General features: G+C 64.1%; 56 protein-coding genes (2 of these 56 only partly in view). 26 read left to right on the top strand and 30 right to left on the bottom strand.

Annotated elements, in window-relative coordinates:
• Positions 1-47 carry the 3' portion of an AzlD domain-containing protein gene (locus tag EO094_RS18750; protein ID WP_246008528.1) on the top strand. Its footprint begins 229 nt before the window's first position, so 47 of the gene's 276 nt are visible here — the last part of the coding sequence; its start codon lies off the left edge, out of view; the stop codon is at positions 45-47.
• A 128-nt stretch (positions 48-175) separates the two neighbouring features.
• On the opposite strand, the gene EO094_RS12355 is transcribed toward EO094_RS18750, so the two are convergent.
• A complete protein-coding gene (locus EO094_RS12355) occupies positions 176-559 on the bottom strand; it encodes a hypothetical protein (RefSeq protein WP_128292575.1) in 384 nt (127 codons plus the stop codon).
• 279 nt (positions 560-838) lie between these two features.
• On the opposite strand from EO094_RS12355, the gene EO094_RS12350 reads away from it, so the two are divergent.
• Entirely contained in the window at positions 839-1258 is a 420-nt protein-coding gene (locus EO094_RS12350) for a SufE family protein (RefSeq protein ID WP_128292574.1), read from the top strand.
• A gap of 41 nt (positions 1259-1299) precedes the next feature.
• Here EO094_RS12350 and EO094_RS12345 read toward each other — a convergent pair whose 3' ends face one another.
• On the bottom strand, positions 1300-2118 hold the full coding sequence (locus tag EO094_RS12345) for a DUF6456 domain-containing protein (RefSeq protein WP_128292573.1): 819 nt from the start codon (positions 2116-2118) through the stop codon (positions 1300-1302).
• The gene (locus EO094_RS12340; protein WP_128292572.1) at positions 2115-2582 is read right to left on the bottom strand and encodes a helix-turn-helix domain-containing protein; all 468 of its coding nucleotides are present in this window, start codon (positions 2580-2582) and stop codon (positions 2115-2117) included. Before EO094_RS12340 ends, EO094_RS12345 begins: the two co-directional genes overlap by 4 nt.
• Positions 2583-2747: 165 nt before the next feature.
• On the opposite strand from EO094_RS12340, the gene EO094_RS18745 reads away from it, so the two are divergent.
• Positions 2748-3125, top strand: coding sequence for a DUF6477 family protein (locus EO094_RS18745; RefSeq protein WP_246008491.1), 378 nt, complete (start codon positions 2748-2750; stop codon positions 3123-3125).
• A gap of 144 nt (positions 3126-3269) precedes the next feature.
• On the opposite strand, the gene EO094_RS12330 is transcribed toward EO094_RS18745, so the two are convergent.
• The 8 genes from EO094_RS12330 to EO094_RS12295 form a co-directional block, all read right to left on the bottom strand.
• On the bottom strand, positions 3270-3683 hold the full coding sequence (locus tag EO094_RS12330) for a Ros/MucR family transcriptional regulator (protein WP_092809372.1): 414 nt from the start codon (positions 3681-3683) through the stop codon (positions 3270-3272).
• Positions 3684-3925: 242 nt separating this feature from the next.
• Positions 3926-4291 (bottom strand): monovalent cation/H(+) antiporter subunit G, encoded by a 366-nt coding sequence (gene mnhG / locus EO094_RS12325; protein WP_128292570.1) that lies wholly within the window; start codon positions 4289-4291, stop codon positions 3926-3928.
• Entirely contained in the window at positions 4288-4620 is a 333-nt protein-coding gene (locus EO094_RS12320; protein ID WP_128292569.1) for a cation:proton antiporter, read from the bottom strand. The genes mnhG and EO094_RS12320 overlap by 4 nt, the downstream gene beginning before the upstream one ends.
• A complete protein-coding gene (locus EO094_RS12315) occupies positions 4617-5090 on the bottom strand; it encodes a Na+/H+ antiporter subunit E (RefSeq protein WP_092809369.1) in 474 nt (157 codons plus the stop codon). The genes EO094_RS12320 and EO094_RS12315 overlap by 4 nt, the downstream gene beginning before the upstream one ends.
• A complete protein-coding gene (locus tag EO094_RS12310; RefSeq protein ID WP_205649902.1) occupies positions 5090-6676 on the bottom strand; it encodes a Na+/H+ antiporter subunit D in 1587 nt (528 codons plus the stop codon). The genes EO094_RS12315 and EO094_RS12310 overlap by 1 nt, the downstream gene beginning before the upstream one ends.
• Positions 6676-7053 (bottom strand): Na+/H+ antiporter subunit C, encoded by a 378-nt coding sequence (locus EO094_RS12305; RefSeq protein ID WP_128292568.1) that lies wholly within the window; start codon positions 7051-7053, stop codon positions 6676-6678. Before EO094_RS12305 ends, EO094_RS12310 begins: the two co-directional genes overlap by 1 nt.
• The gene (locus EO094_RS12300; RefSeq protein WP_128292567.1) at positions 7053-7469 is read right to left on the bottom strand and encodes a Na+/H+ antiporter subunit B; all 417 of its coding nucleotides are present in this window, start codon (positions 7467-7469) and stop codon (positions 7053-7055) included. The genes EO094_RS12305 and EO094_RS12300 overlap by 1 nt, the downstream gene beginning before the upstream one ends.
• Positions 7466-9814: a putative monovalent cation/H+ antiporter subunit A gene (locus EO094_RS12295; protein WP_128292566.1), complete on the bottom strand. Its 2349-nt coding sequence runs from the start codon at positions 9812-9814 to the stop codon at positions 7466-7468. Before EO094_RS12295 ends, EO094_RS12300 begins: the two co-directional genes overlap by 4 nt.
• 544 nt (positions 9815-10358) lie before the next feature.
• Between EO094_RS12295 and EO094_RS12290 the strand changes: the two genes are divergently transcribed.
• The gene (locus tag EO094_RS12290; protein WP_128292565.1) at positions 10359-12470 is read left to right on the top strand and encodes a S9 family peptidase; all 2112 of its coding nucleotides are present in this window, start codon (positions 10359-10361) and stop codon (positions 12468-12470) included.
• 60 nt (positions 12471-12530) lie between these two features.
• Here the strand turns inward: EO094_RS12290 and EO094_RS12285 are convergent, their stop codons facing one another.
• Both EO094_RS12285 and EO094_RS12280 read right to left on the bottom strand, forming a co-directional pair.
• Positions 12531-13145, bottom strand: coding sequence for an NIPSNAP family protein (locus EO094_RS12285; RefSeq protein WP_128292564.1), 615 nt, complete (start codon positions 13143-13145; stop codon positions 12531-12533).
• Between the two features lie 28 nt (positions 13146-13173).
• Positions 13174-13518, bottom strand: a complete 345-nt coding sequence (locus EO094_RS12280; protein WP_128292563.1) for a YciI family protein — start codon at positions 13516-13518, stop codon at positions 13174-13176.
• A gap of 111 nt (positions 13519-13629) precedes the next feature.
• Between EO094_RS12280 and EO094_RS12275 the strand changes: the two genes are divergently transcribed.
• Positions 13630-14532, top strand: coding sequence for a LysR family transcriptional regulator (locus tag EO094_RS12275; protein ID WP_128292562.1), 903 nt, complete (start codon positions 13630-13632; stop codon positions 14530-14532).
• A gap of 28 nt (positions 14533-14560) precedes the next feature.
• On the opposite strand, the gene EO094_RS12270 is transcribed toward EO094_RS12275, so the two are convergent.
• Complete coding sequence (locus EO094_RS12270; RefSeq protein ID WP_128292561.1) at positions 14561-15103, bottom strand: GreA/GreB family elongation factor; 543 nt, start codon at positions 15101-15103, stop codon at positions 14561-14563.
• A gap of 132 nt (positions 15104-15235) precedes the next feature.
• The gene (gene rnk / locus EO094_RS12265) at positions 15236-15691 is read right to left on the bottom strand and encodes a nucleoside diphosphate kinase regulator (RefSeq protein ID WP_128292560.1); all 456 of its coding nucleotides are present in this window, start codon (positions 15689-15691) and stop codon (positions 15236-15238) included.
• 1155 nt (positions 15692-16846) lie between these two features.
• Between rnk and EO094_RS12260 the strand changes: the two genes are divergently transcribed.
• The gene (locus EO094_RS12260; protein WP_128292559.1) at positions 16847-17191 is read left to right on the top strand and encodes an addiction module antidote protein; all 345 of its coding nucleotides are present in this window, start codon (positions 16847-16849) and stop codon (positions 17189-17191) included.
• 259 nt (positions 17192-17450) lie between these two features.
• A complete protein-coding gene (locus EO094_RS12255; protein WP_128292558.1) occupies positions 17451-18698 on the top strand; it encodes an MFS transporter in 1248 nt (415 codons plus the stop codon).
• 107 nt (positions 18699-18805) lie between these two features.
• Here the strand turns inward: EO094_RS12255 and EO094_RS12250 are convergent, their stop codons facing one another.
• The gene (locus tag EO094_RS12250) at positions 18806-20956 is read right to left on the bottom strand and encodes a peptidoglycan-binding protein (protein ID WP_128292557.1); all 2151 of its coding nucleotides are present in this window, start codon (positions 20954-20956) and stop codon (positions 18806-18808) included.
• A 224-nt stretch (positions 20957-21180) separates the two neighbouring features.
• Between EO094_RS12250 and EO094_RS12245 the strand changes: the two genes are divergently transcribed.
• Positions 21181-21780 (top strand): superoxide dismutase, encoded by a 600-nt coding sequence (locus EO094_RS12245; RefSeq protein ID WP_128292556.1) that lies wholly within the window; start codon positions 21181-21183, stop codon positions 21778-21780.
• A 162-nt stretch (positions 21781-21942) separates the two neighbouring features.
• Here EO094_RS12245 and EO094_RS12240 read toward each other — a convergent pair whose 3' ends face one another.
• From EO094_RS12240 to EO094_RS12220, 5 genes are all read right to left on the bottom strand, one after another.
• Positions 21943-23049, bottom strand: a complete 1107-nt coding sequence (locus EO094_RS12240; RefSeq protein WP_128292555.1) for an endonuclease/exonuclease/phosphatase family protein — start codon at positions 23047-23049, stop codon at positions 21943-21945.
• 20 nt (positions 23050-23069) lie between these two features.
• A complete protein-coding gene (locus EO094_RS12235) occupies positions 23070-23984 on the bottom strand; it encodes a cation diffusion facilitator family transporter (RefSeq protein ID WP_128292554.1) in 915 nt (304 codons plus the stop codon).
• A gap of 15 nt (positions 23985-23999) precedes the next feature.
• A complete protein-coding gene (locus tag EO094_RS12230) occupies positions 24000-24449 on the bottom strand; it encodes a transporter substrate-binding domain-containing protein (protein ID WP_128292553.1) in 450 nt (149 codons plus the stop codon).
• Between the two features lie 223 nt (positions 24450-24672).
• Positions 24673-25707 carry a cation diffusion facilitator family transporter gene (locus EO094_RS12225; protein WP_128292552.1) on the bottom strand — a complete coding sequence of 345 codons (1035 nt, stop codon included), beginning with the start codon at positions 25705-25707 and terminating at the stop codon, positions 24673-24675.
• Between the two features lie 382 nt (positions 25708-26089).
• Entirely contained in the window at positions 26090-26950 is an 861-nt protein-coding gene (locus EO094_RS12220; RefSeq protein WP_128292551.1) for a DMT family transporter, read from the bottom strand.
• A 115-nt stretch (positions 26951-27065) separates the two neighbouring features.
• On the opposite strand from EO094_RS12220, the gene EO094_RS12215 reads away from it, so the two are divergent.
• Together EO094_RS12215 and EO094_RS12210 are read left to right on the top strand one after the other, a co-directional pair.
• The gene (locus tag EO094_RS12215) at positions 27066-27899 is read left to right on the top strand and encodes a helix-turn-helix transcriptional regulator (RefSeq protein ID WP_128292550.1); all 834 of its coding nucleotides are present in this window, start codon (positions 27066-27068) and stop codon (positions 27897-27899) included.
• Between the two features lie 125 nt (positions 27900-28024).
• The gene (locus EO094_RS12210; RefSeq protein WP_128292549.1) at positions 28025-29065 is read left to right on the top strand and encodes a tetratricopeptide repeat protein; all 1041 of its coding nucleotides are present in this window, start codon (positions 28025-28027) and stop codon (positions 29063-29065) included.
• Between the two features lie 327 nt (positions 29066-29392).
• Here EO094_RS12210 and EO094_RS12205 read toward each other — a convergent pair whose 3' ends face one another.
• Positions 29393-30286 carry a LysR family transcriptional regulator gene (locus EO094_RS12205; RefSeq protein WP_128292548.1) on the bottom strand — a complete coding sequence of 298 codons (894 nt, stop codon included), beginning with the start codon at positions 30284-30286 and terminating at the stop codon, positions 29393-29395.
• Positions 30287-30396: 110 nt separating this feature from the next.
• Here EO094_RS12205 and EO094_RS12200 point away from each other — a divergent pair, with 110 nt between their 5' ends.
• Both EO094_RS12200 and EO094_RS12195 read left to right on the top strand, forming a co-directional pair.
• Positions 30397-31260, top strand: coding sequence for an NmrA/HSCARG family protein (locus EO094_RS12200; protein ID WP_128292547.1), 864 nt, complete (start codon positions 30397-30399; stop codon positions 31258-31260).
• Positions 31261-31398: 138 nt separating this feature from the next.
• The gene (locus tag EO094_RS12195; RefSeq protein WP_128292546.1) at positions 31399-31881 is read left to right on the top strand and encodes a tetratricopeptide repeat protein; all 483 of its coding nucleotides are present in this window, start codon (positions 31399-31401) and stop codon (positions 31879-31881) included.
• A 358-nt stretch (positions 31882-32239) separates the two neighbouring features.
• On the opposite strand, the gene EO094_RS12190 is transcribed toward EO094_RS12195, so the two are convergent.
• Positions 32240-33181, bottom strand: a complete 942-nt coding sequence (locus tag EO094_RS12190; RefSeq protein WP_128292545.1) for a LysR family transcriptional regulator — start codon at positions 33179-33181, stop codon at positions 32240-32242.
• Between the two features lie 142 nt (positions 33182-33323).
• On the opposite strand from EO094_RS12190, the gene EO094_RS12185 reads away from it, so the two are divergent.
• Positions 33324-34343 carry a zinc-dependent alcohol dehydrogenase family protein gene (locus EO094_RS12185; protein ID WP_128292544.1) on the top strand — a complete coding sequence of 340 codons (1020 nt, stop codon included), beginning with the start codon at positions 33324-33326 and terminating at the stop codon, positions 34341-34343.
• A gap of 468 nt (positions 34344-34811) precedes the next feature.
• Here EO094_RS12185 and EO094_RS12180 read toward each other — a convergent pair whose 3' ends face one another.
• Positions 34812-37874, bottom strand: a complete 3063-nt coding sequence (locus tag EO094_RS12180) for a transporter substrate-binding domain-containing protein (protein ID WP_246008490.1) — start codon at positions 37872-37874, stop codon at positions 34812-34814.
• A 536-nt stretch (positions 37875-38410) separates the two neighbouring features.
• On the opposite strand from EO094_RS12180, the gene EO094_RS12175 reads away from it, so the two are divergent.
• Positions 38411-39859 carry a DUF2252 domain-containing protein gene (locus EO094_RS12175; RefSeq protein WP_128292543.1) on the top strand — a complete coding sequence of 483 codons (1449 nt, stop codon included), beginning with the start codon at positions 38411-38413 and terminating at the stop codon, positions 39857-39859.
• 35 nt (positions 39860-39894) lie between these two features.
• Here EO094_RS12175 and EO094_RS12170 read toward each other — a convergent pair whose 3' ends face one another.
• Complete coding sequence (locus EO094_RS12170; protein WP_128292542.1) at positions 39895-40623, bottom strand: site-2 protease family protein; 729 nt, start codon at positions 40621-40623, stop codon at positions 39895-39897.
• Positions 40624-40865: 242 nt separating this feature from the next.
• On the opposite strand from EO094_RS12170, the gene EO094_RS12165 reads away from it, so the two are divergent.
• A complete protein-coding gene (locus EO094_RS12165) occupies positions 40866-41600 on the top strand; it encodes a metallophosphoesterase (RefSeq protein WP_128292541.1) in 735 nt (244 codons plus the stop codon).
• Between the two features lie 129 nt (positions 41601-41729).
• The gene (locus EO094_RS12160; protein ID WP_246008489.1) at positions 41730-42395 is read left to right on the top strand and encodes a DUF2268 domain-containing putative Zn-dependent protease; all 666 of its coding nucleotides are present in this window, start codon (positions 41730-41732) and stop codon (positions 42393-42395) included.
• Positions 42396-42910: 515 nt separating this feature from the next.
• On the opposite strand, the gene EO094_RS12155 is transcribed toward EO094_RS12160, so the two are convergent.
• Entirely contained in the window at positions 42911-43537 is a 627-nt protein-coding gene (locus tag EO094_RS12155; RefSeq protein WP_246008488.1) for a hypothetical protein, read from the bottom strand.
• A 3-nt stretch (positions 43538-43540) separates the two neighbouring features.
• Here EO094_RS12155 and EO094_RS18740 point away from each other — a divergent pair, with 3 nt between their 5' ends.
• Positions 43541-44053 carry a hypothetical protein gene (locus EO094_RS18740; RefSeq protein ID WP_246008487.1) on the top strand — a complete coding sequence of 171 codons (513 nt, stop codon included), beginning with the start codon at positions 43541-43543 and terminating at the stop codon, positions 44051-44053.
• 136 nt (positions 44054-44189) lie between these two features.
• Here EO094_RS18740 and EO094_RS12145 read toward each other — a convergent pair whose 3' ends face one another.
• Positions 44190-44534, bottom strand: coding sequence for a hypothetical protein (locus EO094_RS12145; RefSeq protein WP_128292539.1), 345 nt, complete (start codon positions 44532-44534; stop codon positions 44190-44192).
• 130 nt (positions 44535-44664) lie between these two features.
• Between EO094_RS12145 and EO094_RS12140 the strand changes: the two genes are divergently transcribed.
• The gene (locus tag EO094_RS12140) at positions 44665-45138 is read left to right on the top strand and encodes a c-type cytochrome (protein ID WP_128292538.1); all 474 of its coding nucleotides are present in this window, start codon (positions 44665-44667) and stop codon (positions 45136-45138) included.
• Between the two features lie 7 nt (positions 45139-45145).
• The gene (locus tag EO094_RS12135) at positions 45146-46111 is read left to right on the top strand and encodes a cytochrome c (protein WP_246008486.1); all 966 of its coding nucleotides are present in this window, start codon (positions 45146-45148) and stop codon (positions 46109-46111) included.
• Positions 46112-46692: 581 nt separating this feature from the next.
• On the opposite strand, the gene EO094_RS12130 is transcribed toward EO094_RS12135, so the two are convergent.
• Positions 46693-47046 (bottom strand): hypothetical protein, encoded by a 354-nt coding sequence (locus tag EO094_RS12130; protein WP_128292537.1) that lies wholly within the window; start codon positions 47044-47046, stop codon positions 46693-46695.
• Positions 47047-47145: 99 nt separating this feature from the next.
• The gene (locus tag EO094_RS12125; RefSeq protein ID WP_128292536.1) at positions 47146-48000 is read right to left on the bottom strand and encodes a branched-chain amino acid aminotransferase; all 855 of its coding nucleotides are present in this window, start codon (positions 47998-48000) and stop codon (positions 47146-47148) included.
• Positions 48001-48311: 311 nt separating this feature from the next.
• On the opposite strand from EO094_RS12125, the gene EO094_RS12120 reads away from it, so the two are divergent.
• Both EO094_RS12120 and EO094_RS12115 read left to right on the top strand, forming a co-directional pair.
• Positions 48312-48971 carry a haloacid dehalogenase type II gene (locus EO094_RS12120; RefSeq protein ID WP_128292535.1) on the top strand — a complete coding sequence of 220 codons (660 nt, stop codon included), beginning with the start codon at positions 48312-48314 and terminating at the stop codon, positions 48969-48971.
• A 297-nt stretch (positions 48972-49268) separates the two neighbouring features.
• Entirely contained in the window at positions 49269-50906 is a 1638-nt protein-coding gene (locus EO094_RS12115) for a DUF6892 domain-containing protein (protein WP_128292534.1), read from the top strand.
• A 665-nt stretch (positions 50907-51571) separates the two neighbouring features.
• Here the strand turns inward: EO094_RS12115 and EO094_RS12105 are convergent.
• Positions 51572-52006: a hypothetical protein gene (locus EO094_RS12105; protein WP_128292532.1), complete on the bottom strand. Its 435-nt coding sequence runs from the start codon at positions 52004-52006 to the stop codon at positions 51572-51574.
• A gap of 248 nt (positions 52007-52254) precedes the next feature.
• Between EO094_RS12105 and EO094_RS18465 the strand changes: the two genes are divergently transcribed.
• From EO094_RS18465 to EO094_RS12085, 5 genes are all read left to right on the top strand, one after another.
• The gene (locus EO094_RS18465; RefSeq protein WP_164879649.1) at positions 52255-52500 is read left to right on the top strand and encodes a hypothetical protein; all 246 of its coding nucleotides are present in this window, start codon (positions 52255-52257) and stop codon (positions 52498-52500) included.
• Positions 52457-52714: an HAD family hydrolase gene (locus EO094_RS18970; protein ID WP_205649900.1), complete on the top strand. Its 258-nt coding sequence runs from the start codon at positions 52457-52459 to the stop codon at positions 52712-52714. Before EO094_RS18465 ends, EO094_RS18970 begins: the two co-directional genes overlap by 44 nt.
• 330 nt (positions 52715-53044) lie before the next feature.
• Positions 53045-53575 (top strand): YcxB family protein, encoded by a 531-nt coding sequence (locus EO094_RS12095; protein ID WP_128292531.1) that lies wholly within the window; start codon positions 53045-53047, stop codon positions 53573-53575.
• Between the two features lie 108 nt (positions 53576-53683).
• On the top strand, positions 53684-54829 hold the full coding sequence (locus tag EO094_RS12090) for a hypothetical protein (RefSeq protein WP_128292530.1): 1146 nt from the start codon (positions 53684-53686) through the stop codon (positions 54827-54829).
• 52 nt (positions 54830-54881) lie between these two features.
• Positions 54882-55013 carry the beginning of a hypothetical protein gene (locus EO094_RS12085; protein ID WP_128292529.1) on the top strand. Its footprint extends 648 nt past the window's final position, so the window shows 132 of its 780 coding nt (coding positions 1-132); the start codon lies at positions 54882-54884; its stop codon lies beyond the right edge, outside the window.

Here is a 55013-nt window from a genome sequence, read left to right as displayed (position 1 = left end):
GCGGCGGTCTCGCGGCCTATGTCGCGCTCGCGCTACTCATCGGCTGAAGCACAACGCGGCTCACACTGCGGCCGAAGCATGCGGTTTCTCGCCGCCAGTCCTGTTCAAACGGCCGGATCCGTTCAGCGGCGCGCAGCCACACGCCGCCGCGCGAGAACAGCCCGTTCGGCGAAGCTCAGTCGGCCGAGCAATCGATGAGGCGCAGATGCGCGCGTGCAGCCGGCTTGCCGATGGTCGAGGCGAGATCCCTTGCCACCTGCCGCTCCTGGCGGATGGGGGCGCGCACATCGATATACTGGGTCAGAACTTCGCCGTTCAAAGGCTCGTTGAACATGACGCCGGCGAGCTTGCCGCGCTGCCAGACCAGCTTCGCCGAGGCGGTGCCGCAATTGGGCATCGGCAGGCGCACGCTCGCGGGCAGGACGGCCCGGCTGTCCAACTCGATGCAGGCGCCGGTCGGGCTGATGTTGCGCACCTGGCAATTGGCATAGAGCCGATGCGACATGACGGTCGACCGTTTGTCCAAATGGTGGCGTCTGAGGGCGCGCTGCTCTTGCATGGGTTCCGCTCCAGCAAAACGTAAAACTTAGCTTCAACAATAAGCCAAAACTTCACAAAGTGGTAATCATGTTTTGGATTGCCGTTAACGCGGCCCATTCGCGCAAACAGAGCCGCTTGTCAGGGCCAGCTTGTCAGGGCCGCGCATCAAGGCCGCATCCGGCCCTCGGCGCTTGTGCCCCGGGCTCATATGCCTATTTTGCCTTGCACCACCTTTTTTGAGACGCCCGGCGACGGCTGGGCACCTCCCGGCGGACACGCAAGCACGCGACAGGCCTTCATGAGCATTGAATCCATCATCGACGATTTCGCCCTCCTCGACGAATGGGAGGATCGCTACCGGTACGTGATCGAGCTCGGACGGGCCTTGCCGGAGATGCCGGACGAGGAACGCACGGAGGCCACGAAAGTCCGCGGCTGCGCAAGCCAGGTCTGGCTCGTCAGCGAAGACGCGGTGAAGGACGGCGAGGCGGTCCTCGTCTTCCGCGGCGACAGCGACGCCCATATCGTGCGCGGTCTCATCGCCATCGTACTTGCGCTCTATTCCCGCACGACGCCCGAAGAGATCCTGAAGACCGATGCCGAAGCCGTCTTCGCCCGAATGGGCCTGCGCGAACATCTGACGGCGCAGCGCTCAAACGGCCTCTCCGCCATGCTGCAGCGTATTCGCCGCGACGCGGAGAGCCGGCTCGCGAAATAGCCGTCTCCCCGCTCGCGGCGCATTCCCCCCTCCTCACCCTCTCACTCGCTGATCGTGGGCCGATAGCCCTCGGCGCCCCAATGGCGCATCGCCACATGCGCTTTGCCTTCGGCCTCCTCATCGAGGCCGTAATGGCGGGCGAGCGCCTGCAGCGCGAGTTTCAGGACGAGCTTCGCCGATCGTGCCGGATAGCCGCGTTCGCGCTCCACGCTCGACAGACCTTTGAGGAAACAGGCGACATCGACGAGGACGCCCGCGAGTTCTGGGCCGACCGCGTCCATGGCGGCATGAAAGCGGGCGCGGGCGGCGATCGCCGTCTCCGTCAGATCCGCCTGGCCGCCCCGCTGACGGGAGCCTTTCGGCGCCTTGAGGTCGGCCTGCCAGTTGGCGGTGATGCGCGGCTGCAGGCTCGCGCGCTCGAAATCGCGGCGAAGCCGCTCCGCCGCTGCCACCAGCGGGGCTCCGAGATAGGGCGCGCCATCCTCGCCGCCTCTGCGGGCGAGGAGGCCGATCGGGCTCTCGTCGAGATCGGTGAGCGGAGCGGGCGCCGAGGGTGAGCCGCCCTTCTGGCGTTCCAGGCATTTGTGCTGCGCCAGAAAGGCGGGCTCGCCGGCTTTCATGCGCCGAAGCCATGCCGCGGCCTCCGCGCTCGCGACAAGCCCCCTCTCTCCGGCCTCGCAGAGGAGGCCCCCCGCCAGAAGCTTCTTGACGAGGGCGGCCGGGATCTCGCGCCGCCGCCCCGCCACACCCTCGCAAGAGAAGGTCGCCGCATCCGCCTCCACGAGCCGCGCATCGGCATGGACCAGCAGCATCTCGATCAGGCTTTCGAGCGCCCCGCCGCGCCTCTTCCCGCGGCTCATCTCGCATCCTCGCCGAAAACCTCCATCCAGCGCCTCAGCGCGAATTCGAGGTTTTCCAACACCTGGTCGAAGACGGGCTCGTCGCGCCGTTCCTCGATCATCCGGCAGCCATGGGCTACGGTGGTGCGGTCGCGGCCGAAATGCGCGCCGACCTTGGTCAGCGTCAGGCCGGAGCCGACATGGACGAGATACATCGCCGCCTGCCGCGTCTGCGCCACCCGCGCAACGCCCCGTCCGGCCTTGCGCAGGTCATGGTGCCCGACCCGAAAGACCGCGCCGAGCGCCGCTTCGGCAAAGCGGCAGACGGAACTCTCCGCATCCGTCTCCCGATCCCTGACGATGGCACATCCGGCGGCGGCATGTCCGGCGGCGGGGCTCCCAGCGGGGGCGCGCCCGGCTTCGCGCCGATATGGCCCGAACGCCCCCTGCGACCCCCGCAAATCGTCGTAAAAATGGTTCTGCATGGCCCCTCCTCCCACGATAGGATTTATTTCCTATACCGCGAAGAGAAGCAACCGGGGATATGTTTTTAAGCTTACCGCACACCTTGTCGCGCCGGGAGGCGCCGAACTTATCCCCGCCGCTCCGGGCCCTGCGATCGTGCCGCGAAAGCTTCAGGAGCTCCCGGCATGGTCAATGCGCAGTGCTTTTACGATTCCCAAATCTCAGGCGGGGCCGGCAGGCCCACTCGCCGCCAACGGCGCCAAAACTCGGCGCCTCCCCGCCCGGCCAAAAGCGGCGCCGGCACGTACAGCCGCGACAACGACCTGCCGCGGTTGATCCATCGTCTGCCGGGAGAGCTCGGGACAAATGACACGGAGCGCGCGCGCAGCATCGTTGCGCGTCTCAAATGCGCCCTGCGGGCGGAGCGCAGGAAAGGCCGGGCCGGCCATCGGAGCTACGATCTCAATCGCCATATCGCGCTCAAGACAGCGCTCGACGCCGAAAGCGGTGAGCTTGCGCGGCTCTGCGAAGCCCGGACCTTCAAAAGCAAAACGCCGGCATGAAAGCCGGCGTCGGGGAAACGCAAAACGCCGGCGGGGGAGCCGGCGTTCGGGGAAGGCAAAGCGCCGGCGTGGGAGCCGCCGACCGGAAAAAGTAAAACGCCGGCATAAGGGCCGGCGTCTGACACGTTCGGAAGAAAACGTCGTTCAGCGGCGGCCGCGCTTCTGACCAAGACCCATCTGCTTGGCAAGCTGCGAACGGGCTTTCGCATAGTTCGGAGCGACCATCGGATAGTCGGCCGGCAGGCCCCACTTCTCGCGATACTCTTCCGGGGACAGGTCGTAATGCGTGCGCAAGTGACGCTTCAGCGACTTGAACTTCTTTCCGTCTTCCAGACAAATAATGTAGTCCGGATTGATCGAGCGACGGACCGGCACAGCCGGCTTCTGCGGCTCCGGCTCAGGCTCAGCGCCGCCATCGGCGGTCGTCTGCAGCGCCTGATAGATATTGCCGATCAGACCGGAAATATCGCCAGCCGCAATTGTGTTGTTGCTCACATAAGCAGACACGATGTCTGCCGTGAGCTCGATCAGGTTGTCGTTCTGGATAGCCTCTGCCATTGAATCCTCGCTATGTGACCTTTGCAGCAACACACTGCAAGTCATCAAGTGCGCCTTGCTACTGCTGGTGGCGCGGTCTGACAAGAAGAAAAAACCCTACATCACAGCAATCTTAGCGGCGTTTCACCGCGCGCAACAAGAAGGTGTGAAATTCTGTCAGCACTCGCTCGCTCATTCCTGGAAAGATAGGAATTCACCAACAAAGCGCCACCCTGCTTTTACGGAAGATGGCAGTCTTTGTTTCAACGCTCGCCTTCCGGATCGGAGCGCGTCACCCCTATAGCCCGCGAATAGTCGTCGGGCTCCGTCTCAGGGACCGGCTTTACACCAGTGAGGTAAGCCGCCCGGGCCAGAAGGTGCGCGGAAACCGGTGCGGTGAGAAGGAAGAACACCACACCTGCCACAGCGCGAGTGAAGATGTCCAAATGGGGCGCTTCTAAGGCAAGGGCCAACAACATCAGTCCAGAGCCCAAGGTTCCGGCTTTGCTGGCGGCATGCATGCGCGTGTAAAGGTCAGGAAAACGCAAGAGGCCGACGCTCGCAACGACTGCGAAAAGCGAGCCGATCACAATCATCACGCCGACCAAGACGTCGAGAAAGCCGCTCATCGCTGCTTCTCCGAATCGGAGCCGTAGCACATTGCTGATTCGCCACCGAGCACGTCTCCGCAATGCATCACGAAGCGGGCAAACGCTACGGTTGCAAGAAAACCGACGAGCCCAAGAGCGATTGCAATGTCGATATAAAGATAAAAACCAGTTTTCACGCCGATCACGGCAATGAAACCAATGCCGGTGGACACCAGCATATCGAGCGCCAGAACCCGGTCCGCAAAAGTCGGCCCGCGCACGATGCGAATGGTAATCAGCGCGAACGAAAGGACGAGAAGCGCCAGCGAAATCAGGACGCAGATTTCGAGAAACTCGCTAGCACTCATCGGAACGCCTCCAGTATCTTTCGCTCAAAGCCTTGCGCGATATCGCGTTTCAATTGGTCGGGATCGGGCACGTCGATGGCGTGAATGTAAAGCGTGCGCCGGTCTTCCGACACGTCGACCGACAAGGTGCCGGGCGTCAGCGTGATGAGATTGGCAAGTAACGTGATCTCGAAATCGCGGTTCACCCTGAGCGGATAGGCGATCAGCCCGGGCGAAATCGGCATCTTCGGTTGCAGCACGATCCAGGTCACCTTGAGCGCCGACATGACCAGTTCGTAGATGAACAGGAAGAACAGATTGATCACCCGGAGCGAGCGGCCGATATAGCCGCGCGTGCCGATCTGCTCGCGAATGAGCCACAGCGCGATGGCGCCGAGCACGAAGCCGAAAAGCAGGTTCGGCAGCGTGAAGCTGCCGGTGATCGACGCCCAGGCGAGTGCCAGAAGCACGTTGACGGGAAACAGCACCATCAGGAAGCGCCTCCAAACACCGCGCGAATATAAAGGGTCGGATCCAGAAGCCCGGCCGCACCGGCTTCCGCAAGCCGCATCAGCGGCGACGGCCACAGGCCGATGACCAGGCTCAGCAAAGTCAAAGCGCCAAGCGAGCCGAACAGCACCGCCCGGTCCTCCCTGGCGATCTCGCCGGGCACGCTCTTTTCCGCACCGTCCGGCGTCCCCACCGGTCCGCCACGCCAGAAAATCTGCGTGAAGGCGCGCCCCGAAGCAAGCGCGTTGAGGAGGCCCGTGCCGAGCACGATGCCGGCGAGCCACCAGCGCCCGTCCACCATCGCGGCCTCGGTCACCAGGATCTTCGCCCAGAAGCCGGAAAACGGCGGCAGCGCGGAGACGGAAAAGACGAGGGTCAGCGTCAGCCCGGCCAGAAGCGGGCTCGCACCATAAAGCCCGCCGAGCTTGCGCAGGTCCTGGCTGCCGCCGAGCTGGCCGACGAGCCCGGAGGCGAGATAGAGCGCCGACATGACGATCATCGAATGGAAGGCATAGAAGATGCCGCCCGACAGCCCCTCCGCCGTGCCGATCGCGAGACCTGCCAGGATCACGCCGATGCCGGAGATGACGAGATAGCCGAGGATGCGCCGGAAATCGGAATGCGCCATCGCGCCGAGCGAGCCGAGAAGCATCGTGCCGATGGCGAGCGCCGTCAGAAACGTGTCGTAGAGCGCCTCTTCCGAGGGCATCAGCATGATCAGCGTGCGCAACAGCGCATAGGCGCCGACCTTGGTCAAAAGCCCGGCAAAGACGGCACCCGCCGAAGGAGACGGCGTGTGATAGGAGGCCGGCAGCCAGAAGGCGACCGGAAACGCTGCCGCCTTCATGCCGAAGCCCAGAATATAAAGCGCCGTGATCGTGTTGATCGGCATTCCGGGCACGCCTTCGCGCAGCTTGATCGCGATCTCGGCCATGTTGAGCGTGCCGAGCGCCCCATAGAGATAGCCGGTCGCCGTCAGGAAGAAGGCCGCAGCCAGAAGATTGAGGACGGCATAGCGCACCGCGCCGTCGAGCTGCTCCTTGGAATTGCCGAGGACGATGAGGCCGAAGGAGGCGATCAGCATCACTTCGAACCAGACATAGAGATTGAAGATGTCCCCGGTGAGGAAGGCGTTGCACACGCCCGTCATCATCAACAGCAGAAAGGGATAAAACCCGTAGCGGCTCTCCACGCGCCGCAGGCCGCGGCTTGCGAAAACACCGACGACGAGCGCCACCACCGACGACACGAAGGCGAAGGAGGCACCGAGCGCATCGACGGCGAAGGTGATGCCGAAAGGCGGCAGCCAGCTTCCCATGGTCATGGTGAGCGGCCCGCCGGTCACGACGCGCGCCAGAATGCCGGCCGTCGCCGCCGTCAGAAACAAGAGCCCGGCGATGCCGAGCGGTGCCTGCGTCTCCGGGCGCTTGCGCGCCATCAACAGGACGGAGCCGAAAAGAAGGGTGATCAAAGTCGGCGCGACGATGATCGCGTCCAGGGGCGCGATCGGCGCCGTCACCATGGCGGACGCGACGTCCACCGCTGCATGGCCTGCACTCTCTGCCATCAATAGCCCCTGGGCGGAACCGGATCACCCGGCTCTTCGGCCATATGCATCTTCCCGGTCTTGTCCGTGCCGAGCCCCTGATAGGCGCGGAACACCAGAACCAGCAGGAAGGCGAAGAACGAGAACGAGATGACGATCGCCGTCAAAATCAGCGCCTGCGGCAGCGGATTGGCGGTCGCAAACGGCGGCACCATCGCTTCTTCGGGAATGATCGGCGGCACTTCCTTGACGATCCGCCCGGCCGTGAAAATCAGAAGATTGACGGCGTTCGAGAGGATGGTCACGCCAAGCAGGATGCGGATCAAAGAATCCGACAGCATCAGATAAACGGCGGATGCGAAGAAGCAGCCGACGAGAAGCGCAAGCGGGCCTTCCATCAGCGCTCCCTTTCCTCCAACGACAGCGCCACGGAGGTGATCGTCCCGAGAACCACCAGATAGACGCCGATGTCGAAGAACGTCGCGGTGGAGACGGCGACCTCCATGCCGAAGATCTTCGGATAGGCCCACAGCGCCGTCAAAAACGGCTTGCCGCCGAGAAGCGACGGCACCCCGGCAAGGGCCGCCAAGACGAGCCCGAAAGCGGCGATCCCCATCGGATGAAAGCGCAGGGCCCGGCGCACCGGCGGCACGCCATAGGCGATGCCGTAGATCGCAAAGGCGGAGGCCGCGATCAGCCCGCCGATGAAGCCGCCGCCCGGATTGTTGTGGCCGCGCAAGAGTACGAAGACCGAAAACAGCACCATCAAGGCCGTGAGATAAGGCGCGATCGCGCGAAAGATGACGGTGCTCACTTCTCTTCCTCCACGGCTCTCGTCTGACGCCACGGCGCCGGGAAGCGCAGCAGAGCGAGAATAGCGAGGCCGGTGATCATGACGACCGCGATCTCACCCAAAGTATCGAGACCACGGAAGTCGACGATGATGACGTTCACGATGTTGCGGCCATGGGCGATGGTTCGCGAATGCTCCGCAAAGAAATCCGACAGGCGCGAATCGAAGGGCTGGTTCGTGACGGCAATCAGCAAGGCCGCCGTGCCGATGCCGCAGGCGAGCGCGATCGTTCCGTCCTTGGCGCGCTGAAACATGTTGCGCCGGTCGGCCGTCATCAGGGACAGGCGCGTCATCACGAGCGCCAGGATGACGACCGAAAGCGTCTCCACCATGAATTGCGTGAAGGAGAGGTCCGGCGCGCCGAAGAGCATGTAGATGAGCGCCACGGCAAAGCCCTGGATGCCGAGAGAGACGATCGCCGTCAGCCGGTTCTCCGCCACGATGACGGCGACGAGACCGACGGCCGCAAGCCCCATCACCGCCCATTCATGCGGCGCGAGCGCGAAGGTCTCAGGCGCATGCGGCCATTCGCCGAAGACCACGAGCGGCACGACCAGGGCGAGCGCCAGGACCGTGAAGGTAATGGAAAGATAGCGTTCCAGATCGCCGTTCTGGATGAAGCGGGTCACCGCGGCCGAGCCGGTCGTGAGCCCGTTCACGAGCTGGTCGAAGCCCCGGTCGGGACTCCAGCCGATCGCATCGAGAATTGCCGCGAGCCCGCGCCGCACCGGCCGCAGGGCGAGAAGCGCCAGGATGCCGATCGCCCAGGTGACGCCGGAGGCGGCAAAAGCCTCGTTCACGTGGATGGCGTAGGAGAGATCCGGATGCGGCTCAGCCCCGGCGACGGCAGCAAGCGTCGGGCCGATCAGCGCCTCTTGCGTGAAGGCCGCAAAGACGATGCCGACGACGCTGAGACAGGCGAGGACGAGCGGGCCGATCCACAACCCGATCGGGCCTTCATGTGCACCGGACAGGTTCTCGGGTCGCTTGCCGATGAAAGGCAGCAATCCGACGGCGAAGGCGGCCGCGAACATGAGACCGTTGCCCAGGACGGCGACGCCAAGCGTCACGGGCGTCGTGCCCTCCCCGTGCAGAAGCCCCTCATACATCGCCTCTTTGGCAAAGAAGCCGAGCGTCACGAAAAGCCCGCCCATCGCCCAGGCGAGAACGAGGCCTGAAAGGAAAGTGACCGGCATTTTGAGCCCGAGACCGCCGAGCTCGCGCAGATCGCGCGTGCCCGCCTCGTGGTCGACCGAGCCCGCCATCATGAAGAGGCCGCCCTTGAAGAGCGAATGGGCGAGAAGATAGACGAGCGCGCCCAAAATCGCCGTCTCGTTGCTCGTCCCCGTCAGCATGACGAGAAGGCCGAGCGAGGCGACCGTCGTATAGGCGAGGATGAGCTTGAGGTCCGTCTGGCGCAGCGCCAGAAGCGTGCCGGCGAGAAGCGTCGCGCCCCCGAAGAGCGGCAGGATCGTCGTCCACAGCACCGTCTCGCCCATGAAGGGATGGACGCGCAAAAGCAGATAGACGCCCGCCTTCACCATCGTCGCCGAATGCAGATAGGCCGAGACCGGCGTCGGCGCCTCCATGGCGTTGGCGAGCCAGGAATGGAACGGAAACTGCGCCGATTTCGTAAAGGCGCCGCCGAGAAGCAGGATCAGCACCGGCAGGTAATACGGGTTCTCCGCAAAGCTCGAGCCGAGCGCGATCGCCTCCGACATCGAATGCACGCCGACGAGCCCAGTCATGATCAAAAGCCCGGCCAGCAGGCAGAGCCCGCCCCCCGCCGTGATCACCAGCGCCTGCAGTGCCGCGCGCCTTGCCGCCTCACGTGTGTGATCGAAGCCGATCAGCAGGAAGGAGGTGATCGAGGTCAGCTCCCAGAAGACGAAGAGCGTCATGAAATCGTCGGCCAGCACCAGCCCCTGCATCGCCCCCATGAAGAGCAGGATGAAGGAGAAGAAGCGCCCCTGATGCGCATGGCCTTTGAGATAGGCGCCCGCATAAATCAGGATGAACGTGCCGATGCCCGAGACGAGAAGCGCAAACAGCAGCGACAGCCCGTCGAGGCGATAGGAAAAGTTGATCTGAAGCGACGGCGCCCAGGCAAAGCCGTTGGCGATGACGCTGCCGGATGCGATCGGCGCGATCAGGCCAAGGAAATAGACAAACATCGCCGCGGGTGCCGCCGCCAGTATCCAGGACGCGCCAGAACCCAACAGCCGCTTCAACAGCGGCGCCACGAACGCCGCCAGAAACGGGGCGGCCATGACGAGGAAAGTCCAGTCGATTTGGGATTCTTGCATCAGCGGGGTGACGTTCGCGGGACCAGGAACGGATAGCGGGCGATCCAGAGCGGGGCAAGCTGCCAGCTTTGCCGCCTCAGCCGGACAAGCTAAGCATTTGGGCGCTTCTGGCAATCCTTAGAGCGCGGCGATTTTCAAGCATGACCCATGCTTTCCGGCAAATCGCGACAGGAGAAAGACCGGGTGACGCCTTCCTTGTCCAGCCGTCGCCGCATTTCCTCGCAGAAGTGTGATCCTGAGGACAGTCGAAATCGCGCAATTGCAAGTATGTCCGACACCACAACCGGCACAAAACGCCGCGCTTCTGGTCAGGCTCCGGCCATTCCTGGGGGCAGATGCGCCGAAGCTGCGAATCTCTTATCGGCGCTCCGGTTTCTCCACACGCAACGCTCGGCTTTGTCTTGCGGCCATCGCCCCGTGCGCGGATGCCGCAGGGGCAATGCAGGTTTCCGCAGGTTCGCGCCACCGTCCCCAAGAGGCCCCAGGTTAACGCCGCACCACCCATTCCCTTGCCCCGGAAAACAATCCGGCCTACCTCGCGCCCATGAACGACATTCCTTCCTTCCCGCCGCGCGCCGCAAAGCGGCCGCACGAGATCACCCGCCACGGCCACACCCGCAACGATTCCTATCACTGGCTGCGTGCCGACAATTGGCAGGAGGTGATGCGCGATCCCTCCGTCCTCGATCCTGAGATCCGCGCCTATCTGGAGGCCGAAAACGCCTGGTTTTCCGCCCAGATGGCCGACACGGAAGCGCTTCAGGAAAAGCTCTTCACGGAGATGAAGGGGCGCATCAAGGAGGACGATTCCTCCGTGCCGGTGCCTGACGGACCTTATTCCTATGCGATCCGCTACATCGAGGGCGGCCAGCACCCCATCTTCGTGCGCCAGCCGCGCGCCGGCGGGGAAGAAACCATCCTTCTCGACGGCAATGCGCTTGCCGAAGGCCATGCCTATTTCAAGATCGCCGGCGCGGCGCATTCGCCCGACCATTCCCGTCTCGCCTGGGCCTTCGACGATGCCGGCTCGGAATTCTACACGCTCCACATCCGCAATCTGGAAACGGGCGAAGACATCGCCGACGTCATCCCCGATACGAGCGGCGGCGCCGTCTGGGCGGCCGACAACACGCATCTCTTCTATGTGCGTCTCGACGCCAATCACCGCCCGTCGAAAGTCTTCCGCCACAAGCTCGGCACCGCGGTCACGGACGACGTCCTCATCTATGAGGAGGCGGATCCCGGTTTCTTCGTCGGCCTCGGCGCGACGCGGTCGCGCAATTTCATCCTCATCGACTGCCACACGCACGAAACCTCGGAGACGCGGCTCATCCCGGCCGACCGGCCGGAGGCAGAGCCCATCCTGATCGCGCCGCGCCGCGACGGCATCGAATATTACGTCGACGAGGCGGACGGCACGCTCTTCATCCGCACCAATTCCGGCGACGCCAAAGATTTTCAGATTCTGACGGCGCCCGTCGCCTCGCCTTCGCTGGAGAACTGGCAGCCGCTCGTCGCCCATGTGCCGGGGCGCCTTCTCCTGTCGCACGCCCTCTTCGCCGGACATCTCGTTCGTCTGGAGCGCGAGGCCGGGCTGCCGCGCATCGTCGTGCGTCGGCTTGAAGACGGCGAGGAGCACGAGATCGCCTTCGCCGAAGAGGCCTACTCGCTCGGCCTCGATCCCGGCTACGAGTTCGACACGACGACGATCCGCTTCTCCTATTCCTCGCCGACGACGCCGTCGCGCATCTTCGATTACGACATGGAGAGCCGCGCCCGCACGCTTCTCAAGGAGCAGGAGGTGCCGTCGGGCCACGACCCGGCGAAATACGTCTCGCGCCGCATCATCGCCCAAGCGCCGGATGGCGAGGAGGTGCCGGTCTCGCTTCTCTACCGCGCCGACACGCCGCTCGACGGTTCCGCCCCGTGCCTTCTCTACGGCTACGGCTCCTACGGCATCGCCATTCCGGCCGGCTTTTCCGTCACCCGCCTGTCGCTCGTCGATCGCGGCTTCATCTATGCGATCGCCCATATCCGCGGCGGCAAGGACAAGGGCTTTGCCTGGTACGAAGAGGGCAAGCGCGCCAAGAAGGCCAATACGTTCACGGATTTCATCGCCGCCGGCGAGCATCTCGTGGCCGAAGGTCTGACCAAGCGCGGCCGGATCGTCGCCCATGGCGGATCGGCGGGCGGCATGCTGATGGGCGCCGTCGCCAATATGGCCCCGGACCTCTTCGGCGGCGTCATCGCCGACGTGCCCTTCGTCGACGTCCTCAACACCATGCTCGACGACACGCTGCCGCTCACCCCACCGGAATGGCCCGAATGGGGCAACCCGGTCGAAAGCGCGGCCGATTATCAGACGATCCTCGCCTATTCGCCCTATGACAACGTCACCGCGCAGGCCTATCCGCCGCTTCTCGCCATGGCCGGGCTCACCGATCCGCGTGTCACCTATTGGGAACCGGCGAAGTGGGTCGCAAAACTCCGCGACACCAAGACCGACGACAACATCCTTCTCCTGCGCACCAATATGGATGCCGGCCACGGCGGCGCCTCCGGCCGCTTCGACGCCTTGAAGGAAGTCGCCATCGAATACGCCTTCGCCCTCAAGGTGATGGGCCTCACCGACAAAGCCCCGCTCCCGGCTGTGTGAGGTCGCTTTTCCCATCTCGGGAACGACAGAACGGCAGAACCGGGAGGCCTCCCGGTTCTGCTACCCGTTCGGCCACCCCTCTTCCGCCTTGGCGATCGTCGAGGTCGCCTCGACAATCTCCTCCGGCCCGCCCTTGGGCGGCCAGAGACCGGCGGCGTAGTGCTCTGAGCGCAGGCGCGCACGCTCTTCGAGGCTCGAAAAGCCCCAGATATGGGTGATGCGCGGCGGCCCGTCCAAGGCGTAAAGGTTCGTCACGAGGTGACCGGTATAGGCGGAAGCCGGGCCGATCGCCGCCTCCCAGCCCGCGAGTGTGCGCGGCAGCCCGCCCGGCCGCAGATGATAGGTGCGAAACTCGAAGAGGCCGCCATATTGCCGGGGCGCAATCTCAGGCAGGAAGGGAAAGGGCGCAAAACTCTCCATCCGGAGGCCCTTCGCCGTCTCACGACTGAAGAACGGGTCCTCGCTCATCAAAGCGCGCTCACGCTCGGCGCAGAGCTCCTCCTCGGCTTCGAAGGAGCGGAGCACGAAAAGCTCGCCGATCGTGCCGATATCGGAGCGCCACATGCCGAGCGGCGTGCCGAGCGCATCCTCATCGCCGATCCACCGCCGCGCGCCCTCGGCCGCCTTGGTGACGCCCAGCACCGGGCAGGAGAGCGTCGCAATTTCATAGAGCATGTCGCGCCCTCACCTCATTGATAGCCAATCATTGATAGCCGAGCCGGGCTGCCAGCGGCTTCATGTCCGGCGGCAGCACCTTGCTTGAATCTGCCCCAAACGCGCCGAAGAGCGGATCCCATTCCTCGATCGTCAACTCCACGATCAGATCCTCGCGCGCAAACGGATCGCCCGCCACGACCTTCTCGATCTCTTCGCGGCTGTCGGCGACCATGATCAGGAAGCCAGCGCGTAGCGGCGTGCCCTTCAGCGGCCCCGAAGCCTTCAAAGTGCCCTGGTCGATCAGGTCGAGCAGATATTCCACATGCTCCAGCACATGTTCGTTCCAGCCGGGACCGTCCGGATGCGTCATCGTCACGATGTAAAAGGCCATGCCTCACTCCTCGAAAACCAGGTTCCTGAAAATCAGGGCGCCGAGTTTCGGTGACCAACCAGGAGTGATAAATGCCTCTCCGGTTGTTCCTGTCCCAAGCAAGAGTGGTGAATGCCCGATCGGCTGGAAAGCATGTCCGTCTTCGTGCGCGTCGCCGAGCTCGGCTCGTTTTCCGCCGCCGCGACCGCCCTTTCCATCTCGCCCCAGATGGTCGCCAAGCATATCGAGTCGCTCGAAAAGCGTCTCGGCACGCGCCTCATCCACCGCACGACACGGCGCCACAGCCTCACCGATTTCGGCCGGCAATACCGCGACCGCTGCAAGGCGATCCTCGCCGATGTCGCGGACGCCGAAGCGCAGGCCTCGGAAACCGGTTCGGAACCGCGCGGCCTGTTGCGGATCAACGCGCCGGTGACGTTCGGCGCCCAGGTGCTCGTGCCGCTCGTCACCGCCTATCTCCGCGCCCACCCGCAGGTCACTTGCGACCTCGTCTTGAGCGACCGCTATGTCGATCCGATTGAAGAAGGTTTCGATCTCGTTTTCCGCATCGGCCCGCTGACCCAGACCCACGCGCTTCTCGCCCATCCGTTGACGCCCTACCGGCTCGTCGCCTGCGCCGCGCCCGCCTATCTCGCCGAACACGGCACGCCGCAGACGCCCGAGGATCTGCGCAACCACGAATGCCTCGGCTTCAGCCCCTGGTCCGGCGCGCTCGGGCGCGAATGGCCTTTCTCGAAGGGCGGAGAGACGGTCGAGGTGCCGAGCGCGAGCCGTCTGTCGATCAACGACTGGCGGGCGATCCACCAGGCGGCGCTCGACGGATTCGGCATCACGCTCGGCTATGAAAGCGCCGTCGCCGACGATCTCACATCCGGCCGGCTCGTGCGTCTCCTGCCGGATTACGAAGGTCCGGCGCGGCCCTTCCATCTTCTCCATGCGCGCGAACGGCGCATGCGGGCGACGCTGTCAGGCTTCCTCGCAAGCGTCCTTGCGCGCTTCTCCGCAAAGTCCTGACCCGGGAGGTCCTGCCCCCGGGCCGGGTTCAGGCAGCTGCCGGCCCGGGATCGTCGTCATGCGACGACATGAGCGTTGTGTTGGCAGCGCCCGGCCGTCCGCCGGACCCTATCCCGCCTGTGTTTACAGCGCTTCGCGCCGGCACCAGATGCGGACGCGTCATGCGCGCCCAGCGCTGGCGTTCCGCCTCCGGCTGGTACAGCACCTTCAGGACCTCGACGCGTTCGATCCGGTCGAGGTGATCGACGTCGACGCTCTCGCCTTCCGTGAGCCCGAGCAGCATCACGCCGCGCGGGGTGGCGATCGACTGATGACCCACGCCCGGGATGTAATGGGCGGGGGTCACCAGGGTTCGTTCCTCCGGCAGCCGCTCGTCGACCCGCAATAGGATGCGCGAATCGATCGTTGCGACATCGGCAGGGAGATCCTCGGAGAAGACGAGCTGCGCCTCGCGCAGCTTGCGCCGCAATGCGGCCACGAGAAGCTCGTCGCTGCCGAGGCGGGCCTCGAGCAGGTTCTCGAGGATGGAGAAATCACGCGGAGTAACTTTGGGAAAAATCGCATCTGGCATGTCTGGTGTCCCGGTTATGTCGTTTCGTGAAGGACCCACGGCCGGGCTGGCTGATGCCGGCCCGGCCAGACGTGCAGAATTTCAGAACCTCCGCTCCGCTGCAGGCGCGGACATCACGGCACAACATCGGGCTCATCCCTCGTCCGCGAGATTGAGGACGGTGAGCGACAGGGCGCGGCCGTCGCGTGCCTCCCAGGGGATCGTCTGGCCTTCCGAAAGTCCGATGAGCGCGGCGCCGATCGGCGTCAGCACCGAGATGCGCGCCTGCGCGACATCGGCCTCTTCGGGATAGACGAGCTTGTAGGTCCGCTCGAAACCGTCGCTCGTGGCGAAGGAAACGGTCGAGCCCATGCGCACCGTCTTGGCAGGGACCTTCTCTTGAGGAACGATCCGCGCGCGGTCGAGCTCGCTCAGGAGCTTTTCGCCGAGCTCGGCGAGCGGTCCGCCGAGGCTGTTGGCGATCGCATAAAGGCGCGCATGATCTTCGCTGCCGATGACGAGACGCGGCAGGGCTTTGGGTTTCCGGACGCCAGATTTCTGGACGACGGGTTTCTGGACGATCTGAGTTTTTTCGGCGATCTGAGACATGGTTGCACGACCCTTCGGCCGACGAGACATCCCGCCGGACCACGCAAACGAGTTTTGGGAAAAACGCCTTCGCGCCGATCGTTCAGATCGCGGATCGTCCCGGTCGCAGACCGACCGGATCACAGATCATGCAGTTGATGGATCATGAAAAATCGCTGCGCACCCCCGAAGCTCGGAAGGCGCAACGGCCGAGCTTCGGGCTACAGTCCCGTGACGGGCTGGCCTTGGAGCATTCGCAGAATGGAAAGAAGCGCTCGGATCATGATGCCCTCAGGCTAGGCCTTCCGCCCCCAAAGTCAAGCGAGCGGGCCGACGCCAGGCGACGCCCCGGCAGACCGACCACGCCGCGTCTGATAACTCCAGTTGGCAATTCCTGCCCTGCACGCGACGGCTATCAGATGAAAGAGCGTCCCCTCAGGAAACCAGCGAGACCGGAGACAGGTCGTCGCCGTCACAGGGCGCGTAGGCTGGGCTCTGCCGCAGCAGATGGAGAAGGGCGTGGTGCGTTCGTCGCGGGACGAGCGGGGGAACGTTTTCTATGCGCAGGTGGCGAGGCAAAGGTAAGATTGTGAAATGAGTTCAGAAACACAAAACCCCGCCGAAGCGGGGTTCTGGGACATGTGACAATACCTAGGCTACCCTGAACTTGTCATCGTTCTGTGGGCAGCCTGCCTAGTGATCTAGGTCTTAAAGCCCGATATACGGGATACACGTTTTATTTAGTGGAATCGGGCCATTTAAGCAAGCCCCCGAGCCCTAAGCCATGCACGTCTCGGCGTAATCACGACAACTGGTCGCTTTTTGCATATTTCGGGCTCCTCGTATCCCCTGAAATCGCAAATTAAGACAGTGCCAGCGTGAGGATGAAAATTGATTGCCATTACTACGAATCGATCTTCTATATTATCTCAAGTGTAATTATGATTGCCAAAGCCGCCAATACTCGCAGCATGAGCGATTGACCGACGAAGGCACACAGCTGCCGACGATTAAAAGCGCGTTGGCGTTATTGTCGCGGTAGTCGTACTACCACCCGTTCAGCGCCCTTTCGGGCCGGGCTATCGTGATCGTGCTCCTGTGTGGCGGGGAGAAGAGCACGCAACGCAAGGACATCAAACGCGCCAAGGACTTGGCTGCGTCTTGGAAGGATCAGACATGACCGAGGTCACACTCAGCCGATACGATCCCGCCGATTACCTCGAAAGCGAAGAGGACATTGCCGGATTTCTCGAAGCCGTCATGGAGGAAGGCGGCGACGATCCGGCCTTCGTCGCGCATGCCCTCGGCGTCGTCGCGCGCGCCCGCAATATGAGCCAGCTCGCGCGCGACACCGGCATCAGCCGCGAAGGCCTGAACAAGGCTCTGTCGGGGGAAGGCAACCCGACGCTCGACACCATCCTGAAGGTCGCCAAAGCGCTCGGCCTGCGGCTCAGCTTTCAGCCCCGCAATGCGCCGACCGAAAAGGCGCCACGGGAGCTGACGGCGGCAGGTGAGGACTAAATTCCGCTCGCCGCAGTTCGCCCATGAAGGACCACACCTCGATCAGCCACGCAGGAGGCGCCCGCGCAACCTCGCGTCCATAGGCGCAAGAGAGGTCTCACGACTTTCAGGGCGCGCGCGCCGGCCCAGTAAGGCTTTCCGATGCGTCGCGCGAGGCCTCGCAGCCCCCAAAACCTTGCCGCAGCGGCGTCTTCGCCTAACTCCGCTGTATCTCCCGCGGACGTCCTTTCGCCCGCCTCCGCCAGAGCACGATCCCGCCATGCCCTCGTCGTCCCAGCCGCCGGCCACGCCCCCCGCCGGTGCCGCCTCCTCTTCCGCCGCATCTGCAGAACACGCCCTGCCGCTTTTTGCCCTGATGGCGGCGGTTCTCGTCGTCTTCGCGACCGCCAATGCGCCGGTGCCGATCTATCCGATCTGGCAGCATGCGATGGGTTTCGCGCCGGGCACGATCGGCGTCATCTTCGTCTTCTACAATCTCGGTGTCTTGCTCGCGCTGTTGTGCTGCGGCCGGCTTTCCGACCTCTATGGCCCGCGCCTCGTGCTTCTGCCGGCGCTCGTGCTTGCGGTTGCGGCCGCGCTTCTTTTCGCCTTCGCGCCCAATGTCGCCGTCTTGTGCGTCGCGCGCTTTTTGATCGGGCTTGCCTCCGGCGGCTGCGTCAGTGCCGGCACGGCGGCCATACTCCTTGCCGGGCGCCGGCGCGGCATCGGCCATATCTCGCTCTACGCCACTTTGTCGGTCGTTCTCGGCTTCGGCCTCGGCCCCTTGACGGCCGGCGCGCTTGCAAGCTTCGCCCCCGCGCCGAGCCGCCTCGTCTTCGTCCTCCTCGCCGGCCTGCTCGCGGCGCTCCTTCTCGTCCTCGCCCGCACTCTGCCGCCGCTCCGGCGACCGTCTCAGAGCGCCCGCATCTGGCAAATGCCGCGCCTGCCGGCGGAGAACCGGCCCATCCTTCTGACGGCGATCGTCATCTTTGCCGGACCGTTCGCGCTCTCTGCGCTCTTCATCTCGCTTGCGCCCTCCATGCTCGCCGATCTTCTCCACAACGGAAGTCCGATCGTCGCCGGCGCCGCCGCCTTCCTGGTCTTTGCCTCAGGCGGTTTGGGCGGCATCTTTGCGCGCAAATTGACGGTGTGGCGCTCCGCCTGGCTCAGCCTGGCGCTGGCGCTTTCAAGCCTCGCGCTCGTGCTCTTGAGCGAAGTCTCCGTGTCGCTGCCGCTCTTCGCACTCGCCGCGGCGGCGGCCGGCATAGCCCAGAGCGTCGGGCAATATACGGGCGTGCAGCTCGTCAATCGGCACACGCCGGAAGAAATCCTCGGCTCCGTCAACGCCACCTTCTTCCTCGGCGGCTACGGCACGGCGGGGCTCGCCGTTCTGTCGATGGGCTTTGCGTCGAACGCCTTCGGCCTCTTTGCCGGCAGCCTCGTCTTCGGCGCGATCTGCCTCGTCATGTTCATCGCCGCCATCTTCGGCGTCGCCACGACACGGCTTGTCCCCGCCGACGGGGCCTGACACGGGCGATCGCCCGAGCGATCGCATGCACAAAAAACCCCGGGGCTCACAACAGACCCCGGGGCTCACAAGAAAGTCCGAGGCGCCGAAGCGCCCCGGGATTCGTCTCAGCCGCGCAGCTCCTGGAAGCGGCGCAAGGCCGCCTGCGTGCCGCGCCCCAGAATGCCGTCGATCGGGCCGTTATAAAGCCCCTTGTCCTGCAGCCGCTCCTGCACTGCGCGCCGGAAGGCGGCAGGCTGGCCGCGGGCATTGTCGTCGATCAAGAGCCTTTCGGCCCTGTCCTCGCCCTGCGCCAAGGCTTCCAGCATCAGATTGGCGGCGCGCATCGGGTCCGCCTCAACGCCGTTGCCGCCTTCCATGTACATGAAGGCGAGATTGGCGAGCGCCACGGCGTTGCCCTGGTCGGCCGCCTTTTGCAGCCACGAAACCGCCTTCTCGTCGTCCTGCGGCAGACCGTTGCCGTCGCGGTAGAGAACGCCGAGATTGTTCTGCGCGGAACCCTCGCCGGCGAGCGCCGCCTTGCGGTACCAGCGCGCCGCCTGGACCATGTCTTTCTCCACGCCGTCGCCGCGCTCATAGGCAAGGCCGAGCTCGTTCTGGGCCGAGGCGTTGCCGGCGTCGGCCGCCCGCCGCAGCCAGGTGAGCGCGAGCTCCGGATCTTTGTCGACGCCGCGGCCTTCGCGGTAGAGGCCGGCAAGCTCGCTCTGCGAATCCGTATCGCCGGCCTCCGCCGCGCGCGACAGCCACAGGGCGCCCGTCACCGGATCCTGCGCCACGCCGCGGCCGTAGAGATAGGCAAGGCCCAGATTGTGCTGCGCGGTGCGGTTGCCCTTCTCCGCCGCCTGCCGGTAGTAGGTCGCCGCTTTGACGTCGTCCTGCTCGACGATGCGACCGGTCTCATAGAGCCAGCCCATCTCGTTCAGCGCAAAAGCATCACCCTGTTCGGCGGCGAGGCCATACCATTTCGCGGCCTCCTCCCAATTCTCCTCGATGCCTTCGCCGTTGCGATACTTCGTGCCGAGATAACGCTGCGCCAGCGCATCGCCCGCTTCCGCCGCGCGGCGGTACCAGGTGATCGCCTCCGCGTCGTCTTCCGGCACGCCCTCGCCGAAATCGTACATCGTGCCGATCAGCGTCCAGGCGTGGGTGTAATCGGCATCGGCCGCCTTGCGGTAATGCTCCATCGCCTCATCGTCGCGCCCGGCCTTGTCGAGCGCGTAGCCGAGCTGAAACTCGAGCCGCGGCTCATCGGGATTGGCGGCGAGCGCCGTCTCGCAGGCCTCGATCGCGCGCGGCGCATCGAGGATGGCGAACGGCACACCCGGCACATCGGCCGGCCTTTCGGGATCTTCCGGCGAGGCGGCGAGCGTATCGCAGGCGAGCGCCAGGAAGGGCGCCTGATTTTCCGCGGCGGTCGCGACCCCTTTTCGGGTCTCTTCCTGAAGCTTCTTCTCCATGTCGGAGATGCGGCTTTCGGCGTCGCGCGAGACGCGCTCCACCTCTTCTGCCGCCGCCTCGCGCCGATCGATCTCCGTGCGCGCGACATCGCTCAGGCTGCAATCCGGAAAATCCTCCACATAGGCTTCGAGCGCGTCCGCGCCGTCCTCGCCGATCGCCTTCGCAAAGGCCTCTTCCGCCCCGGCACAGGCCGCATCCGCGCCTTCGCCCTCAGCCGGCACCGTATCCTCAGCCGGTCCCGCCCCGTCTTCCGTCGAAAGGCCGTCTTCCGCCGGGCTTTCGGCCGCTGTGGGCGCACTGTCGGCTTCGGGGGCGTCTTCCGCCTTCATCTCGGCCGGCGCGCTCTCTGCCCCACCGGAGGTGTCGCTCTCCGAGGCCTCACTGTCTGAGGCTTCGCCCTCGGGCGTCTCGCTTTTCGCGCCGTCTGCGGCACCTTTTTCCGCCCCGGCGGAATCCGCGGCGCCGTCCTTATCATTGATCTCGTCGGCGGCCTCGCCGGCAGTCTCGTCGGCAGGCTCTTCGGCGACCTCGTCGCCGGCCGCATCTCTGTCCGTGTCGGCGGCCTTTTCAGGCGCGGTTTCGCCGCCCGAGGTCTCTCTCTCCTCCGCCCGCGTGACGGAGATCTCGGCCTGCGCCAGGCGCAGAAGGGGCGTTTTCACCAAGGTCGGAGGCGCGCCGGGACGCTCGCCGGCGACACTCGCCGCCTCGTTCAAAACCCCCGTAAACTCAGATGCTTGTGTCGTTCCAGCAAAACACACGGAAGCGAGAAGTGCTCCCAGGACGTGGAATTTCTGCGCCATATCCGATTCGATTCCCTCGGCCGCTCGATGGTGCCCGGGACGTTAGCGATGCGGCCCTGCCGGGACAAGCGGTCCAGCAGGCGGCCCCGGCCGGTATCAGACGCCTTCCCTTGCGGAAAGCCGTTGCCAAAGAGGCCATCGCACTTATGTAGCCTGGAACCGGCCCCGGGCCGGTCGTGTTGACTACGCACCCGACTGCAATTTCAAGACAAGGAGATGGATCGATGGCATTCACCCTGCCGGACCTGCCCTATTCCTACGACGCGCTCGCCCCCCATATGTCGGCGGAGACGCTCGAATATCATCACGATAAGCACCACAACGCTTATTGCACGACGATGAACGACCTCATCAAAGGCACCGAATACGAGAACATGGACCTTGAGGAGATCGTCAAGAAGAGCCACACCGACAACCCGAAGCTCTTCAACCAGGCCGGGCAGTTCTACAACCATCTCCACTTCTGGAAGTGGATGAAGGCCGGCGGCGGCGGCACCTCTCTGCCGGGCGGTCTCGCCTCGCAGATCCAGTCCGACCTCGGCTCCTTCGACGAGTTCCGGTCGAAGTTCATCGATGCCGGCAAGGGCCAGTTCGGCTCCGGCTGGGCGTGGCTCGCCATGAAGGACGGCAAGCTCTCCGTCATGAACACGCCGAACGGCGAGAACCCGCTCGTCCACGGCGCCACACCGCTGCTGGGCGTCGATGTGTGGGAGCATTCCTATTACATCGACTACCGCAACGCGCGGCCGAAATACCTCGAGGCCTGGTTCGACAACCTCGTCAACTGGGACTACGTCGCCGAGCTCTACGAAGCCGCGAAATAAGCTTTTCGGCTGAAGAGGCCGCCGGCTGACGCAGCCGTCGGCTCATTAAGTTTCAAGCTCCTTGCGGGAGCTCTGCCCCGGCCCTCTGTGGCCGGGGCTTTTTTGTGGGGATCCGGCTTGTGACGAGCTGCGGGCGCCGGCGGCTACCCGGCGGCTACGTTGTCACTCCGGCTTGGCGCGCCTTGCGGCCTCGAAAGAGGCTTGCACGTCCTGAAGGTCGTCCGGCTGCAGCTCGGGCGCGCTCTCGGCTCCGGAGCGATCCGGTCGATAGCAAAGTTCGGCCATGACCGGGAAATGGTCGGAACCAAAATCCGGCAACACTGCGAAGTCTCCAAGCGTGAACGAATCCTGGAAAAGGATCTGGTCCAGAGGCCAGGAGATAACGGGATTGCCGGCCTTGAAGCTCGCATAGAAGCCGCGTCCGACCCTCGGGTCGAGGAGCCCGCCCACCCGTGCCGCACGCCGTGTCACGCCCTCCCAAGGCACCGCATTGAAATCGCCCGCCAGGATGCTGGCGTCCTGCGAGGAACGGGCCTCGAGCGCCGCCTTCAGGATCGAACCGTCGCGCAGGCTCGCCGGTTGCGACCAGGCGAGCGGCGGGTGCGGATGCAGACCGATGAACTGCACGTTCGCACCCCCAGGGAGCCTCGCATCGGCGAACAGCGTCGGCGTATCGACACCGAAGAAGAAGCGAAATTCATGAGCGGCCAGAGCCGTCTTCGAGAAGAAATGCAGCCCGAAGGCGCCCTCGTCCTCGGGAATGTACTGCACGTGATCTGAGAAGCTCGGCTCCAGTGGCGCCAGATGCCGGTCCCACCACCGATCCGTCTCCAGGATCAGCAGGAGATCGGGATCGGCGTCGGAGACGAGGCGGCGGAAGGCATCAGCCTCTTCGTTGCGCTTTTGCACATTGGCAACCATCACCTTGAGCGTCGCACCGCCTGGACAGGCCTCCGCACCGATGGCGGACGGTGCGCTGAGCCCGCTATAGGGATAAAGCGTTTCCGCGTGCCAGGCGATGACGAGAAGCGCGAGCCCGGCGACCACCGAGGCAGACTTCCAGCTCCCGCCCCGCCGTACCAGAAAGATGCTGAGATAGACGCAAAGAAGCCCGGCAAGCGCGATCGCGAATTGCAGGCGCGGAAAGTCCGCATAGCGGACCCACCAGGTATCGCTTCTCACCAGCGGCAGACAGGAGAGAGCCGCAAGCGCGAGAATGAGGCAGGCAAGCCCCGCAGACGCAAAGCTCAGCCACCGGCTTTGTCGCAAGCCCCCCACCGAACCCGGCTTCAGGCGCCCTCACGGGGCGCGAAAGAGAGATTGGCGAGACGCCATGCGCGCTCCGGATCTCCCGCCCAGTAATCCTCCAGGGCAATCGCCTTTGCCGGCGCCTCTGCGCCGACCACCTCGGCGGCGATGTAGCGGCCTGTCTCGCGAAGCCGCACCTCGGCTTCCGGAAAGCGCTCTTGGAGCCCCTCACGCAGGGCCTTTGCGTCGTCCGCAACGGCCGTACTGCCGAGTTCGCGGGGCATCCCGTCGATGAGCTCCGCCATCGCCACGCGCGCCGCGCGATAGCCGTCGTGAACGATGTCGAAGGCGATCAGGGCCGCCGCGGCGGAATCCGCCCACCACAGGCCGAAGCCGACGCCGACGATGCCGAGAATGCCCGCCACGCCCGTCATCCAGTCGGCCTTCTGCATCAGGGCATCGGTGTGCAGCACCTTGTCTTTGAGCCGCTCGGCGACCGGCTTCTTCAGCCGCCCGAGGATGACCGGCGGCACAACCGAATAGGCGAGCGCTGCCATCATCGCCCAGCCGATCCAGATCGTCTCTCCGAACACCTCCAGGGGGCCAAGCGTCGGATGCTCCATGGCGATGAGTTTGCTGCCGGAATCGTAGAGGAGATAAAGCCCCATGAAGGCGAGCACGCTCGAGGAGGCGAGAAAAGCGAGGCTGTTGACGCGCTGAAAGCCGTAGGGAAACTTCCGGTTCGGAGCTTTCCGTTCGAAATGCACGGCGAGCAGGAACACGGTTGCGGGCAACAGGCCGAGAAGATCCTCCGCCCAGGCCGATTTCATCGCCTGGCTCGATCCCATGACGAGAAACATGATGACGACGATCGAGGCCTGCCACCCGAGCGTCCACCATTCCAGGTGGATGGCCCGGTTCAGGTCCGACTTCAGCTTATCCGGCACCGGCGGCATCGCGGTCCTCCTTTCTCAGGCCTTCTGCCTCAAGGTCTTCTGAACGAACATCAGCCAGCGGTTTTCGCCCGGCCGCACGGCGGCACGCAGAACCGGCTCATGCGCAGACGGCGATTTCGCTTCCGCCGGCGCGGTAAAGGCCACCCGCTTCTTCCAGGGCGAGGCCTTGGCGAACTCGCCCAGGACGAGGTCGATGTCGCCGTCCTCGAGCCGGCGCAGAAGAACTTCGTCGCTGCCCACCTCGAACTCCGCTTTGACGCCGGTGGCCTGCGCCACCCGTTCGGCGAGGGCCCGCTCCTCGCCCTCCGCCGGACCGTCGGCCACGATGCCGGCATGCAGCACGCCCCTCTCCTTCACGTTCTGCATGGTCCCGGCGATATCTTTGGGAAAGCCGTCACAGCCGGCAAGGAGGGGAATGAGGAGGGCTGCGGCAAGGCTCAGAAAAAGGCGGCGTGTTTCAGTCATGGTCGCTTGTGGTTTCTTCGATGCGAGAGAGGCGGGAACGCGGCGGCCAAGGCCGTCAGAGCGGTCGGATGCCACTGCGGTCTCGAAGTCCGTCCTCGCCCATTCAACACATCCTCCCCGGCCGAGTTCCGCGCAGCTTCGGGGCTAGCGGACAGGCTGACAGGCGGGCGCGGCCCGTGGCGAAGACGCAACCCAGCCAAGTCGTTTCTTGCCAGCGCAAGCCTCAAGATACCCGCTCGCTGCGCAGCGCCTTGATCTCCAGAAAGATGCTGCGCACTTGCGGATGCGCCTCGCGGATGCGGGTCTCCACGCCGTCGAGAACGCCATAGAGCCCGGCGGCCGGCACCTCGGGCAGGAATTCCATCTCCATATTGAGGAGCACATGCCGGGGGCCGAGTTGCATCGTCAGAAGCTTTGGCACGCTGTTCACGCCAGGATCGCTGAGGGCGATCTTGCGCACCGACTGGATGAGATCGGAATCGGCGCTTTCGCCCATGATGAGGCCTCGGGATTCGGAGACGAGGAGGATCGCGACGACGATCAGAATGATGCCGATGCCGATCGAGGCGACGCCGTCGATCTCCGGCGCGGAAAATCGCACGGACAGAAAGACGCCGACGAAGGCCACGATGATCCCGAGAAGCGCGGCCGTATCCTCCGCCACAACGATAAACACGGACGGATCCTTGCTGCGGCGGAAGGTGGAGAAATAGCCCTCCCCCGGCTTGCGCTCCTTGAGCATCTGCCGCACCGCGATGATCCACGACGTGCCTTCCGCGAGAAAGGCGATGGCGAGCACCGCGTAATTCCAGACCGCCTGCTCCACCGGCTCCGGGTGGAGAACATGCATCACGCCTTCATAGAGCGACAGGCCGCCGCCGATCGAAAACAGCAGCATCGCCACCATGAGTCCCCAGAAATAGATTTCCTGACCATAGCCGAAGGGGTGACGCTCGTCGGCCGGCTTGCGGCTTCGGGCGACGCCCAGGAGCAGGAGCAGCTCGTTGCCCGTATCGACGACGGAATGGAAACCTTCCGACAGCATGGACGAACTGCCGGTGAAGAAAGCCGCGACGAATTTCGCGATCGCGATCAGAAGGTTCGAGGCAATGGCGCCATAGACCGCGATGGGGCTCTCGCCCGAGCTCTCCCCCTTCCCCGAAGGCTGCCTGGAAGGATGCGGTTCCGCAGAATGCGGCCCCGAAGAATGGCGATTGGAAGATTGCTGCCTCAAATCTTGGCCTGTATCCGATGTCATCTTTTTCCCGAAAAGGCTTGGATGTGATCTTGCCGGCTGGCGGGCGCCAGCGAGGGCCCAGACAGGCGACAGAAAGGCCCCGGAAAAGAAGGCGGCGAGAGCCGTCGATCTCAGGAACGGTCCCGCCCCTCACGGACCCGTCAAAACAAACCGCATCCCCCGCCCCGGTTCCCCCGCCGCGTCTCGCAGGCGCAAAAAGCGGCAGCCCGGCGGGTGCGAGACTGCGCGCGCGACAAATGAGGTCGCCCGCTGCTTTCGCGCAGCGGCCGCGCGTCACTGAGTGTCGGTGGGGGCGTCGGTGGGGCGCCGGTGGGGCGCCGGTGGGGCGCCGGTCGCACGTCGTCAGCGACGCTGAGCAAAACCCGCGTCCGTCATGCCGTGCTCACCGTCTCCAGAACATGACGACGTTTCCGACGACGGCAAGCGCTATGCCCAGGATCGATATCGGGGTCCACGCATACCCCTCGAAGAGGGTCGATGCGGCGAGCGCGACGATCGGAAAGAGAACGGTGGCGTAGCCCGCTTTCGCCGATCCGATGCGGGCGACCAGCATGAGATATGAGGTGAACCCGACGATGGAGCCGACAATCGCGAGATAGAGCAGCGCCGTCCAGTAGACGCCTCCTGCAGGCAGGACCAGCGGCTGTTCCGTCGCGGTCAGTATCGCGAGAAGGCACAGCGCCCCGATCCCCATGCCCCAGGCATTCGCGGTGACGGGGGTGATGCCGAGACGCGTGTTCTGCCGCGAGGCCATATTGCCCCAGGAGAAGAACGCCGTGCCGAGCACGGCCCAGCCGATGCCGCGCAAAGTCTCGGCGCCCCCGCCCATGTCGATGTCCGGCCAGAACAGACAGACCACACCCGTGACGCCCAAGGCTCCGGCCAGCACCGTCTGCCGGCTGATCCTCTCGCCGAAGAAGAGCCGCGCATTGATGGCGTTGAAGATCGAGGCCAGCGAAAAGATCACCGAGACGAGCCCCGAGGGCACGAGCGACGTTGCGGTGTAGAGCCCCACGAAGTTCAGGCAGAAAAGACAGAGGGCCTGCACCACAACGAACCGCCAGACGGCCGGCCTTCGCAGGCGGCGCATCACCGCAAGGCCGGCGAGCATCAACATTCCGGCCAGGGCGAAGCGGTAAAAGATCGAGACGGTGACGGGAACGTCGCCGACCTGCGCAGCGATGGCGATCCACGTCGTTCCCCAGACGAGAACGGTCGCGACGAAGAGGAATGGGGTGGTCATCTGACGCTCCTGTGGCGCGTCATCTACGCCGTCCCCGCTCCGGCCTCTTGCACGATCTTGCGGCGGATTGCGATCCGGCCATTCCCTGCCGTGCACGGCTGGCCTAGAGGAGCTCATGGCCTCTGTTCGCGATTTCCTTCTCGGCTCTCCGGTCGCCCGCGCGGCCGCCACGCTCGATCTCGGCGGGGGCCGCGGCGTCACGATCTGGGAGAACCACGACGACCGCGTCTCCTACGATGGGGCGCGAGGCCATGCCTTCAGCCTCTACCTCGAAGGCGGCACCGGCACGCGGCGCGTCGACGGGCGCGGCGCGCGCGGCTGGCCCGGCGCGGTCTGCATCTTCCCCGACGGGCAGAGTTCGGACTGGGAGATCACGACGCACTCGAGCTTCGTGCATCTCTACCTGCCCGACGACCGTCTTCGTGCCGACTTCTCGCGCATTCACGATTGCGACGCCCGCCGGCTCGACCTGCCGGAAATCACCTTCGCCGAGATGCCGGCACTGGCGGGACCGCTCTATGCCCTGGCCCGCGCGGCCGACGCCGGCGACGTTCTCTTCGCCGACGCCGCCATGGCCGAGATCGTCGGGCAGATCGGCTCTCGGCGGATTTCTCTGCGCGGCGGGCTCGCCCCCCATATCCTGCGCCGCATCGACGATTATATCGGCTCACATCTCCAAGAGACGATCCGCCTGCCGGACCTTGCCGCGCTCGCCGGTCTCTCGCCGTTCCACCTCCACCGGATGTTCCGCGCCTCGCGCGGCATGGCCCTGCACGCCTGGATCACCGAACGGCGCATCGACCGTGCCAAGGAGCTGCTGCGCGGCACCGACCCTCTCGTGCAAATCGCGGCAGCCTGCGGCTTCTCCAGCCAGAGCCATTTTGCACGCGCCTTCAAGGCGAGCGTCGCCACGACACCATCTGCCTGGAGATCGGCGACGCGCAATTGATGGCATTGAAGCGATGAAAGAGCGCGCGCGCCCGAAGCTGAAAATTTGCACCGCCCACCTCGATCATTCAAAGTCTTCTCGCCGTTGGATCGCGAGGTTCTGTCGGCGAGATGGGGGAGCACCGTATGATCGGACGAGACCGGGCCGGAGCGAACGTCATGCAGCCGGCGGCAACGGCGCAGAGCGTCCGGCGCTTCCTCGCCGGGGGGATCCGTTTCGTCCTTCTTCTGTCCGCTTTTCTCTTTGGACCTGTACCCGGAACGCATGCCATGACCGCTGGGGCCAATGTCGAATTCGAGCAGGTATCGCCTGGCAACGACGAGGTTTTCGTGGAGCGCGTTGCCGACATGCGTCGGCACCTCGACGATCCTGATGCCCGCTTCAGCGCCTCCGAGGCCATGCAGGCGCTGCGCGTTTTACGCAGCTATGCGGGCGAGCGCGAAGACCTGCTTGGGCAGCGCCGGGAAATCCTGTCCATGATGGGGCGTATCGTGAATAGAGCGCCGCTGATGGAATTCGAGGACGGGCTCAAGCCGCTCGGCGAATTGATGGAGATCGGGATCGGCGAAGACCGTCCGCCTCAACGTCGCTTGTACGACCATTTCACTTACGCAGAACTCGCCAGCGGTTATGCGACGCTGCCTGGCAACAACGCATGGCATTCGTTGGCCGCCGATCAATATGGCGCAGCCGCTGCGATCGCCGACACGCTCGCAACCTTTTCGGAGGACCAGAGTGCGGGCCTCAGGCAAAGTCAGGCGTACGAATTGCACGAGGCGGGACGCTACGAGGAGGCGCTGGCCATCAATCGCTCCGTGCTGGCGATCGGTGAGCGGCTTCATGGGCCGACCGCGTCCGTTCTCGCGTCGGTTCTGACCAACATCGCCCAGAACCTTCATGCGCTCGAACGGCGCGAGAACATCGAACCCTACCTCATCCGTGTCCAGGAGATCGGCGAAAACGACAAAGACCTCGATCGTGTCCAGGACATGCTGTTCCAGCGCGGAGTGCTCGCCTACGAACGTGGAAACCCCGAGAAAGCGCGCGCGTTGATGCTGGAGCGCATCGCACGTCTTGAGGAGGCAGAGGATCAGGAACATCTTGCCGAGGCGCGGATCGATTACGAAGAACTGGAGCGCCGCATTCGCGTCGGTGATCAACCGTAGCGCGGCGACGGGAGATGGGGGCAAACCGCGAAAGCGCGTTGCGCATTCCGGGTCTGCGGATCGTTGGCCGACCGCCGCTCCACCCATCGCCCACTCCCTCGACGACAGCAACGCGCGGCCGGAACAATTCACGGTCCGGGCTTTTTGAGGGGGACCGAAAGGATTGAGGCGGCAGCAATGCGCCCATTCCGGTCGTTCACGGTTCAGGCGGCTCCTTCGAAGCGGACGCTCTCTGCCGCCTGGGCGACGTCGTAGAAGGGTGGCGGACGGACCGCCTGGTTCGAGGTTGCACCGACTGAGACGCGGACTTCGTTTTCGAGCCGAGGGTCAATGTGCGCTATAGACGGCCAATTCGTCTGAGCTGCCGGTGGGAAACGCTTCCTTCAGGAGATCGAGGAACGCGGAGACCCGAGCACTGAGAAGACGCCGCGACGGATAGAGCGCCCAGAGTGCGATCTCGGAGCCTGGTACGTCGCCCCAATGAACGAGCCTGCCCTCGTCAAAATCCCGTTTCACGAGCGAGATGGGAAGCTTGGCCGCGCCGACCCCCGCAAGGATCACGTCGCGAACCATCGGCAGTGACGACAGGCGAAGCACCGGTTCGATCGCCATTGTGCGTCGCCCTTGCAACGTTGCCATCTCCCAGGTTTCGTTCTGCCCGGAAGATACATGGATCACGACGGGAAGGACGTCGCCGTCGCCCGGCTGCTTCATCGACGGGCTCGCCGCGACAACCAGCCGATCGCGCAGAAAGGCGCGCCCCACCAGGCTTTCGTCGGGGGCCGGGTTCACCCGAATGACGAGATCGTAGCCTTCCTCGATCATGTCGACCGGGCGATCGTCGGAGGTCACTTCGAGCCGCAGGTCCGGGTATCTGAGCGCAAGTTGCGCAGCCAGTCGGCCCATGACCATCTGCGAGAACAGAAGCGGTGCGCTGATGCGAAGCCGACCGCGCACCGCCCCGCCCCCCGAGGCGATCGCCGCGGTCGTCTCCTCCAGATCACTGAGCAGCGCCGACGTCCGCTCGTGAATCGCACGCCCTTCCTCGGTCAGCTTGAGGTCGCGAGCTCCCCGTTCGAACAGACGCAAGGCCAGCGCGGCTTCCAGTTCCGCGACGCGTCGCGACAATGTCGCTTTCGGACGCCCGGAAGCGCGGGCGGCTTTTCCGAACCCTCCATGCCTGGCCACGAGGTTGAAGTCGGCGAGAGCGAGGAGATCCATGTGTTCCACCAGCGAGACAGAGGGTCTTAATATAGCGGCTATTGGCGCATAAATGGATCGCTAATTTGGGTCCTAGCCAAACGGCTTGAAACCCAAACGGAGCCAAGAACATGACCATTCTCGTCACCGCAGCCACCGGCCGTGTCGGCCGGCATCTCGTTCGTGAACTCGTCGAGCGCGGCGCGAAAGTTCGCGTCCTCACCCGCGATCCCGCCAAGGCCGATTTCGACGACCGCGTCGAGGTCGTGAAGGGCGATCTTCTCGACATTGACGCCCTGCGCGCCGCCTTCTCTGGCGTCACGTCGTTCTTTCTGCTGAATGCGGTCACCGGGGACGAGTTCACGCAAGCCATCATCGCGCTGAACATCGCCCGCGAGGCCGGTGTCGATCGTGTCGTCTACCTTTCGGTGTTCGACGCCGATCGTGCCGTCAACGTTCCTCATTTCGCCGTGAAGTACGGCGCCGAGCGGATGCTCGAAACGATGGGCTTCGACGCCACGATCCTGCGGCCGACCTACTTCATCGACAACGAAGTCATGGTGCGGGACGTCATCCTTCAGCACGGCGTCTACCCGATGCCGATCGGCAGCAAGGGCGTTGCCATGGTGGACACCCGCGATATCGCCGGGGCCGCCGCCATCGAACTCATGCGCCGCGAGGAGGCATCCGGTCCGTTGCCGATGAAGACCATCAACCTGGTCGGCCCGGACACGTTGACGGGCGCGAACATCGCCCAGATTTGGACCGAGGTGCTCGGACGACCTGTTGTCTATGGCGGGGATGATCCGAGTGGCTTCGAAGCGAACATGGCGGCCACCATGCCGAAGTGGGCCGCCTACGAAATGCGTCTGATGGCCGAGCGCTACGTCAGCGACGGCATGATCCCGGACGAAGGCGACCGCGAGCGTCTTGTCGCCCTTCTCGGTCGCCCGCTTCATTCGTACCGCGAGGCTGCGGTTGCCCTCGCGGCATAGCCTCGACCGGCCATGACAGACCTGACAGCGTTCCGCTTGCGCGGAGCGCTGTCTTCTTGCTCGAAGCTCCGCTTTGAAGCAGGCTGCCGATCGAGCCGACACCATCGCCGCAACCGCCAATCGAGTGCCAGAACCGTCATGGACGACCCCGCCACACCCCCGCCTCAGATCGAGTTCGTGCAAGCGGCCCCCGCGGCCGAACTCGATGAGGCCCTGCATCAGCGGATTGTCGCGTTCTCCCGGCGCGGTGACGAATTCGCCGAGGCCGGTCGCTTCGCATCCGCTCTCACCGCATACGACGAAGCGGTCGCCCTTCTGCCCGAACCGAAGAGCGAATGGTCGGCATGGACCTGGTTGCAGGCGGCGCGCGGAGACGCCTTCTTCCTCGAAGGTGACTGGCCGGCGTGCCGGGACGCGTTTCGCAAGGCCGTTGCCGGCCCCGACGGGCTCGGCAATCCTTTCATCCATCTCCGCCTGGGCGAATGCGCGCTCGAGCTCGGAGACGAGGATCGAGCCAAGGACGACCTGATGCGCGCCTATATGGGCGGCGGTTCTGAGATCTTCGAAGACGACGACCCCAAATATCTCGCATTTCTGAGGCGCTTTGCCGACATCGACTGAGGTGAACCGGACCGAGCGCCCGATACGCTCGCCCGCCTCATCGCCATGGGCATCGCCTTGCTTGCCGTAACCGGCCGAGCGCAAGCGCGAGCCGGCATGGCGGATCGGCAAGCTTTGGCAGGCCCCTGACGGCCGAGACTGTCGCCAGCCCGGCACGGTTCGACCGATCGTCCGGCACCCGGCTGAAAGCCCGGCACCCGGCCGGGCGATGACGAGACGGCTCTTTCACGCAAAGCCGCGCAAGCGATCTCGTCCGCCCCCGCATTCCGCTTCCCGCCTTGCTGACGCGATAGCTGACCGCCGTGTTTCCACTCATTAAACAAACGCGTGTCCCGCCTCGGCAACTCGGACTTTCACATTAGAGCATGGCGGTTCCGCTGCCGCGAATGTCCTTCGAACCCGGATCCGTCCCGAGTTTGATGAAGTCGATGAAGACTCGCAACACAGCCGGCATCCGAGTTCGATTTGAATAATAAAGATAAAAGCCTGGCAGCTCCTCGCCGTAATCGGCCAGGACCCGCAGCAGTTCGCCGCGTTCGAGATGCGGCGCGACGAAGTCTTCGGGCAGGAAGGCGAGGCCCATTCCCTGCAGGGCTCCTGCGAGCAGGAGATCGGTATCGTTGGTGGTGAAGGCGTTCTCGACCGCGATCGTTTCCGAGGCCCTGCCGGCCCCCGCGAAGCGCCACGGTAGAAGGGCGCCGCTTCCCGCAAACCGATAGCTGAGGCAGCGGTGGCGGGAAAGGTCCCGTGGCGTCTTTGGCGGTGGGTGCGCAGCAAAGTAGTCCGGCGAGCCGACCACGGTCGTCAGGATGTCCGGCGTCAGGCGCACCGCGATCATGTCCCGGTTCACTTCGCCGCCGATGCGCACGCCGGCGTCGAAGCCTCTTGCCACGATATCGGTGATCTCGTTGTCGATCACGAGGTCGAGCTCGACCCCCGGAAAGGCTGCAGCGAAAGCACCGAGGCGCGGCATCACCACCAGCTTGGCCGCGATGCTCGGCAGATTGATCCGCACGACGCCCTTGGGTTGCGATTGGTAGGCGCCTGTCTCGCGAAGGGCGGCGTCCATCTCAGCAAGGGTGGGTTCGATGCGGGCGTAGAGGCCCTGGCCCGCCTCCGTCGGCGCGACACTGCGTGTCGTACGGTTGAGGAGCCGGACTCCCAGTCGTTCCTCCAGCGAGCGAATGGCGCGGCTGAGGGCGGAGGGCGATAGCCCGAGCCGCTTGGCGGCGCGGCGAAAATTCCGCTCTTCCGCCACCAGTGCGAAGGCGCGCAGCTCGGCAAACTCGCTTGGCGTCATTGTGCATTCCCGCGCAACAAATGATGCCGGATTAGCACTATTTTTCTGCACGATTCCAGGATGCACATTCCCCTCAACACCGGAGCGCACCGATCGCCGATCGATCGGGCGGCCTCCGGCTCCGACCAACGAGGATATGAGCATGACGGAAATGCAGCGCTGGGAAATCGATGCGGTCGGGCTTGATCGACTGCAACTGCACGAACGTCCGATGCCGACGCCCGGCATTGGCGAGATACTCGTGCGGACGGAAGCCGTCGCATTGAACTACCGCGACAAGATGGTGGTCGAAACCGGGCGCGGCCTGCCGCTCCGCTTCCCCTTCACACCGGGATCGGATCTCGCCGGCGAAGTCGCAGCTCTCGGCGAGGGAGCCTGTCTGTTCGCTGTCGGGGACCGGGTCGTCTCGACACCGACGCCGGACTGGATCGACGGCCTTCGTCCCGGCACGGCCCGCACTCCCGCCTACCAGACGCTTGGTGGATATTATCCGGGCGTGCTCGCCGAATATGTCGCAATGCCGGAAGTCTGGTTTGCGAAGGCACCCAAAAGCCTCGAACCATGGCAAGCGGCGACGCTGCCGGTAGCCGGGCTGACGGCGTGGTCGGCGCTCGCGGAAAGCGTAAGGGTGCGCGCAGGGGACACTGTGCTGATCCCCAGCACCGGCGGTGTCGCACTGTTTGGTCTGCAGATCGCCAAGGCAAGCGGCGCGGAGGTCATCGTCTGCGGCCAGCCCAACAATGAAGCGCGAGTGCGCGCTCTGGGCGCGGATCACTTCGTGGATGCCGGTGCGAAAGACTGGATGGAGGAGGTCTACCGGATCACCAGCGATCGCGGCGCCGATATCGTCCTGGAGGTGATCGGCGGGGCGCATCTCGGCCAATCGGTCGAGCTTGCCGCCGTGGGCGGCCATGTCTGTCAGATCGGCGCTCTTGATGGCTTCGAGTTCAGCTCCGCCGCAATGCCCCTGATGCTGAAGAACGTCACCATTCACGGCATTGGAACAGGCAGTCGCGGCGCGCTGGAGCGCCTCGTGCGGGCGGTGGACCGCGCCGGCATCCGCCCGGTGGTGGACGCGCGCTATCCGCTCGCCGAATTGCCCGCCGCTTTCGCGCATCTCGCTCGCGGTCCCTTCGGCAAGGTGGTCATCGACATGAGGTAGCACTGTGACGAATCAGCCGCCGCGCAGAATCTCCACACACGTCCGCTTGGAAATGACCCGTCACGGGCAGAAACGACAGGGAACCGGTCGGGTGCGGTATGGTGGCTTTCCGCCATACCGCACTGAAAGCCGCCAGGCCGCTTTCGGCCCATTCTCGCCGAAGACCGAACGACACTCGCAGGCGATGAGCGGAAGCCCGCTTTGAAGTAGGATCCGAGCCGACACCATCGGCGCAACCGCCGATCAAGTGCCAAACGTCGGCATGGACCACCCCGCCGCCTCCGATCGAGTTCGTGCAAGCGGATGCCCTGCATCAGCGGATTGTCGAGCTCTCCCAGCGCGGTGACGAATTCAGCGAGACTGGCCGGTTCGCGTCCGCTCTCACCCCGCCCCGTCAGCCTCGCAGGAAACCGCCCGAATCGCAACACAGCAGCCGCGCGTCTCACGGCTGCATCAGAGCCGCGCCCCCTACTCCGCCCCCTCCATCTCCCCACGCCCTTCCGCCGTCGCGTCGGCGCCCTTTTCCGCCCGCGTCTCGCCCACCACGCGGTTGCGGCCGCGCGCTTTCGCCTCGTAGAGCCGCGCATCGGCTTCGCGCACGAAATCGCTGAGCTGAGCCTCCGGGGCGGGGATCGCCGCATAGCCGCCGAGACTGATCGTCAGGCGCCAGGTCTCCTCGCCGGTCGAAAACGGCTCTCCTTCCACGCGCCGGCGCAGAAGCTCCAGGCGGTCGAAGAAATCCTCGCTCGCGCCGCCGAGCGTGAAGATGATGAATTCCTCGCCGCCATAGCGGCCCAGAATGTCGCCGTCCTCGCCGAAAATCTCGCGGGCCAGGCGGGCGATGTGGCGCAGGCATTGATCGCCGAAGAGGTGCCCGCGCGCATCGTTGACGCTCTTGAAATGGTCGACATCGATCATCGCCACCGAAAACAGCCAGCCATTCCTCTGGCACAGGGCGAATTCGTCGGCGGCGCGCGCGTCGAAATGGCGGCGGTTGTAGAGGCCCGTCAGCGCATCGGTGATCGACACGTCCTGAAGCTTCTGGTTGGCGCGTTCGAGCGCGGCGTTGAGGCGCCGCAGCTTGCGGTTCCAGTAGACGACGAGAACGAGGGTGACGAGCGCCACGCCGCCGAGAAGGAGAAGGCGGCTGTAATCGACGCGCTGGTCGATGCGCACCAGCATCTGCCGGCTCAGCATCGTCTGCACGTCCTGCTCGTCGAGGCCGGCGACGAGTTTTGCAAAAATCGCCGCCAGCATCGGCTCGTCGGCGCGGGTGGCGATCGAGGCGCGCCAATCCTCAAAAATGCGGCCGGCCACCTTCACGTCGTAAAGCCGTTTGGAGGCCAAGAGATAGCCGAGGCTCGGCAGCGTGCCGAGGGCGGCGTCGAGCTCGCCCTGGCGCACGCCCGTCAAAGCCTCCGCCTCGCTCCCCACCTCCACCAGGTTAACGTTCGGATAGCGCTCCTGCAGAACGCGCAGCGGGCTTTCGCCGGGGGCGATGCCGACGCGCTTGCCGGCCAGATCGTTCATCGTGCTGACGATCGGCTCGTTGAGCGAGCTTGCCACCGCCATCGGCAAGACGAGATAGGGCAGCGTGAACGTCCAGCGGTCGTCGGCCGCCGCGCTGTCGGTGACGAAGGGCAGGACGTCGCATTCGTAATCTTCGGCCTTCTTGAGGCCGCCGCCCCAGATCGGCACCGGCACCACCTGCCAGGAAAAGCCGCCCTGGCGGGCGAGCCGCTCCATCACCTCGGAGGCGACGCCGGTGAAATCGCCATCCGTGTCGACGGAGGTGTAGGGCGGCGTCAGAGGATCGACGCAGACCTTCAACACGCCCTTGCCATCGAGATAGCTGCGCTCTTCGCTCGTCAGAAGCGGGCGCTGGCGCTCCATCCCGGCGACGGTCGGCCCGAGCCAGCGCGTTTCGAGCTCGTTCCACCGCGCAGCCGACATGGCGCTCATCGCCCGGTCGATGATGCTGCGCGCATAAGGATAGCGGGGCGACACGCCGAAGCGCAGATCCTCGCGCTCCACGCCCGGCATCAGAAATTCGCCGCCGATATCGATGTTGATGAGCCCGAGACGCCGGATGATGGCGCTGCCGTTCGACAGCGCCAGGATCGCCGCATCCACCTCGCCGCGCGCCAGCGCCTGCAGGATTTCTTCCTGCGTCGCGTAGGTGCGCACATCGGCGACACGCGCCTTCAGCGCGTCGGCATAATAGATCTCTTCGGCGATGCCGACGCTGTGGCCCTCGAGCGATTCGAGACCGCGATAGGGGCCGAAGCCGGAGCGCACGAAGACGGCGTTCGGGATGCGGTGATATTCGCGCGTGAAGAGCGTGTAGTCTTCGCGCTCGGCCGTGCGCGACATGTTGCTCATGATGTCGATGTCGCCGTCGCGAAACGCCTGCAGAATGTTCGCCCCGCTGTCGTAGACGGGGATCATGGCGAGCCCCGTGGAGGCGGAGATCTCATGCATCAGATCGACCGCAAACCCCTGCCCCCTGCCGTCGCGCAAGAAACTCAAAGGCTCGTAATCGCTGATGAAGCCGACCTTCAAAGGCGGCGCATTGGCGACGAATTGCTGCTCCTCCGGCAGAAGCCGCAGGGGCCCTGCGGAAAACACCCGGCCGCTGCGATAGCTGAGCCAGCGCTCGGTGATGGCGGCGAGCTCTTCCGTCGGCAGCGCGGCGACGGCCTTCGCCAAAATCTCGTGCAGCATCTCCCGGTCGCGGTCGCGCGCGGCCTCGGCCGCCACGCCCTCAGCGGCCCTCTGCGATGCGTTGCCGGCCTCTCCCCCCACATGTTCGGCTTCCGCCTTCAGCACGCCCAGGCGGAAATCTTCGAGCGACACGCCGGCGATCGGCACCGGCCCGACCGCTTCCACATTGGAAAAGCCGTTCTCGCGGGCGAAGAAATTGCCCGTCATCTCCGCCGCGATCACGGCATCGACCCAGCCGAAGGCGAGCGCCGCCATTAGATCGCGGTAGGTGTCGTATTCGACGGGTTCGATGCCCGCCTTGCGCAGGGCGCCGCCGTAATAAATGTCCTTGATGACGCCGATGCGCTTCTGTGCCAGCGCCTCCAAATCGATCGGCGGCGCGAGCGGATGGTCGACGTTCTGGAAGATCACCGTGCGGCGCTGGTGATAGGGATCGGTGAAGGCGATGAAAGGCAGGCGGGCCTCGGTCAGGGAGATGTCGGCAACGACCTCGAGCCGGCCGGCGCGGAAATTGCCGTAAATCTCCGGCCATGTGCCCATGCGCGGCACGAAGGTGAGGCCGCTTTCCACCTCGATGCGGTCGAGCACATCGAGCGTCCAGCCCATCATCGAGCCGTTGCGGAAAAACGAATAGGGCTCGTTGTCGGCGACGACACCGACGGTGACGGTCGGATGTTCGGCCACCCATTGGCGTTCGGTCTCGCTCAATTCGACGGCGCGGCCCGGCGCGGCCGAAGCGATGAGGACGAGCGCCGCCACGATCAACGCGAGGCTGCTGCGAACAATCCCCATAAGGCGAGGCGACATTCTCGGGTTCGGTCCGGTCAACATTCTCATCCCACTGCATCCGGCCCGCGAATGCCGACCTGCCGAATCCGGCGCTCGCGCCGGCTCTCAATCCCGCCCCCTCGATTGCGGTCCCGATGTCGCCGTCGGGTGCGGCATGCACCTCCGCCAGATGCATCCGCGGCGGGGGACCGAACCGCCATTTCTCCCCCGCCTTCGCTCCATCACGTCCTCGAACGCAGAACGCAATCCGTAGGCATCACCTAGTGACACGCCTGCGAACTTGGAAAACATCCAAAGCCTGCTTGAAGCTGAAAACGCAAGGCAGAGGCCGCAGGCAAGCGGACATTCCCCGGCGGAATGGCACATTTCGCAGAGATTGGTGCAGGAAGCCCACAGCCGGCGCGACGGTCTGGCCCACCTGTGTCACCAAGCGGCGCCCCCGCAGCGTTGCGGCCCTACAGAGCCCCCGCCCGGAACGGTGCCCCGGAAAGGCCCTCTCGGAACGGCAACTCCTGGTTTGCGTTTTCAAGCTGACGCTAGAGGAAAGAGCGACCATGGCCGAAGCGAAGAAAAAGCAGTCAACAGACAAGCCGGCGAGCGACAAGGCGGACACGAAAACCCAATCCGCCGACATCAAGCCCGCCCGCAAGGCCGGCGGCCAGCGCGACGCCTTTCGCGATCTTGCCCAGCGCATCGCCTCCGGCGAACATATCGTACCGCCCGTGCTCCTCACCGGCCAGGCGCGGCGCGAGCATGTGCGCTCCACCTTGCGGGAAGACCATGCTCAGCGCATCGAGCAGCGCAACCATGGCGCGCGGACGAAATTCGACGCGCTCGCGAAGGACTTCTTCAAGTTCTTCCGCGGCACGGCGCTTCTCTTCTACCGCGATCTGGTGGGCCAGGATTCCAACATGCCCTCCGTCATGGCGCTCGGCGACGTGCATCCGGAAAATTTTGGCATCATGCCGGACGAAAACGGCGCGCCCATCTTCGGCGTCAACGATTTCGACGAGACGATCTACGCCCCCTTCACCTTCGACATCAAACGCGGCGCCGTCGGCTTCTGGATCGCCGCGCGCGAGGAAGGCGGCCTCACCCGCAAGAAGCGGCGCAAGGTCGTCAAGAAATTCGTCAAAGGCTACCTCAAGGCGATGGAGGCCTATGCCGAGCACGCGACGGAGAAGAACGACGATTACCGCATGGACAATTCGCCGAAAGTCATCCGCCGCCTCTTCAAGGAAGCCTGGGAAGACCGCCACGACTGGCTGTGGGACGATTATCTCAAAGGCTCCGGCCGCGGCTTCAAGGCGAGCGACGAGCTGCAGCCGATCTCCAAAGAGGTGGCAAAATTCCAGAAGGCGGTCGACGATCTGGCGAAATCGAACGGGATCGACGCGCCCGACCGCGCCGGCGAACTCAAGGTCAAGGATGTGTGCGTGCGCCACGGCCAGGGCACGGCCTCGCTCGGGCTGCCCCGCTATTACGTCCTCATCGAAGGCCCGTCGAAGAACGCCACCGACGACATCATCATCGAGTTCAAGCGCGCCCGCCGCTCCGCCCTCGACGGGCTCGCCCCGCCCTCCGAATTCGATGCCGGCGCCAAGGCCGACCGCATCGCCCACGGCCAGGCCGTGCAGCTCGCCCATGGCGACATCTTTTACGGCGCCGTCGAAATCGACGGCGAGAGCTTCATGAGCCGCGAGCGCGCCCCCTTCCGCGACGACATCGACCTCGACGAATTGAGTTTCGGCACCTGGAAGGACTACGCCGAAGTCTGCGGCGCAGCACTCGCCAAGGCGCATGCGCTCTCAGACGATCTCGGCCAGATCGATTACGACGTCGAACCCTCGATCATCGCCGCTGCCACACCGCGAAAACTCTTCATCGCCGATCTCGTGCGCTTCGCCGAAGAAGCCTCCGACCGCCTCCAGGCCGACCACCAGCATTTCCGCGAAGACCACGCGCTCGGCGCCTTCGACTGCATCGACATGGTCTATCGGTAAGGAGAGAGCGGCCATAAGGCCGCCGCGGCGGAAGCTCAGGCGCCGCCTTCCGCCGGCGCCATCCGCCAGGCGCGGCGGAATTCGCGGAAATTGTCGCCAAAGGACGGCGGCAGATAAAGCGGCACCATCGCAAGAACGCTCGCGATCAGCACCACGGTCGAGACGACGGCAAAGACGAGCCCGAGGGCTGACACGATCAGGCGCGCAGTCCTTTCCGACACCCGTCGTGGCAAAGCCGACCAGAGAATGACGCCGCCATCGGTTGGAACGGCCGGCGCGAGATTGGCGAGCCCTAAAGCCAGATTGAAGAGGCCGAGAAAGAACGCGGCTTCGCTCGCAAGCGTCGGGGACGACGGCAGCGGCGTCGCGAAGCCCGGCAGATGCTGCACCGGCGCAGACGGGCTCAAGCCCCAGATCGCGAACGCGACGCCTGCAATCAGAAGGTTCGCCGCCGGGCCCGCGAAGGCGATCGCGATCGTGCTTCCCCGCGACTTCGGCTCTTCGAGAAAGACGAAGGCCCCATCGACCGACAGGACGATCCGATCGCAGGCGAGCCCGAAGCCGCGCGCCGCCACGAGATGCGCGAGCTCGTGCGCGAGATCCGACAGAACGAGACCGATCAGAAGGATGACCGCGAGCGCGACGGGCTCATGCGCATGGTGATAGGCAACGAGCGCGCTGAAAACCACCGCCACGACCAAGGCGGAGGGATAGATCCACGCCTCGATGCCCGCAGGAAGCTTCAGCCGAAACGCAAACGGCATCCCCTCCGCCGCGTTTGCGCCTCCCGTGGTCATGATCGAATGCCCCTCATCCCGGCCAGTTGCAGAGCCGCCCCGGACGAACCCGACGCCTGGCGTCCGCATCCCGTGTCATCCAGATCCCCTGTCCTCCGCATCATAGGCGCCCGCGTATGATTGGCGAGCGTTTCAGGGAACCTCGCGTTTCCGTCATCCGGCCTCGGCCATGTGGTAACGTCCTGCCGCCGCCGATGGAGGACGCCCCGATGATCATAGCGCAGATCTCCGACATCCATGCAGCGCCGGACAATGACAACATGACAAGGTTCGCCCGCGCGCTGTCATGGCTTGACGGGCTCGATCTGGACGCACTCGTCATGTCGGGTGATCTCATCGAAGACGGCTCAAGCGAAGAATACAGGGAAATCGCTGCCCGCCTCGGCGCATTGCGCTGCCCCGTCCTGCTCCTGCCCGGCAACTCGGATGACCGCAGCGCCATGCGTGCCGTGTTTTCGGACCGTCCCGGTTCTGTTGCGCGCGGCGATGCCATGCACTTTGTGGCCGAGATCGGTGGTGTGCGGCTCGTCGGCATCGATACGACATTGAACGACACCTCCGCGGGTGACGTCGCCCCACACCTCACCTGGGTCGAAGAGGTGTTGGACGCGCCGGGGGCCGATGCATCGCTCGTCTTTTCGCATCATCACCTCTTTGCCAGCGGCATCGCACCGATGGACGCGGTCATGGCGCAAGGAGCAAGCGAGTTCGGCGACCTGCTTCGGCGACGGCCGCACCGGCCGCTCGCCATATCGTCCGGCCACGTTCACCGGCCTATGTCCAGCCTTCTCGGCGGAGTTCCCGCGCATATCTGCGGCTCGATCTGCCCCGCCAATCCGCTCTGGTTCGGCGGACCGGATGTGCCCGTCGTCCACGAACCTCCGATGATCATGGTTCACCGCCTCGTCGGCCGTGACCTGGTCAACCATCACATCGCCGTCTGAACGACCGATTTCCCAGGATCGGCTTCGGACGCGGACCGACCCCTTTCCACCCATACAGTCTGGAACCAAGCGTCCTGACGCGCCCCGGCGCCATTCGGGCAATCCCAAAGCCAATGTTCGCCGGGCAGGATGATGCGCTATTCTGCTGGCATGTCCTCGCTCACACTCCATGTCCTCGATGCGCGCGGCACCCTCGCGGACATCCGCGCCTGGCTTTGCGACGCACTCACGGCCACGCACGAAAAGGCGGCGGCCCTCATGCCGCTCCGGCCCCTGGATGTCGTGGTGCAAAGCGGGAGATGGGTCATCCACGAGAAGGGACATGTCGGTCGCTCGCCCAAGCCTGGCGTCATTTTCGTCACCGTCGATCCCGGCAATCCAGCCCTCCTCCCCAACGCGGACATGTCTCTGGAGCGCATGTTCGCCCACGAGCTTCATCACGCCGCGCGTTGGGACGGACCCGGCTATGGCTCGTCATTGGGCGAGGCGCTGGTCTCGGAAGGACTGGCAGGCCATTTCGTTCAAGAGCTTTTCGGCGGCCCGCCGGAACCCTGGGAGAGGCTGCCAGACGATGACATCCGCCCCCATTCGGCGCGCGTGGCGGACGAATGGGACAGAAAAGACTATAACCATGAAGCCTGGTTCTATGGCCGAGGCGACCTGCCAAGATGGCTCGGCTATTCCGTCGGCTTCCGCCTCATCGAAAAATTCCTGCAAGACCACCCGTCCAGCCGCGCGGCCACCCTCGCCGAGACATCCGCGCAGGAATTTCGGCCGACACTCAAATTGCTCTGACAAGGACGGATGGTCGCCGAACGCAGAGCGTCGGTGAGGCTGGATTCAGATCGACATCGTTCATCGGGTTTCGGGGCGCTGGCGCAGCGAGGCGCATGCGCTCTCAGCCAGATCGATTACGACGTCGAGCCCTCGATCATCGCCGCCGCGACACCGTGAAAACTCTTCATGGCCGATCTCGTACGCTTCGCCGAAGAAGCCGCCGACCGCCTCCAGGCCGATCACCAGACGTTCCGCGAAGACCACGCCCTCGGCGCCTTCGACAGTATTGATATGGTTTATCGGTGAGGCCGCGCTGGTTGTTAGGCGTTCGTGGGGCGCAGGCGGTACTTCCTAGCAAATGGCCGAAATGGGCCGAAAGGAGATTGGCGGCTTCGGGTCATCGAAGGCAGAAAGCTGCCGTTCGGGTTTCGACCCATCTCGGCCATTCACCATCCAGTTCCGTTTTCCCGAAGACCGACGTACTGTTGTCTTTTACTTCCGGCGAGCCGGGCTCGTGAAACGCTGGGACTCCACTAAACAACCCGCAGATGCACCGCCTGCTGGATGTCTTTGACGAAAGCCTTGATCAGGTCGGCCGTGTCCTGAACGAACGCCTTGGTGAAGACATCGATCTCGTTGCCCTCCTTATCGAAGCCATTCCGGTGGACGCAATCATGGCGTAGCAACACCGCCTTGAAGAGGCTCGCCTTGTCGGCAGCAAGATCGAGAATTCGAACCCCGAGGGCAATGCTGTAGAGAACATCGACCTTTTTGAGGTTGTGGTATTGGATCTCGCGCAGGTGCGTGCGGACTTTTCGCTCGACCAGGCCTGGATCGTTCGAGATTTGGGACAGCGTGAATTTCTCTTTTGCTAGGTCCTCGTCCTTGTCGATCAAACGCTGCATGGCCTCCTTATCGCGCATGACCTCATTGAGCAGAGTGTCCCCGAGATAGGCTTCCAGCGCGGTGATCTGCTGGGAAAAAATCATTCGATTGACGAGGTGGTCGCCGCGCACGCCGCCGTGATCCGCGAGCAAGTCGCCGGTGTGATGATATGAGTCCATGAAAACCCGATAAGGGTCTGCGGACGCTTCATAGTCGAGCCAGTCGTCGAGCTCCGACTCGTCGTGCTCAAGCCCGTAATCGAAATCCTCGATCACCTCATGCTTGCCGACATCGGTGATGTGATGGTTTTCGATGCCGATGGGATATTCCCAAAGCCCCCAGGTCAGATCGCCAAGTTCGGGATGGCCGATCGCGGCCTCATAATGGATCTCAGATCCCATCGGGTACTCGTCGCCGCCAATGGCATCCCAATCCAACTCATCGCTCTCGATTTCAAATACTTCTCCGGTCGACGCGTGACGAATCCGCGCAACGCCTCTACAATAAACTTCCATGTGCGCTCCCGCTGTCTCATCCTCACCAGCTTAGACGCGGCAGAACAGCCGGGAAAGACTTCTATGAGCTACCGCAACAAGCCCTACATCGCCTTCGATGGCGATAACGACATGCACTACTACAGGCTAATGACGGCCTGGAAGGCGCACGGCGGAAACTCCTTCAACTGTCACAACGCTCACCTGTTTCGGCAAACCCCGATGAAGTATCGGCTCAGAATGCGTGATCCGGCTGCCGAACAGTCAGGTCTGGGTCAGTTGCCCCCCGACACTTGAACCTAGCCCCACCTCGAGTACATATATCGGCGGTAAACCCCGGTACCGTCTCTGCCTCTGGCATGCGGCCGGGGTAAATTGTTTTTAGGGGTGATGCGTCCGAGCGGGCGCTCATCAAGCCCCGCGGCGACGCCCCCTACCTCCCCAATCTCTCACACCGCATCAGTCCCGGCGCTTCGGCCCAGGTCTGCACGGAGTTGACCCAGCGTCGGCAGGTGTATTCGTTGGGGAAACAGGCGCGCAGGAAGACCGGGCGGCGCCAGTCGTTCATCGGGTCTTCTCTGGTGCCCGAAAACGTCCCGACCCAGCTCCAGCCGCCCGCGTCGCAGGCGCCGCCGCCTTCCGGTGCCGGCGGATGGCCGACCACGGCCGCTGCGGGCGTCGCCGTGAGTGCGCCCGCCACCGCGACGATCGCCAGGCCCCCCGCCAGGACCGCCACCCCGCGCCCCTGCGCCGCCCAAAAGCTTCTCAATGCCGCCATCACGAACCCTCCCGATCGCTCGCGCTCCATCACGCCTGCGTGAAGACATGCCGTCGCGGCGCCTGCCGGTAGTTGCAGCGAAACCGCCCCCTATAACTAGACCTGTCCAAGACAAACAGGAGGCAGCCTCATGCTTCGCAGCATCTCCATCGCACTTGCCCTCACCGGGGCCTCGATCGTCGCCTTCGCCGCCCATGCCCAGGACGCGACGCCCAGCGCCGGCGGCACCGACAACCCCGTCCAATCGCGCCAGGCGATCATGGAATCCTTCGGCGCCTCCGCCAAGGTCGGCGGCGGCATGATCAAGGGCGAAATCCCCTACAATCCCGCGGTCGGCCAGCTCGTCCTCGCCACGCTCGATGCCGGCGCCCACACATTCGCGCATTACTTCCCGGAAGGCTCCGACACGGGCGACACCGAGGCCTCGCCGAAGATCTGGCAGGATATGGAGGGCTTCCACGCCAAGATCGACGATCTGCAAGAGGCGACCACCGCGGCGGTGAAAGCGAAACCGCAGGATCTCGACGCCTTCAAACAGACCTTCGGCAAGGTCGCGAAGAACTGCAAATCCTGTCACGAAGATTATCGCGTGAAAAAGGACTGAGGCTTTCGTGGCGAAAAAGCTTCTGGCAGCGGTCGTCGTTCTGGCGGCCGCGGCACTCGTCGGCTTCTATGTCGTAACGATGCCGTGGCCGCTCGCGGCCTCGGCGCTTCCCGCGCATGAGCCCGATGTCGCCAATGGCGAGCGCCTGTTTCTGGCGGGCAGCTGCGCCTCCTGCCATGCCGCGCCCAAAGCGGAAGGCGAGGCAAAGCTCGTGCTCTCCGGCGGGCTCGAGCTCGACACCAATTTCGGCCTCTTCCGCGTGCCGAACATTTCCTCAGACCGCGAGGCCGGCATCGGCTCCTGGAGCGACATCGATTTCGTCAATGCGATGAAGCGCGGGCTCTCGCCGTCGGGCGCGCATCTTTATCCGGCCTTTCCCTACACCTCCTATGCCAAGATGAGCCTCACCGATCTTCTCGATCTCAAGGCCTATCTCGACACGCTTCCGGCGAGCGGCAACCGCGTCGCGTACCACGATCTTCCCTTCCCCTATTCGCTGCGCCGCGGCATCGGCCTGTGGAAGCGGCTTTATCTCTCCGACGCGCCGGTGATCGCCGTCGATGAGACTGACGCGGAGCTGAAGCGCGGGCGCTATCTCGTCGAAGGCCCCGGCCATTGCGCCCAGTGCCACGCGCCGCGCGATGCGTTTGGCGGGCTTGAGACCGATCGCTGGCTCGCCGGCGCGCCGAACCCGGAAGGCAAGGGCCGCATCCCCAACATCACACCGTCCGATGACGGCATCGGCGGCTGGAGCCTTTCCGACCTCACCTATTATTTCGAAAGCGGCTTCACGCCCGATTTCGACAGCGTCGGCGGACCGATGGTGCCGGTGCAGGAAAACCTCGCCAAACTCCCGCCCGAAGACCGCGCCGCCATCGCCGCCTACCTCAAAGCCATCCCGCCCCTGAGCAACGCCAGCGACGGCGGGAACAGCGGAGGCGGGAACGGCGGCGCGGACAACACCGGAGGATAAAGCGGGGACCGGAAAGGCAGCCCCGGGAAGCTGAGCCGCCCAGGCAAGACTTATCCCCGGATCGTCCCCTTGACCCGCCAGCCCCTTGATCATCCGGCCACTTGATCATGCGCCCCTTGACCGGGCGGCCCGACGAAACTCCAGCATCAGCCGCACAGTCCCCCTCCCCCTTTGTGGGGAGGGGCTAGGGGTGGGGGTCCCCCACAAAAAGCGGGAGTCTGCCCGAGTGCTGACTTCGGAGAACGGCCATCAGCGCCGTCACCCCCACCCGACGCTTGCGGCTTTCGCCGCCGCGTCGACCTCCCCACAAGGGGGAGGTGGTGGAGCGCACATCCGCCGGGTAGAACCACCCGCCGAGACGATCCGACGACATCTCGAAGGCGAAGAGGGTCGGTCAAACCAGAAGAGGGTCGATCGACCCCCGCAGAGAGCCGGCCCCTCCGCAAGCCCGCAGCGGCGCACCAAAAACTCCGGCATCAGCCGCATGGTCCCCCTCCCCCTTGTGGGGAGGGGCTAGGGGTGGGGGTCTCTCTAAAACAAGCGGGAGGTCCCCCACAAAAAGCGGGAACCTCCCAAACCCCTCAGCGGAGCGCGCGCGGCGGCACGCCCGGCTCGCATTTCATGCCGATCAGGCGGCCGTTGGAAAAGCTCAAGCCTTCATTGACGAAGCGGCGGCATTCGATCTCGGTGCGGAAACAGCCCTCGGCGTAGAAGGGCTTGCTGCCGCCGCGCCAGCCGCCGTTCGGCCCGTCGCCCTGGGCGGACACCCAGCCGAACCACAGGCTCGCGGGGTCGTATCGCGCCGTCAGCGCCTTGCAGGTTCCCTCGCCCTTGTCGAAACTCAGCCAGGTGGCGTCGGCCGGCGCCGTCCCGCCGAGAAGAAGAAGCCCGGACAGGGCGGCGGCCGAGACGGCGGCAGGCAGAAAGCGGGACATACACAACTCCCTTGAAAATCAACGTCAGCCTTATCTGGGGTTCTGGCCGGCCGCTTCCAACATCAGGGCCAAGCAGAAGCCACGAATGGCCCGGCAGATTCAGGCGTGCGCCCACTCCCAGTAGAGCGCGCGCGCCCGGTTGCCGATCGGGCCAGGCTGCAGATCGCGGTCCTCAATGCGATTGACGGGCACGACCTTGGAATAATTGCCGCTCGAAAAGATCTCGTCGGCCGCCATGAAATCGGTGATCGTCAGCGCCTGTTCGCGCACCTCCACGCCCGCCTGGCGCAGAAGATAGATGACGCGCTGGCGCGTGATGCCGTTCAAGAACGTGCCGTTCGGCGCCGGCGTGAACACCACCCCGTCCTTCGCCATGAAGATGTTCGACGTGCCGGTCTCGGCGACATTGCCCAGCATGTCGCGCACCAGCGCATTGTCGAAGCCGCGCGACTTCGCCTCCAAAATCGCCCGCCCGTTGTTGGGATAAAGCGCGCCCGCCTTGGCATTCGTCGGCGCGCATTCGATGGTCGGCCGGCGATAGGGCGAGAGCGTCAGCGAAAAGCCCTTCGGCTCCAGAACCGGCGTCTCGTAAATGCACATGCAAAAGCGCGTCGACGAGGCGAGCGGCGGCACCGACATGAAGCCGCCCTCCTCCGCCCAATACATCGGCCGGATATAGAGCGCCGTCTCGTCGTCGAATTTCTTGGCGCCCTCTTTGGCGAGCCCCACCATCGTCTCCACGTCGACCTTCGGCTCGAGCCCGAGCGCCGTGGCCGAGGCATTGACGCGCGCGCAATGCAATTCGAGGTCGGGCATCACGCTTTCGAAGCGCCGCGCCCCGTCGAAAACCATCGAGGCGAGCCACATGGCATGGCTGCGCGGGCCGATGAGCGGGACGTTCCCCTCATGCCAGTCGCCATCCACAAAGGTCCAGGTTTTCGACCATTCAGCCATGTCGTGCCTCTCGTCTGTCGCTTTTTGCGGCGAACGGCCCACGCCTTCAAAAACGCCCGTCCCGACCCCGTTTGAACGAGGTTGCGCCACGTCTTTCGCGGCGCGGCCGGGGCGCGGCGAAGACGCCCGTCGCCGCCAATATGAACTCCTGGCGGTAGCCTGAATGCCGCCGTCTTGCTAGACCCTATCTCGTCACAAGCCGCCGACGGGCGGCATCTGCGGGCGTGCGCGGAATGCGGGCGCGCCGGCGATTTGGCGCCCGAAAGCCGACGGCGCGCGAGACAAGGGGCGCGAGACAAGGGGGAAGCCGCATGCAGCCATCGATCTTCGTCTTCGATGCCTATGGCACGCTCTTCGACGTGCATGCGGCCGTGCGCCGGCATTCAGAAGCCGTCGGGCCGGATTGGGAAAAACTCTCCCATCACTGGCGCGCGAAGCAGCTCGAATATTCCTGGGTGCGCTCACTTATGGGGCGCTATGTCGATTTCTGGACGCTGACGGAAACCGCGCTCGACCACGCCTTCCAGTCCTATCCCGCGCTCGATTCCTCGATGAAGCCGACGCTTCTTGCCGCCTATCGCAGCCTCGACTGCTATCCGGAGGTGCCGGAGACCTTGAGCCGGCTGCGCGCGGCCGGCTGCCAGCTCGCCATTCTCTCCAACGGCACGCGCGACATGCTCGATGCGGCGATCGCGGCCGCCGGGCTCAACGGCCTCTTCGATGCCGTCCTCTCCGTCGACGACATCCGCCTCTACAAGACGGATGAACGCGCCTACGAGCTCGCCACCACCTATTTCCGCGTCTATCCGGAAGCGATCTCGTTTCAATCGTCGAACCGCTGGGACATCGCCGGCGCCACCGCCTATGGCTTCCGCACCGTGTGGATCAACCGCTCCGGCCAGGCCGACGAATACCACGACCTCCCCGCCGCCGCCGTCCTGCCGGATCTGAAGGCGTTGCTCAGGGTGTGAGGCGCGCGGATGCGGGTTTGAGCGGTGCTGGCCGTAACGATCGCGACGTGAGGCGGAGGCCGCGACTTGGGTGTATCTGCTTGCAGCTCGACGTCCCCGACTGAATGCAGGCAAAGTTCGTGGACGAACGGTCCACTATCTCGCCGGCCGCAACAACCTTGAGCAGCAGCGCCTCGACGAAGTAGTCGCCGCCCAACAGCAAAACTAAGGCTGAGCACAGGAAAGAGCGCCTGATTTCGCAACGCGTATCCCGTATCCTCGTTTTGCAAACCACAGCGTATCGGGGGAGTGACGGGTTTGGCGGATCATGAAGCAGCATTGGTTGAGACGGTGCGGTCGTTCCTACGCGCACCCGCGGATGATTTCGATGCGGTCCAGCAGCTTCATGCGGAGTTGAACGACCTGATTGCCAAGGACGCGAGCGTCATATCCGCGCTTTACGGCCACTATTTTCAAGCCGTCCACGCCCTCCTCGGGGAAGAGGACGGCGTTTCGACGCTCCTGCCCGACACACTCGATCAGTATCGCTTCGTGCTTGCCTTTTCGTCGGGTTCCTTTCTCGGGCGTCGGCGCGCCGAAGCCTTTGAACACCTGTTGGCACGCCATGAGGAGCATCTCGCTCTGATCGATCGTGCGCTCGAAATGCCCGACCGGCGGCTGTGCCCAAAGCCACGGCTTCGCCACACCGGAACCCTCGGCGATGTCGCGGGTGCCATGATCGCCATTTACAGTTGGCACTGCCCTTTCGAAGGACGCCCGTGGCCGCAGGCCGTGGAAGCGGCGTTGCGCGTACCCAGGCTTTTCCGCGCCTTTCCGCGGCAGAATAGCATCGCAGCACTCTCATTGCTGGCGGATGCGCCGGAAAGCGCCGAGCGTTTTGCTGAGATCATCCGGTTCTATGTTCTGGAACGTCGAAGCGTGTCCGAAGGCGCCATGGGTTGGATGCAGCAAGATATGCTCGGCTTTTATGCGCGCCGCGACGATCCCCGCCATTCGCAGGCGCCGACGATTCTCGCAAAAGCTCTTCACGACGGGCGATCCTGGCCCCGCGAACGTGCCGTGCCTTTCGTCGAAGAGTTCGTTCTTGCCGCGCTCGGACTTGAACCCGCGACGCAAGGGGACACGATCGACCGGATAGCGAAGGAGGTGGAGCGCCAACGTCGCCGCATCGAGACCAACACCTACCGGGGAACGCTTGGCTTTTCCGCCGCGCAAGAAAAGGCGAACGACGAGGAACGGCTGGTCAAGTCCGAGCGCGAGCTTGACGCGGTGCGCCAGGATTTCGACGGCTGGCTCGCCCGGCGGCGCGCCAAGGCCGTGCGCCGCGTTGCAGTGTCTCACACCACGCGCCGCGCGCTGCAGACGGTCGTCAAGCTTTTGCCCGGGGACACCACCGCGCCCATCGCGAACCTTCTCGACGAAGCCCGATCCTATGCCGAGCGACCGCGGCGCTTTGCGATGCCCAAACCTGCCGACAAACGCTTCAAGGATTTCGGGTTCAAGCTTCTCGTCATCGAGGAGCTGATGTATCGCCGAGACGACCTTCGGCCGCGCTTCGATGTTCACGAATTCGCGGAAGAGTACGACAAGCGCGAGATCTCCGTCGAGGACGACGGCTATGATATCATTCCCGAAGTCGCCAGATACTTCCGCGATCTCGCAATCCCCGACGACCTTCTCGCGACGGTCGAGAGGCTTCATCAATCGAGCGGTCTCGATGGCGGTCCGGGCTACATCGAGCACCTGTTTCCGTTCTGGGACCCCGGAGCCGGAGACGACCCCGTTCCGGTCACGGCGAAGGCCGCGAACGATCTCGATCTCGTTCCCAATCTCAAGCGGATCAGCGGGCTCGAAAACAGCAAGCCTGGAGCCAAACTCCTCAAGGCTCTTCGCGCGCGAGATATCGAACTTATCGCCGAGGAGGACGGGCCTTAACCGTCGACGACATCCGCCTCTACAAGACGGATGAACGCGCCTCTTTTCCAGAAGCATTGAGGCGGCAAGGTCGTTACGTCCCGACGGCGATGCCCCCACGGCTAACGTTCAAACGGTCCAGGCGGCTCCCTCGAAGCGGACGCTCCCCGTCGCATGGCGACATCGTGGAAGGGTGGATTGCTGACTGTCCGTTTTAAAGCATGTCGGTAGAGTCGAAGCTGCCCTTCAGGGCTTGGTATTCGGCCGGTTCGGCGTCGCAAGTAGAGTCTCGCTTTCCTCGTCGGTGCGAGCGTTGTGGCGGCGCAACCGGAGTCTCGGATTCGCGATGGCAAGGACGGCAGTAAGGTTGGGTAGGCATCCCATGAGGGCGGAAGCTGTGGGAATTTCGCCAGACACCGCGGAACGGACGATGGCTCCGAACACGGGTTGGAGGGCGAGCAGGTTGTCAGTGAATACACCTCTCAGTAGCTGAGACGCGTAGTTCGTGCCGGGAAGGAAGCAGATATTGGCCAGTCCCGCGACCGACCCGACGCCGAGCAGGTAGAGCGACAGACCCGGCATGCGTCCCGTCCACAGGCCCCATGCGATCGCCTCGGGACTCCATGCGCCTCAGTGCCTACACCCAACCGCCGACTGTCCGGCGAAACGGGGTCCACTCCATGTCGTCAGGTCTTCCGCGAGTTGGTCTGCCAAATCGAAACTCCAATCCAGAAGAGCAGGAACATCGGGAGCGAGAACAGCACACGGAAAGCAAACCAAAAGTCCGCACTCGCTGTTAATGCTACAACAAAAATACTTATCATTACTATCAAAGCGCACGCCGCCATGGCGAAATAGGTTTGTTGCCATTGCGCAAGTGACATAGGCGAGCGCCGCTCAAGAATTATGCTTTGACCGCTTCCGACTCCCACGGCCAAGGCCGTGAAGATAATTGCTGCAGGAAGCAAGCCGATTGAAGCTCGTGTTTTTATAAAAAACTCAGTCTGAACAAAAAGAGAGCGGGCCATCCTCGCAATTCCATAGCTTATTCCGGCGTTTATTGTCAGAACGAAAATCGACCGCCAAAACACAGCCCAAAATATACGGAAGAAACGGATCATCACTCACCCCCAGAAAATAGGCTATCACCCAAGGACGCTTACCAACGCGGCTCGCCCTTCGCGAAAACCCTCGAAACCTGCGACACATTTTGCGACTAGACTAACACCTGTCACGTAACAGGTCTCAGGATACTCGCGGCATAGGCTTTGTTCGGCCACGTACGATGTTAGCCACAATGAATGCCGTGATGATCGACAGGCCGACGGCGGGGCTCCACGTCCAGGCATAGACAGGGGAAAAACCCTGGATGGCAAAAGTGACGAGAGACATCGAGGCCATAGGAGCGCGGCTGTTCGCCCGGGGCGACCCGAAAGAGGATCGCCGTGACGCGATCCGCCTGCACATCGTCCTCCGTGGCCAGCAGACCCAACTCGTCACCAGAAGCGGCTTCGCTTGGCATGAGGAAACCGTTCGCCTCCCGCTCACCGAAGGCATGCAGGGAATTCAGAATGGCAGCTTTACGGCAGGACATCGAGGCAATTCCGGCCTCTGAGCCGACACCCTTCAACCCCACCCTCGGAAAGCCTCGTGCAGAGGCCCTGCCACCGGCGGTCGAGACAGGCCAGCGGGCTTCGCCAGACATCGCCGGCGCCACCGCCTATGGCTTCCGCACCGTGTGGATCAACCGCTCCGGCCAGGCCGACGAATACCACGACCTCCCCGCCGCCGCCGTCCTGCCGGATTTGAAGGCGTTGCTACGGGTGTGAGGCGCGCGAGATGACAACCCGCGCCCTTTCGCTTTTCCAGAAGCATTGAGGCGGCAAGGTCGTCACATCCCGGCGGCGATGCGCCCACGGCGAACGTTCAAACGGTCCAGGCGGCTCCTTCGAAGCGGACGCTCCCCGTCGCATGGCGACATCGTGGAAGGGTGGAACCCAGCCAGGCAGCTTTCCGGCGTTGAAGTAGAATAGCCGCCCTTTCAATCACGGCTTCTCCACAACTACGAAGCTCCAACGGATATCGGCGCAGCCCAGCATGTCTGTATTCCTATATCCTCATCCATGAAGGGGTATTTGGGGTAGAGCGAACAGGACGCCATGAAGCAACAAACCACATTCACCATTACGGAAGGCGATCTCACGCAGGCTATGCGCCTGCACGCATTCGGGAACTATCGCCAGTCGAAGACGATCGCAAAACTTGCGGCGATCTGGGTTGGAACCGTCATCGTGCTCATGCTGCTCACCTATGCCGATTGGCGCACTTGGCTCGATGGAGTCATCGCCGCTGCCGCTTCCGCGTCGCTCGCCAGCTTCGTCATGGGAGCGGTGCTCTTCGGTATTCCGCTGATGCTCGGACCGCGCATCATCCGAAAGCGACTGGAACAGGAAAAGCTGCTCGCCGAACCGGGCACCGCGTCCTGGGACGATGAGTTCTATACGGTCACGCAGGAGAACGCGCACAGTCGGTACGCTTGGCGGGATTACGTGTTCCTCAGGGAGGACAAGAACGTCTTTATTTTCGCAACCTCGCGCTTCAACTACCAAGTCCTTCCAAAGCGGGCGTTGACGCCCGAGCAGATTGCGGACCTCAGACGCATTGTGAAGCGAAGCGTTGATCGATCGTAAGCCAGCGATAGCTTCTTGTGCCGGAGCTCGGTTCAGAGCTGGTGACGGATCAAGTTCATGCACCGAAACATGCGCAAACGCCTTCTCGAACTGGGATGTTTCCTTGCCTTGACAGGCGCAGCGGTCGCCGAGCCGAAAATCGATGAAGCCGGAGTGCCCTTTCCGCCGGTCCGCTGGACGGACGAAGAGGCCGAGGCGCAGGGATGGAAGCGCGCGGATATCGACCTTGGGGCTACCAGCTTCAACTATGAGACCTATCTGCCCGAAGACGCCAGCATTCGGACCGCTCCCCTCGACGGGCCGAATTCCGAAGGGTTCGGTCATGTCAGTGTCGTGGCGAAATACGCTCTCGATTTCCCCTACGGCGCGATCGATGGCACGGTCACGGCGTTTCAGCTTCGCGATACGGGGGCTGCGAACCGCCTCTGCAAGGCATTTCTATCCGCTAAAGAGTACAGGACGCTGATCGCCGATACCAATCGCGACCAGACGCACGCGCAGCTGCTGTCCGCCACATTCGACGAAAAGGACAGACCCCAACAGGGCTTCTTCGCGGACTGCCGCACGCGCGGGCACGACATGATCATCCATTCCTTCGAGTTTCCTCTGGCACCGGCGAGCGAGCCCGCTGATCTCAATGCGCGTGTCGATGCCGCGCTCGATGTCGCCCTGCCGATCGTTTCCAATCTCGACTTCGACGACGGCCGACCGGACGGTTACGGCGACGCAGCCACATGGATCGACGTGCTGATCGGAGATGCGCCGACAAAACTGCCCGTCCCGAGCCCGCTGAAGGTGGTCTTCAACGACTTCGAAAAGCCTGGTGCCGCGAGAGAACTCTATCTTCTTGACCAAAGGGACGGAGGCGTCCGCGCTTTGGTGTGGCTTGCCGTTTTCGATACGCCTAAGGGGCCGATTCCGCTGGATGCGGGGGTGGAGATGGCGCAGCGTCAACTGATGGGGCAATCCGAGGGTTTGCCAAGGCCGAAACTGCAATCGCGTGAGCCGATCAACCTCTCTAGCGATGGCACCTTGAAGGGCGAAGCCTTTCGCTTCGCCGTCACCAATTCCAAAGGCGAGGGTGCCGGAACACTCAAAGGCAAGACGTTCTGGAACAACGGACGCTTGTTCGTCGTGAGCTACTATTCGAATATCGCCGAGGAAGAAGGCCGCCCTTTAAGCATGATCGTCACGCGCCTACCCGGCCAAAGCGCTTACGATCTCGTGCAAAGCGCGGTACTCGCGGAGCAGTGAGGAACCAGGCCGGCACTCATACGCGCCGTCCGGCAGAGGGTAAGCCAAGCCGATGACCTCCACGCCCGTCCTGCTTGCCGCCCTGTTGTTGCTTTCGCTTCTCGTCCCGCTCTACGACTTGCCGAAACGCGCCTTCTGGTGGGCGCTTTTGAGCCAGTGCATCCTGTGTCTTCTTTGGGGTGCT

Origin of the sequence: Afifella aestuarii, from assembly GCF_004023665.1 — a bacterium.
In the GTDB taxonomy this organism is placed as follows: domain Bacteria; phylum Pseudomonadota; class Alphaproteobacteria; order Rhizobiales; family Afifellaceae; genus Afifella; species Afifella aestuarii.
This window is presented reverse-complemented; position numbering and strand designations above follow the sequence as displayed.

Coding starts and splice junctions, on each gene's coding strand:
- EO094_RS12355 (WP_128292575.1), bottom strand. CDS start 559: ATGCAAGAGCAGCGCGCCCTCAGACGCCACCATTTGGACAAACGGTCG.
- EO094_RS12350 (WP_128292574.1), top strand. CDS start 839: ATGAGCATTGAATCCATCATCGACGATTTCGCCCTCCTCGACGAATGG.
- EO094_RS12345 (WP_128292573.1), bottom strand. CDS start 2,118: ATGAGCCGCGGGAAGAGGCGCGGCGGGGCGCTCGAAAGCCTGATCGAG.
- EO094_RS12340 (WP_128292572.1), bottom strand. CDS start 2,582: ATGCAGAACCATTTTTACGACGATTTGCGGGGGTCGCAGGGGGCGTTC.
- EO094_RS18745 (WP_246008491.1), top strand. CDS start 2,748: ATGGTCAATGCGCAGTGCTTTTACGATTCCCAAATCTCAGGCGGGGCC.
- EO094_RS12330 (WP_092809372.1), bottom strand. CDS start 3,683: ATGGCAGAGGCTATCCAGAACGACAACCTGATCGAGCTCACGGCAGAC.
- mnhG (WP_128292570.1), bottom strand. CDS start 4,291: ATGAGCGGCTTTCTCGACGTCTTGGTCGGCGTGATGATTGTGATCGGC.
- EO094_RS12320 (WP_128292569.1), bottom strand. CDS start 4,620: ATGAGTGCTAGCGAGTTTCTCGAAATCTGCGTCCTGATTTCGCTGGCG.
- EO094_RS12315 (WP_092809369.1), bottom strand. CDS start 5,090: ATGGTGCTGTTTCCCGTCAACGTGCTTCTGGCACTCGCCTGGGCGTCG.
- EO094_RS12310 (WP_205649902.1), bottom strand. CDS start 6,676: ATGGCAGAGAGTGCAGGCCATGCAGCGGTGGACGTCGCGTCCGCCATG.
- EO094_RS12305 (WP_128292568.1), bottom strand. CDS start 7,053: ATGGAAGGCCCGCTTGCGCTTCTCGTCGGCTGCTTCTTCGCATCCGCC.
- EO094_RS12295 (WP_128292566.1), bottom strand. CDS start 9,814: ATGCAAGAATCCCAAATCGACTGGACTTTCCTCGTCATGGCCGCCCCG.
- EO094_RS12290 (WP_128292565.1), top strand. CDS start 10,359: ATGAACGACATTCCTTCCTTCCCGCCGCGCGCCGCAAAGCGGCCGCAC.
- EO094_RS12285 (WP_128292564.1), bottom strand. CDS start 13,145: ATGCTCTATGAAATTGCGACGCTCTCCTGCCCGGTGCTGGGCGTCACC.
- EO094_RS12280 (WP_128292563.1), bottom strand. CDS start 13,518: ATGGCCTTTTACATCGTGACGATGACGCATCCGGACGGTCCCGGCTGG.
- EO094_RS12275 (WP_128292562.1), top strand. CDS start 13,630: ATGCCCGATCGGCTGGAAAGCATGTCCGTCTTCGTGCGCGTCGCCGAG.
- EO094_RS12270 (WP_128292561.1), bottom strand. CDS start 15,103: ATGCCAGATGCGATTTTTCCCAAAGTTACTCCGCGTGATTTCTCCATC.
- rnk (WP_128292560.1), bottom strand. CDS start 15,691: ATGTCTCAGATCGCCGAAAAAACTCAGATCGTCCAGAAACCCGTCGTC.
- EO094_RS12260 (WP_128292559.1), top strand. CDS start 16,847: ATGACCGAGGTCACACTCAGCCGATACGATCCCGCCGATTACCTCGAA.
- EO094_RS12255 (WP_128292558.1), top strand. CDS start 17,451: ATGCCCTCGTCGTCCCAGCCGCCGGCCACGCCCCCCGCCGGTGCCGCC.
- EO094_RS12250 (WP_128292557.1), bottom strand. CDS start 20,956: ATGGCGCAGAAATTCCACGTCCTGGGAGCACTTCTCGCTTCCGTGTGT.
- EO094_RS12245 (WP_128292556.1), top strand. CDS start 21,181: ATGGCATTCACCCTGCCGGACCTGCCCTATTCCTACGACGCGCTCGCC.
- EO094_RS12235 (WP_128292554.1), bottom strand. CDS start 23,984: ATGCCGCCGGTGCCGGATAAGCTGAAGTCGGACCTGAACCGGGCCATC.
- EO094_RS12230 (WP_128292553.1), bottom strand. CDS start 24,449: ATGACTGAAACACGCCGCCTTTTTCTGAGCCTTGCCGCAGCCCTCCTC.
- EO094_RS12225 (WP_128292552.1), bottom strand. CDS start 25,707: ATGACATCGGATACAGGCCAAGATTTGAGGCAGCAATCTTCCAATCGC.
- EO094_RS12220 (WP_128292551.1), bottom strand. CDS start 26,950: ATGACCACCCCATTCCTCTTCGTCGCGACCGTTCTCGTCTGGGGAACG.
- EO094_RS12215 (WP_128292550.1), top strand. CDS start 27,066: ATGGCCTCTGTTCGCGATTTCCTTCTCGGCTCTCCGGTCGCCCGCGCG.
- EO094_RS12210 (WP_128292549.1), top strand. CDS start 28,025: ATGATCGGACGAGACCGGGCCGGAGCGAACGTCATGCAGCCGGCGGCA.
- EO094_RS12205 (WP_128292548.1), bottom strand. CDS start 30,286: ATGGATCTCCTCGCTCTCGCCGACTTCAACCTCGTGGCCAGGCATGGA.
- EO094_RS12200 (WP_128292547.1), top strand. CDS start 30,397: ATGACCATTCTCGTCACCGCAGCCACCGGCCGTGTCGGCCGGCATCTC.
- EO094_RS12195 (WP_128292546.1), top strand. CDS start 31,399: ATGGACGACCCCGCCACACCCCCGCCTCAGATCGAGTTCGTGCAAGCG.
- EO094_RS12190 (WP_128292545.1), bottom strand. CDS start 33,181: ATGACGCCAAGCGAGTTTGCCGAGCTGCGCGCCTTCGCACTGGTGGCG.
- EO094_RS12185 (WP_128292544.1), top strand. CDS start 33,324: ATGACGGAAATGCAGCGCTGGGAAATCGATGCGGTCGGGCTTGATCGA.
- EO094_RS12180 (WP_246008490.1), bottom strand. CDS start 37,874: ATGTCGCCTCGCCTTATGGGGATTGTTCGCAGCAGCCTCGCGTTGATC.
- EO094_RS12175 (WP_128292543.1), top strand. CDS start 38,411: ATGGCCGAAGCGAAGAAAAAGCAGTCAACAGACAAGCCGGCGAGCGAC.
- EO094_RS12170 (WP_128292542.1), bottom strand. CDS start 40,623: ATGCCGTTTGCGTTTCGGCTGAAGCTTCCTGCGGGCATCGAGGCGTGG.
- EO094_RS12165 (WP_128292541.1), top strand. CDS start 40,866: ATGATCATAGCGCAGATCTCCGACATCCATGCAGCGCCGGACAATGAC.
- EO094_RS12160 (WP_246008489.1), top strand. CDS start 41,730: ATGATGCGCTATTCTGCTGGCATGTCCTCGCTCACACTCCATGTCCTC.
- EO094_RS18740 (WP_246008487.1), top strand. CDS start 43,541: ATGCTTGCCGACATCGGTGATGTGATGGTTTTCGATGCCGATGGGATA.
- EO094_RS12145 (WP_128292539.1), bottom strand. CDS start 44,534: ATGGCGGCATTGAGAAGCTTTTGGGCGGCGCAGGGGCGCGGGGTGGCG.
- EO094_RS12140 (WP_128292538.1), top strand. CDS start 44,665: ATGCTTCGCAGCATCTCCATCGCACTTGCCCTCACCGGGGCCTCGATC.
- EO094_RS12130 (WP_128292537.1), bottom strand. CDS start 47,046: ATGTCCCGCTTTCTGCCTGCCGCCGTCTCGGCCGCCGCCCTGTCCGGG.
- EO094_RS12125 (WP_128292536.1), bottom strand. CDS start 48,000: ATGGCTGAATGGTCGAAAACCTGGACCTTTGTGGATGGCGACTGGCAT.
- EO094_RS12120 (WP_128292535.1), top strand. CDS start 48,312: ATGCAGCCATCGATCTTCGTCTTCGATGCCTATGGCACGCTCTTCGAC.
- EO094_RS12105 (WP_128292532.1), bottom strand. CDS start 52,006: ATGATCCGTTTCTTCCGTATATTTTGGGCTGTGTTTTGGCGGTCGATT.
- EO094_RS18465 (WP_164879649.1), top strand. CDS start 52,255: ATGGCAAAAGTGACGAGAGACATCGAGGCCATAGGAGCGCGGCTGTTC.
- EO094_RS18970 (WP_205649900.1), top strand. CDS start 52,457: ATGGCAGCTTTACGGCAGGACATCGAGGCAATTCCGGCCTCTGAGCCG.
- EO094_RS12095 (WP_128292531.1), top strand. CDS start 53,045: ATGAAGCAACAAACCACATTCACCATTACGGAAGGCGATCTCACGCAG.